Below are 40,621 nucleotides of genomic sequence, written 5' to 3'. Positions count from 1 at the left end.
TGCGCCGAAATATTGCAACCACATCTGGAGAGGGGCCCGGCGTGTTTGCGCCGAGCCCCTCGTTGTTCAGTATCAGCCGGCCTGTAAGCCGGGTTCTGTAAGGCACCGCCGCTTGCGCGACGCTACGTGACGGCCATTCTTCTGGGACTGCATTTGCATGCAGCCTCTAGCAACCTACCCGGACAGCGGGTTTGACATCACCCTGCAGTGTTATCGTTCGCGAACGAACTGACTGCCATGCCGTCCCTATTCGGTTTTGCTCCCGGTGGGGTTTACCTTGCCGTCTCTGTTGCCAGATCCGCGGTGCGCTCTTACCGCACCTTTTCACCCTTGCTGCCCCGCCCGAAGGCGGAGAGCGGTTCGTTCTCTGTGGCACTTTCCCTGGGGTCGCCCCCGCCGGATGTTATCCGGCACCGTATGTCATTGGAGCCCGGACTTTCCTCCCCCGCGACCTTTCGATCATTGCGGGAGCGGCCGTCCGGCCGACTGACGGGGAAGCCATGCGGGCTTACGGGACGCGCGTCAAGTCAGCTGGTCTTGGCGGCTTCGCTGTGCGGCAAACTCACAAGGAGCGCCTCCAGCGTTTCCAGCGTGGAGAGGTCCGCAATGCCGTCCACGCGCTCGGGACGGAAATGGCGCTGGAAGGCCGTCACGACCTCGGCCGTGGTCGCATCATAGATGCCGGTGACCTCGATGCCGTAGCCATAGCGGGCGAGTGCCTGCTGCAGCGCCTTCACCTCATCGCCATCAGCGCCGGTGCGCAGGCCTTCGCTGGATGTGATGGGCGCCGGATGGACCCAGTGTCCGACGCCTGAACTGGCGAGCAGATGCCACGGGAATTTCTCGCCGGGATCCTTCTTGCGCGCCGGTGACACGTCGGAATGGCCAAGCACGCGATGGGTCGGCATATCGTGGCGCAGCAGGATGCCGCGGCACAGCGCGGTGACGGCCGCGATCTGTCGGGTGGGATAGTCCGGGTAGCCCCAGTCATGGCCGCGATTGATGATCTCGATGCCGATGGAGCAGGAATTGATATCGTCTTCGCCGGACCAGTAGGACGAGCCCGCGTGCCATGCGCGCTTGGCTTCGGGTACCGTCTGCACGATGCGGCCGTCCTCGAGCACGATGTAGTGGGCGGAGACGTCGGTGCCGTCGCTGCATAGCCGGGTGATCGCACCTTCGGCATCGGGCATGCCGGTGTAATGCAGCACGATCATATCGGGCACGAGTCCCTTGTTCCGGTCGCCAAAATTCGGCGACGGGATCACGTCCGAGACGACGGAGGAATCCGGCGTGAAGGTCGGCAGATTCGCGACACCTTTCGGGATCGGCAAGGGGCGCGGGCGCTTGGTCTCAGATCCGGGCAATCTCTTTCAAACTCCACGACTGTCCTCGCCGCATGGCTGCCGCAAGGGGAGGGACACTATTCCGATCACTGCCAGGTTGCGCAACGATGGCAGGGCGGTTTTACCCTTTTATTTCATCGTTCTATGCGCGATGCGCCAACACTACGATACAACCTCTGCCGTGTGAATTGAATCGAGACGGTCGGGCTTCTTCAACGCTTTCTTAACGCTAACCGACGTTACTGAAAGTTGAAGCGCCGCGCTCGTTTTCGCGCGGTCTGAGTTCCATTTGACGCTCATCCCATGGCCTTTCTTTCCATTCCATGCGGACGACAACGCGCCCCGTCGGATCACGCGGGCGATGCGTCGAGGCGGAACTGCGAATGCGCGATGCCGCGGATGAGCCGCGGCTTGCGCCAGAATTTGAGACGTCACGGGCGTATCGGAGTCCGGATCGGTGTGGTGTCTCGCAGTAAAGGAACGGAACCCGTTGCCCGTTCGCGTGCGCGTATGACTGCTGACAGCCGCCATATCTCCGTGCTCGGCCCCGAGGCCGTGGAGATGCTGTCGCCGCGCGCCGGTGGCGTCTATGTGGACGCGACTTTCGGGGCGGGTGGCTATTCGCGCATGATCCTGGCGACGGAAGGCACGCAGGTGATCGCGATCGATCGCGACAGCACGGCGATTGCCGGCGGCGCGGATCTGGTGGCGTCATCGGCCGGTCGTCTCAAGCTGATCGAGGACCGCTTCTCCAATCTTGCCGATGTCTGCGAGGCGCAAGGCTTGCCGCTGGTCGATGGCGTCGTGATGGATGTCGGCGTCTCGTCGATGCAACTCGATCAGGCCGAGCGCGGCTTTTCGTTTCGCTTCGACGGCCCGCTCGATATGCGCATGAGCCAGCATGGACCGAGTGCTGCGGATGTCGTCGCCAAGGCGTCCGAGGCTGATCTCGCCAATATCATCTATATCTTCGGCGAAGAGCGGCATTCGCGCGCTGTGGCCCGCGAGATTGTCGCTGCGCGAAAAGAAGCCGAGATCACGACGACGAAGCAGCTCGTCGATATCGTGCAGAAGGTCGTGTGGGCCAAGCCCGGCGAGATCCATCCAGCGACGCGGACCTTCCAGGCGCTGCGCATCTTCGTCAATGAAGAGCTCGATGAACTGCATATGGCGCTTGAGGCGGCCGAGCGTGTGCTGAAACCGGGCGGCCGTCTCTCGGTGGTCTCGTTCCATTCGCTGGAAGATCGCATCGTCAAGAATTTCATTGCCGAGCGCAGCAAGACCGGCGGCGGCTCGCGCCATCTGCCGGAAATCGCGCAGTCCGTGCCGCGCTTCAGGATCGTGAACAAGCGCCCGATCATCGCTGACGAGGCGGAGACCAAATCCAATCCACGCGCGCGTTCCGCCAAGCTGCGCGGTGCCGAGCGCACCGATACACCGGCGCAGGATGCTGGCCCATTGCCGGGATGGCCGACGCTCGCATCCGTGATGCGGGGAGGCTGAGCATGCGCATCATCCATCTCCTCGTCATCGGCGTCCTCGTTTTCGCGGCCGCCTATGTCTATCGCATCAAGATGGAATCCACGGTGCGCACCGAGAAGGTGCTGCGCCTGCATGCCGATATCCGCGAACAGCGCGATGCGATTGCTTCGCTACGCGCCGAATGGGCCAAGCTGGATGCCCCGATGCGCTTGCAGGGATTGGCCGAGCGTCACCTCAAGCTGCAGCCGATGACGGCGCAGCAGTTCGACAATCTGAAAAACCTGCCCGATCGCCCGCCAAGCTTTGCCCGGCCGGGCACGCCCGATCCCATCGGTGCCATGCTCAACTCCATCGATCCCAACGACATCGTGACCGGATCGGTGAAAGACAAGGTGGATCAGCCGGAGGATCAGCAATGACCGCGCAGGCGCCCGCCAGCAAATCCAATGAGCGTCCGCCGGAGCCGTGGCGCCAGCGCCTGATCCGCACGCTGCTTTACGGCAAGAACACCGACCGTGCTGCCAAGGCGCGTGCGCGCGTCGGTCTTGCCATGCTCGCTTTCGGCGCCGTCTATGGCATCATCGCCGTGCGTCTCGTTGTGTTCGCCGTTAATGGCGATACCCATGCGGAACGCCGTGCGTCGCGTGACGCCATTGCCACGGCACGCCCGGATATTGTCGATCGCAACGGGACCATCCTCGCGACCGACGTAAAGTCGCCATCGCTGTTCTCCGAGCCGCGCCGCATCATCGACAAGGATGAAGCGGCCGAATTGCTTACCGGCGCACTGCCCGATCTCGACAGCAATGAGGTGCGCGAGCGCATCAACAGCCGCAAGGGCTTTGCCTGGCTGAAACGCGACATCACCCAGCAGCAGCAGCGTGACATTCATCGTCTGGGCATTCCAGGTATCGGATTCCTGCGCGAGAACAAGCGCGTCTACCCGAACGGATCGACGGTGTCGCATGTGATCGGCCTGACCAATATCGACAATCAGGGCATCGCCGGCATCGAGAAGTGGCTCGACAATAACGGTCTCGCCGATCTGCACCGCGCGGGTTTCGCCTCGGACCGCATGCAGAGTCCGGTCGAGCTCGCGCTCGATACGCGTGTCGAACACGCATTGCGCGACGAATTGCTCAAGGCGAAAGCGAAATTCAGTGCCAAGGCGGCGTCAGGTCTGGTGTCCAACATCCGCACCGGCGAGATCATCGCCATGGTGTCGCTGCCGGATTTCGATCCGAACAATCCGAAGGAAGTGCACGATCCCGACCGCATCAATCGCCTGACCACCGGCGTGTATGAAATGGGCTCGACCTTCAAGACGCTGACGCTAGCGATGGCGCTGGACTCGGGCAAGGTCAATCTCAACACCATGTTCGATGCGCGCTATCCGCTCAGCTATGGCAAGTTCAAGATTCACGATACCCATCCGGTGCCGCGTCCGATCTCGCTGGCCGAGGTGTTCACATTCTCGTCGAATGTCGGCGCCGCGAAGATCGCGCTTGGCCAGGGCGTCGAGGCGCACAAGGCGTTCCTGAAGAAGGTCGGCCAGCTTGATCGGCTGCGCACGGAACTGCCGGAAAGCGCGATGCCGATCGTGCCGAAGCGCTGGGGTGATCTCAACACAATCACCATCTCTTTTGGTCACGGCATCGCGGTGGCGCCGCTGCAGGCCGTGATGGCCGTGAATGCCATGGTCAATGGCGGCAATCTCATTCCGCCGACCTTCATGAAGCGCACCGAAGAGGAAGCGCTGGCGGTGGCAAAGCGCGTCATCAAGAAAGAGACGAGTGACAAGGTCCGCTACATGATGCGCCTGAATGCCGAGGTCGGCTCGGCGCGCCAGGCGGAGGCCAAGGCGAAGGGCTATTATCTCGGCGGCAAGACCGGTACGTCGGAAAAGGTGGTCAATGGCCGCTATTCGAAGAAGCAGGTGCTGAACTCCTTCACCGCCGTGCTGCCGATGGACAACCCGAAATATCAGGTGCTGATCATGCTGGATGAGCCGAAGGCACTGCCGGAGACCCATGGCTTCATCACCTCGGGCTGGAATACCGTGCCGACCGGCGGCGCCGTGATCGCCCGGATCGCGCCGCTCTTGGGCCTGGAGCCGCGCTTCGATCTGGCGCCAGCGGATCGCCTTATTCTTGCGACATCTCGGGTGACTCAGTAACGCTGCATCCGCGCTTTACAGCGGGGGCAAAATGCGGTTTGCGTGGCTTGCGGAACCCGTCCGTCCTGATTTGCCCTGTCCGGAGCAGCATGAAACTACGCGATCTTTTCAGCAGTGATGTTGCACTGGCGCCGCAGGCTGCGGATATGGCCGTGACCGGCCTTGCTGTGGACAGCCGCGCGGTGAAACCCGGCGATGTGTTTTTCGCGCTGGCTGGCGCCAAGACGGATGGTGCGCGTTTTATCGCGCAGGCGGTTGCGTCTGGCGCTGTAGCGGTGGCTGGCGAGCATGAGCCGGCGAATAGCGCGCTGCCCTTTGTCAAACTCGCCAATCCCCGCCGCGCGCTGGCGCTGGCTGCGGCGCGGCTCTATCCGCGCCAGCCGCGGGTCATTGCTGCTGTGACGGGAACGTCGGGCAAGACCTCGGTGGCATCGTTTACGCGCGAGATCTGGGGTCGGCTTGGTCTGGTCTCCGCGAGCATCGGCACCATCGGACTCGTCTCGCCGAAGCGCACCGTCTATGGCTCGCTGACCACGCCCGATCCGATCTCGCTGCATCAGCAGATCGACGAGATCGCAGGCGAGGGCGTCACGCATCTGGCACTCGAAGCCTCGTCGCACGGGCTCGATCAGTTCAGGCTCGATGGCGTGCGCGTGTCTGCCGCTGGGTTCACCAATCTGTCACGCGACCACATGGATTATCATCCGGACGTGGCGCATTACCTCAATGCCAAGCTGCGCCTGTTTCGTGATCTGGTCGCGGATGGTGGGCCGGCTGTGATCGCGGCCGATCATGATTGCTCGGCCGAGGTGATCGAAGCTGCACGCGCGCGACAACTGCGCGTGATGACGGTGGGACGTGGCGGCGACGGCGCAAGTGAGGGCATTCGCCTGATCGATGCCGTGGTCAATGGTTTCGAGCAGCAACTCAAGCTCGAACATCGCAACAAGGTTTACGCTGTCCGTCTTCCTTTGGTCGGCGAATTCCAGATCGAGAACGCATTGGTTGCGGCTGGTCTCGTCATCGGCACCGGCGGTGACGTAGACGCAACCTTCGCCGCGCTCGAACATCTCGAAGGCGCCAAGGGCCGCCTCGAACGCGTCGGCGATCGCAATGGTGCGCCGGTGTTCGTGGACTACGCGCATAAGCCGGACGCACTCGCCAAAGCACTACAGGCCTTGCGGCCTTATGCGAAGCGCAAGCTTGTCGTCGTGATCGGCGCCGGCGGCGATCGCGATGCCGGCAAGCGTCCGTTGATGGGCGAGATCGCCGCTGCGAATGCGGACACGGTCATCATCACCGACGACAATCCGCGCAGCGAAGATCCGGCAACGATCCGCGCTGCCATTCTCGCTGCTGCCAAAGGCGCAACCGAGATCGGTGATCGTGCCGAAGCCATCCGCGTCGCAATAGAGGGACTGGAAGCCGGCGATGCACTGCTGATCGCGGGCAAGGGGCACGAGACCGGCCAGATTGTCGGCACCCGGACGCTACCGTTCAGCGATCACGAGGCCGCTGCCGCGGCCCTTGCTGCGAGGACTTCATGAGCGATTTTCTCTGGACATCAGCTGCGATGGCAGAGGCGATGGGCGCCGAGATGCATGGCGATCTTCCGGCCGGCGTCACGGGCATCTCCATCGACAGCCGCACCATCAAGCCCGGCGAGGCCTATTTCGCCATTACTGGCGACGTGCATGACGGCCACAAGTTTGTCGATGCCGCGCTGAAGAACGGTGCCGCATTGGCGGTGGTGGAAGCCGCGCAATGCGAGGATTTCGGCGCCGATGCGCGGCTGCTGGTCGTGGATGATGTGCTTGAGGGCCTGGTCGCACTCGGCATTGCCGCCCGCACACGGCTCCGCGCGCGCGTCGTCGCCGTCACCGGCTCGGTCGGCAAGACCTCGACCAAGGAAGCGCTGCTGCGCGTGTTGTCCGCGCAAGGTCCGACGCATGCGTCGGTGGCGTCGTTCAACAATCACTGGGGCGTGCCGCTGACGCTGGCGCGCTGCCCGGCGGATGTGCGCTTCGCGATCTTCGAGATCGGTATGAACCATGCCGGCGAGATCGAGCCGCTGGTGAAGATGGTGCGTCCGCATTACGCCGTCATCACCACCGTCGAGCCGGTGCATCTCGAATTCTTTTCCGGCATCGAGGCGATTGCCGATGCCAAGGCGGAAATCTTCCTCGGCGTCGAGCCCGATGGAGTCGCGATCCTCAATCGCGACAACCATCAATTCGCACGTCTGGAAAAGAGCGCAAAGAAGGCCGGCGTGTCGCGCATCGTCTCATTCGGGTCAGATGCCAAGGCCGATGCGTGCCTGATCGATATCGCGCTGCATCCGACTTGCTCGGCCGTGCATGCCAATGTGCTCGGTCAGGACATCACCTACAAATTTGGCATGCCCGGCCGTCACATGGCGATGAACTCGCTGGCAGTCCTCGCGGCTGCGTCACTCATGGGCGCCGATCTCGCCCATGCGGCGTTGACGCTGTCGCAGGTCGTGCCGGCGGAAGGCCGCGGGGTGCGCCAGATATTGGAGGTCGCCGGCGGCGAAGCGCTGCTGATCGACGAGACGTTCAACGCCAACCCGGCCTCGACCTCGGCCGCACTCAATGTGCTCGGCGCGGCCGCCATCGGCGGGCAGGGCCGCCGGATCGCCGTGCTCGGCGACATGCTCGAACTCGGCCCGCGCGGCGGCGAATTGCATGCCGGCCTGCAGGAGGCTGTGACCTCCAACGCAATCGACCTTGTATTTTGCTGTGGCCCCCTGATGCGCAACCTCTGGGATGCCCTTCCCAGCGGCAAGCGGGGCGGTTATGCCGGGGATGCAAAGGCGCTCGAATCACAGGTGGTGAGTGCAATCCGGGCCGGGGACGCGGTTCTGGTCAAGGGCTCGAAGGGCTCCAAGATGGGGCCGATCGTTGCCGCGCTGACAAAACGCTTTCCCGGTAACGCCGCGCGCGATGACGCTGCGGAATAAGGCAGGCTGAATGTTCTACTGGCTGATCGATTTCGCGGGCACCTTCCCGGTGTTCAACGTGTTCCGCTACATCACCTTCCGCACCGGCGGCGCGGTGGTGACGGGCGCTTTGTTCGTGTTTCTGTTCGGACCGTGGATCATCGACAATCTGCGCCTGCGCCAGGGCAAGGGTCAGCCGATCCGCACCGATGGTCCGCAGTCGCATCTGGTCAAGGTCGGCACGCCCACCATGGGCGGACTGATGATCCTGTCAGGCCTCGTGGTCTCGACGCTGCTCTGGGCCAATCCGCGCAATCCCTATGTCTGGATCGTGCTGGCGGTGACGCTCGGCTTCGGCTTTGTCGGCTTCTATGACGACTATCTCAAAGTCACCAAGCAAAGTCACAAAGGCTTTGCCGGTCGCACGCGCCTGCTGATCGAATTCATTATCGCCGGTGCGGCCTGCTACGCCTTCATGCGCCTTGGCCGTGATCCCTTGTCGAGTTCGCTGGTCATTCCTTTTTTCAAGGACATCATCCTCAAGCTCGGCTGGTTCTTTGTCATCTTCGGCGCCTTCATTGTGGTCGGCGCCGGCAATGCGGTAAATCTCACCGATGGTCTCGACGGCCTCGCCATCGTGCCCGTGATGATCGCCTCCGCAAGCTTCGGCCTGATCGCCTATCTCGCCGGCAATGCCGTGTTCTCCGATTACCTGCAGATCAACTATGTGGCGGGCACCGGCGAGTTGGCCGTCTTATGCGGCGCTGTGCTCGGCGCCGGTCTCGGCTTTCTCTGGTTCAATGCGCCGCCGGCCTCGATCTTCATGGGCGATACGGGCTCGCTCGCCCTTGGCGGCATGCTCGGCTCGATCGCGGTCGCTGTGAAGCACGAGATCGTGCTTGCCGTGATCGGCGGGTTGTTCGTGCTTGAAGCTGTCTCGGTCATCGTGCAGGTGACATCGTTCAAGCTCACCGGCAAGCGCGTGTTCCGCATGGCGCCGATTCATCACCATTTCGAGCAGAAGGGCTGGACCGAGCCGCAGATCGTGATCCGCTTCTGGATCATCTCGGTGATGCTGGCGCTGGTCGGCCTCTCCACGCTGAAGCTGCGGTGATCGCGTGATCCCCGTCACCTCATTCGCTGGCAAGACAGTCGCGGTCTTCGGGCTCGGCGGTTCGGGCCTCGCATCGTGTCACGCACTCAAAGCCGGCGGCGCAGAAGTCATTGCGTGCGATGACAGCCCGGACAAGATGGCCGAGGCTGTGCGTGCCGGCTTCATCACGGCCGATCTGCGTACGGTGTCCTGGGCAAGCTTTGCGGCGTTGATTCTCACGCCTGGCGTGCCGCTGACGCATCCGCAGCCGCACTGGACCGTGCTCGCCGCGCGGGAGGCAGGCATCGACGTCATCGGCGATGTCGAACTGTTCTGCCGTGAACGAAAGGCGCATGCGCCGGATGCGCCGTTCATTGCCATCACCGGTACCAATGGCAAATCCACCACCACGGCCTTGATCGCGCATCTGGTGCGCGAAGCCGGTTTCGACACGCAGATGGGCGGCAATATCGGCACCGCGATCCTGTCGCTCGAGCCGCCGCGCGCTGGCCGTGTCCATGTGATCGAGATGTCGTCCTATCAGATCGATCTCACGCCCTCGCTCGATCCCACCGTCGGTATCCTGCTCAATGTCACGCCTGATCATATCGATCGCCATGGCACCATCGAACACTACGCCGCCGTGAAGGAGCGCCTTGTCGCCGGCGTGCAGCCGAGTGGCACGGCGATTGTCGGCGTCGATGATGACTGGTGCAGCAAGGTCGCCGATCGTCTCGATCAGGCCGGCAAACGCGTGGTGCGCATCTCCGTCGAACATCCGCTCGCAGACGGACTCACGGTCGATGGCAGCAGGATCGTTGAGAATGCCGGCGGTGCGCAGAGTGTGGTCGCCGATCTCGCCGATATCGGCTCGCTGCGCGGCCTGCACAATGCGCAGAACGCCGCCGCGGCGTCCGCCGCCGTGCGCGCGCTCGGCGTCAGCCTCGATGTGCTGCAAAAGGGACTGCGCTCGTTTCCCGGTCTCGCCCATCGCATGGAGCAGGTGGGCCAGCTCGGTACCACGCTGTTCGTCAATGACAGCAAGGGCACCAATGCCGATGCTGCCGCGAAGGCGCTGTCGTCCTTCACCGACATCTTCTGGATTGCCGGTGGCAAGGCGAAAGAGGGCGGCATCGCCCCGCTCGCCGAATTCTTCCCGCGCGTGAAGAAAGCCTATCTGATCGGTGAAGCCGCCAATGACTTTTCGCGCACGCTGGATGGAAAGATGCCTTACGACATCAGCGTGACGCTCGATGCAGCTGTCGCTAATGCCGCGCGCGATGCGGCTGAAGCCGGGCTCGCAGCGCCCGTCGTGCTGCTGTCACCGGCCTGCGCGTCTTTCGACCAGTTCCGCAATTTCGAAATCCGCGGAGATAGGTTCCGGGAGCTGGTGCTTGCGCTGGACGGGGTGCGTAGGATGGGTTGAGCGACGGCGCGAAGCGCCGGAGCGATAACCCATCGGCCGAGCCCGCCGCATCGACTGAATGATGGGTTTTCGCTTCGCTCAACCCATCCTACGGAACCGCGTTTGATCGCATTTTTTCACGATCCCTTAACCCTCTGGCAACCGTAATGCCGCATCGATAGGGGCTTATCGATCCGCAGGACGGGCCCATGATCACTCGCGAACAACGCACCCCGCTCAGCGAATGGTGGTGGACCGTGGACCGCCTCCTGCTGGCGGCGATCGTCGCGCTGATGCTGGCCGGCGTGATCCTGTCGCTCGCGGCGTCGCCCCCGGTCGCGACCCGCATCGGCCTTGATCCGTTTCACTTCTTCAATCGCCACATCCTGTTCCTGGTCCCGTCGATCATCGTGCTGATCGGCGTCTCCTTCATGTCGCCGCGGCAGATCCGGCGCTCGGCGCTGATCGTGTTTGCGTTGTCGGTCGTATTGATCCTCGCAACGCTGGCGATCGGGCCGGAGGTGAAAGGCGCAAAACGTTGGATCACCATTCTCGGCATCAACATTCAGGCGTCGGAAGCGGCAAAGCCGTCGTTCATCGTCGTCGCTGCATGGCTGTTCTCTGAGTCGATCCGCAAGCCCGGCATGCCCGCGACATCCATGGCGGTGGTGATGCTCATGATGCTGGTGTCGCTGCTCGTTCTACAGCCGGACTTCGGCCAGACGATGCTGGTCCTGATGGCCTGGGGCTCGCTGTTCTTCATCGCCGGCATGCGCATGGTGTGGGTGGCGGGTCTCGCCGGCGCGGCCGCGGGCGGCTTGTTCCTCGCTTACTTTATGGTCCCGCACGTCGCCGGCCGTATCAAGCGCTTCATGGATCCGGCGTCCGGCGACACGTTCCAGGTCGATACCGCGATGGAGGCTTTTTCCAATGGCGGCTGGTATGGTCTTGGGCCGGGCGAGGGCATCGCCAAGCGCAGCCTGCCGGACAGCCACACCGACTTCGTCTTCGCCGTAGGCGCCGAGGAGTTTGGCATTCTGTTGTGCCTCGCACTGCTCGCTCTGTTTGCGTTCATCGTGATCCGTGCGCTGTCGCGGGCCTATGCGACGGAAGACCTGTTCTCACGCTTCGCAGCCTCCGGTCTCGCAATCCTGTTCGGCGTGCAGGCAGCCATCAACATGGCCGTGAACCTGCATCTCATCCCGGCTAAGGGCATGACGCTGCCGTTCATTTCCTATGGCGGCTCCTCCATGATTTCGCTCGCTTACAGTGTCGGCATGCTGCTCGCGCTCACGCGCATGCGGCCGCGCACCGAGGTCGAAGCCATCGATGCGCATGTCGCGCGCACTTACGCGTGATGAGCACCGCACCTCTCATCCTGCTCGCTGCAGGTGGCACCGGTGGTCATCTGTTTCCGGCTGAAGCGCTCGGTGTCGCGTTGATGAAACGCGGGCTGCGCGTCCGCCTCGTCACCGACGCGCGGGCGCTGAAATATAGCGGGTTATTTTCGCGCGACATGATCGATGTGGTGCCGAGCGAGACAGTGCGCTCGCGCAATCCGCTTTCGCTGGCGCGCACCGGCGTGATGCTGGCGGCCGGTACGGCCATGGCCGTGAATCTGATGCTGCGCCAGAAACCGGCAGCGGTGATCGGCTTCGGTGGCTATCCGACACTGCCGCCGCTCTTTGCTGCGCGCCTGTTCGGCATCCCCAGCATCATTCACGATTCCAACGCGGTGATGGGGCGGGCCAATCGTCTGCTGTCGAAAAAGGTCGATGCCATCGCGACCTCGCTGCCGGGTGTGCTCGATCGCGTGCCCGAACTCGCGAAGAAGACGACGACCACGGGCACGCCGATGCGCCCGGCGATCCTCGCCGCGGCGGCTGTGCCCTACAGCGCGCCAGATCTCACCGCACCATTCCGCATGCTCGTCGTCGGCGGCAGCCAGGGCGCGCGCATCATGGCGGATATCGTGCCGCCGGCCGTCGAGAAGCTCGAACCGTCGCTATGGAGCCGCCTGATCCTCACGCAGCAGGTGCGTGAAGAAGACATGCCGCGCGTGCGCGCGATCTATGATCAGCTCAAGATCAAGACCGAGCTTGCGCCGTTCTTCTCCGATCTGCCGGCCAGGCTTGCGTCGAGCCATCTCGTCATCTCGCGGTCCGGCGCCGGCACTGTCGCCGAGCTCGGTGCGATCGGCCGTCCGTCGATCCTGGTGCCTTTGCCCGGCGCGATCGATCAGGACCAGCATGCCAATGCCGGCGTGTTGGCCGATGCTGGCGGCGCCATCCGCATTCCACAAAGCGAGTTAACGCCGCTGCGTCTGGCGTCCGAAATTTCCGCACTCGCAGGCGAGCCCGCGCGTCTGAATGAGATGGCACGTGATGCGCAGAAGGTCGGCAGGCTCGATGCTGCGGATCGGCTGGCGGATCTGGTGATGCAGGTCGCGAAGATTTAGCGACAAAGCTAAATCCTCACATTCTCCGCCATGTAATCCAGAAAAGCCCGTACGCGTGCCGGCAACTGTCCACCATGTCCGACGAACACCGCATGGATCGGCTCGATATCGCCGGGATTGAAGTCGTCAAGCACAGGCACGAGGCGACCTGCGACGATGTCCGCTTCCACATGAAAGCGCGCCAGCCGTCCGAGGCCCATGCCGGCCAGGGCGATCTGGTGCATGGCTTCGCCATCGCTGACCAGCGCATTGCCTGATGGCAGTACGGTGATCGTCTCGCCGCTCGCCAGTTTGAACGGCCAGCCGCTCTTCCATTTGCCGAAGCTGAAATCCAGCAGATTGTGTCCGGCCAGATCGTCCGGCGTGTTCGGCGTGCCGCGCTCGGCTAGATAGCTGGGGGAGGCGACGATCACCATCCGGCTCTCACCCAGCTTGCGCGCCAGCAAGCGCGACTCGCGCATCAGCCCGACGCGGATCGCCACATCGGCGCGTTGCTCCAGCAGGTCGACCACCAGGTCCGTCAGCGTCACATCGACCTTGATGTCGGGATAACGCTTCGCGAAATCCGGCAGCAGCGGCAGCAAGTGATGCAGCCCAAACGGCACGCTAGTGTTGACGCGCAGCAGGCCCGTCGGCGTCGCACCCACCGCGGCTTCGCGCTCGGCGGCGGTGATCTCGTCGAGGATCTGCACCGCGCGCTCATAGAAGGCTGTGCCTTCCGGCGTCAGTTGCAGTTTTCGCGTCGAGCGGTTGATCAGCCGCACGCCAAGCCTGGCCTCCAGCCGCGCCACCAGCTTGCTCACGGCCGATGGCGTCATCTGGAAGGCGCGGGCGGCCATGGAGAAACCGCCGAGTTCGACCACCCGCGTGAACACGTCCATTTCGCCGGAGCGGTTGATGTCGAGGCGCGACATGATCCTCAAAGCCTTTGTGATTTCAATTCACAAATCTTGTTCCGAATGGATGTCTATCTCATCTATACCGGGCGGTCCATATCCGAGGGCATCAACCTCACGCACGGACTTTGTCATGCCCCTCGCACTTTACGCGCTTACCGCCGGCGCTTTCGGAATCGGCGTCACCGAATTCGTCATCATGGGCCTCCTGATCGAGGTCGGACGCGACCTCGGCGTGTCCATCCCGGCAGCCGGCCTTCTGATCTCCGGCTATGCGCTCGGCGTCGTGGTCGGCGCGCCGATCATGACCGTGGCCACCGGCCGTTGGCCGCGCAAGACGGTGCTCCTGGTGCTGATGGGCATCTTCACCATCGGCAATCTCGCTTGCGCCGTGGCGCCGGATTACTGGAGCCTGATGGCAGCACGTGTGCTGACGGCTTTTGCTCATGGCACCTTCTTCGGCGTCGGCTCTGTTGTCGCCACCACGCTGGTGCCGGCCAACAAGAAGGCGTCGGCGATCGCCGTGATGTTCACCGGCCTCACCGTCGCGAACATTCTCGGCGTGCCGTTCGGCACATGGCTCGGCCAGCATTTCGGCTGGCGCGCGACCTTCTATGCCGTGACGCTGGTGGGCTTGCTCGCCCTTGCAATCATCGCTGTGTTCGTGCCGAAGGATCGCGAGAAGCCCGCTCCGTCGAACCTGAAGCAGGATCTGGCCGTATTGGCGCGGCCGCAGGTGCTGATGGGCCTGTTGACCACGGTCCTGAGCTGGGTCGGCGTGTTTGCCGTGTTCACCTATATCGCGCCGATCCTGACGCGATTGGCCGGCTTTTCGGACGCCGCTGTGTCGCCGATCCTGCTCGTCTTTGGTGGCGGTCTGGTGATCGGCAATCTGGTCGGTGGCCGCCTGGCGGATCGCTGGTTGCTGCCGACGGTGCTCGGCAGCCTGCTGGCATTGACCGTGGTGCTCGCGCTGATGAGCTTCGCCACCCACAATCAGATCGCCATCGTGGCCTTCGTCGCACTGCTCGGAGCCGTCGGCTTTGCCACCGTGCCACCGCTGCAGATGTGGGTGCTGGACAAAGCCCATGGTGCCGGCCAAAGCCTGGCATCGAGCTTCAACATCGCCGCCTTCAACCTCGGCAACGCGATCGGTGCCTGGCTCGGCGGCGCGGTGATCGATTACGGTGGGCTTGCCTCGGTGCCTTGGGTCGCGGCGCTGGTGCCGCTTGCGGCGTTCGGTGTGGCGCTCTGCGCAATCCGCTTCGACCGGATGCGGGCGCCGGTTCCGGCTGCGGCGGAGTAGGGCGATTCGGCAGAACCTGCCGCATTTGCAAGCCAAATATCGTTCACTTTCGTCATGGCCGGGCTTGTCCCGGCCATCCACGTCTGTTTGAAGGAGTCATGTGCCCGGTGCTGCGTCGGGCGTGACGAACGACAGAGATTGCCCCATGAGACTGCCGCGCGAGATCGGACCCATTCATTTTGTCGGCATCGGCGGCATCGGCATGAGCGGCATCGCCGAGGTGCTGTGCAATCTCGGCTACACCGTGCAGGGCTCGGACGCATCGGAAAACGCCAATGTGAATCGTTTGCGCGAGAAGGGCATCACGATCCATGTCGGCCACACCGCGGAGAACGTCGCCGGCGCCGATGTGCTGGTCGTCTCGACCGCGATCAAGCGCGACAATCCCGAATTGATGGCCGCGCGCGCGCAGCGTATTCCGGTCGTCCGTCGCGCTGAAATGCTTGCCGAACTGATGCGCCTGAAAAGCTGCGTTGCCATCGGCGGCACCCATGGCAAGACCACCACGACATCGATGGTCGCGGCATTGCTCGATGCCGGTGAATTCGATCCCACCGTCATAAATGGCGGCATCATCAATGCCTATGGCACCAATGCACGCCTCGGTGCCGGTGAGTGGATGGTGGTCGAAGCCGACGAGAGCGACGGCACCTTCCTGAAGCTCCCCACCGATGTCGCCATCGTCACCAATGTCGATCCCGAACATCTTGATCACTTCAAGACGTTTGACGCTGTGCAGGACGCGTTCCGCAATTTCGTCGAGAACGTCCCGTTCTACGGTTTTGCGGTGATGTGCATCGATCATCCCGTCGTGCAGACCATCGTCGGCAAGATCGAGGATCGCCGCATCATCACTTACGGCCAGAACCCGCAGGCCGATGCGCGCTTGGTTGATCTCAAGCCCGCGAATGGTGGCTCGTCCTTCAAGGTCGCGTTCCGCGATCGCAAGGCCGGAACTACCCATGAGATCGACAATCTCCTGCTGCCGATGCCCGGCCGTCACAACGCGCTCAATGCAACGGCGGCCATCGCCGTCGCACATGAGCTCGGCATTTCCGATGCGCAGATCCGCAAGGCGATCTCGTCCTTCGGCGGCGTCAAGCGCCGCTTCACCAAGACCGGCGAATGGAATGGCGTCACCATCATCGACGATTATGGTCACCATCCCGTCGAGATCGCAGCCGTGCTGCGCGCTGCGCGCGAAAGCACCGCAGGCAAGGTCATCGCCGTGGTGCAGCCGCATCGCTATACGCGCCTGCAGTCGCTGTTCGAGGAATTCTGCACCTGCTTCAACGATGCCGATACGGTCATCGTCGCTGAAGTCTATGCCGCCGGCGAAGCGCCGATCGCCGGCATCGACCGGGATAATTTTGTCCTCGGCTTGCGCGCGCACGGCCATCGCGAAGTGATCCCGCTGGCGGAATCGGCCGCGCTTGCTGGCCTCGTTGCGGGTGTGGCGAAGAGCGGCGATACTGTCGTGTGCCTCGGCGCCGGCAACATCACGCAATGGGCCTATGCGCTGCCCGCTGAATTGAAGGCGCTCGGATAACATCGTGAGCGGTTTTCCCGACATCACCCCCGATCTCAAAGCCGCGATGCCCGAGCTGCGCGGGCGTCTGCTCGCGAATGAGTCGCTCGCGCCGCTGACATGGTTTCGCGTCGGCGGTCCTGCGCAGGTGCTGTTCACGCCGGCGGAGGAAGACGATCTCGGTTACTTCCTGTCGAAGCTGCCGTCCGACATTCCCGTTACCGTCGTTGGCGTTGGCTCTAACTTGATCGTGCGGGACGGCGGCATCGAAGGCGTTGTTATTCGGCTCAGCCCGCGTGGTTTCGGTCAGGTCGCGGTGGACGGCGATATTGTCACCGCAGGGACCGCAGCTCTCGACAAGCGCGTCGCGGAAACGGCCGCCGCTGCGAATATTGGCGGTCTCGAATTCTATTTCGGCATTCCCGGTTCGATCGGCGGCGCACTGCGCATGAATGCGGGCGCCAATGGCGGCGAGACCAAGGATGTGCTGATCGAAGCTGTTGGCATCGGCCGGGATGGCCAGAAGCACGTGTTCGACAATGCCGGCATGCAATTCGTCTATCGCAATTCCGGTGTCGATCCGTCGATCATCTTCACCTCAGCAAAGTTTCGCGGGCCGATCACCGATCCCGCCGCGATCCGTATCCGCATGAACGAAGTGCAGGCGCATCGCGAGATGGCGCAGCCGATCCGTGAGAAGACCGGCGGCTCGACGTTCAAGAATCCGCCCGGTCATTCCGCCTGGAAGCTGGTCGATGCTGCAGGTTGCCGCGGACTGCGCGTCGGTGGCGCGCAGGTGTCGGAGATGCACTGCAATTTCCTGATCAACACCGGCGAAGCCACGGCGCATGACATCGAGACGCTGGGTGATACCGTGCGCGCCCGCGTGCTGGCGCAGTCCGGCATCGATCTGCATTGGGAGATCAAGCGGATCGGTGTGCCGCTTTAATCTGTCGGCTTCGGCGGTTGCGGCAGGGCCGCGCCCGGTCCGAGTTCCGGCAGAGTGAGCAGATGCTGCAGCGGCGCCTTCGAGACGCGGAATGCGCCTTCATACGGATGTTCCTGCAATGCGATCAGGCCGAGCGCCACGATGGCGGCGCTGCCGAACACCGTGAGCGCCGTCAGCATCGCGCGTGGCCGGTCCATATGCACCAAAGCGAGACCGACCTGGGTGAGCAGGCCGAGGATCAATACCGAAACCCATTTCAGGTCATTGGTCTGGTCCGCAGCGATGCTGAGCCGCTCGCTGCGCGCGGTGCCGGCGCGGATCACGGCGCTGAGCAGTGCCACCTGCACGGGCGTTCCGGACTCGCGTCCGACGCTGAGATCGCTGACCTCGCGCAGCACGTCATCATAGGCCACCTCGGTGCGCGGTGACGGCTCGTCACGGATCATCGCCGGCCACTCATCCGTCAATACCGAATTGACATAGACCTTCAGCGCCTTTCGAATGTCGGTCATGTCCGATACCGCGGCTATGCTCAGTGCGTAGACATTGCGGATTTCGCTCGCCTCGGCCTGCATGGCGCGCACCGCGTGACGGCCGCGCTCGCCGACATCATTCGCCAGAAAGCCGGTGAGCAGGCCGAACAGGATGGCGACCGACGAGAAGAACGGCGCCACGATGCCGTTGAGCTTCTGGATCTGTTTGCGCAGCGGGGAGCCGAAGCACAGAAAGACCAGGAAAAGCGCCGCGCCGTAATACAATACGCACAGCGTGGCGAAGATGCCGAAAGTGTTCAGGTCGAGCCAGGCTCTGGTCATCGCATCTCGTCCATTGATTCCGGGCGCGCAGTTGCGCCATATCCGCTGCGCTCTCGCGCATCGACGTCGTACAAGGCATTATATGACTCGCGCCCAGCCGTGCCATTGCCTTGCCGCTATGGTTACGATGCGGTGATTCGCATGGAGATCCGACAATGACTGCCTCGATCGCCCCAAACCTGATCACCATCGTGTTCGGGGGGCTGAACAAGGAGCGGCTGGTATCTGTCGCTTCAGCGCAGGCACTTCATTCGGCGCTGCCGGAAGCGGCTTTGTGGTTCTGGGACGCCGACGATCAGGTCTACGAGACCTCGGGCGCAACGCTGTTGGGCCATGAGCGTCCGTTCGAAAATCCGTTCAGAGCCGACGGCAAGTCGCTCGGTTCGCTGCCGCAGGCGCTCGATATCGCAAAGGGCGAGGGACGCGTGCTGGTGCTCGGCATGCATGGTGGCGCCGCAGAGAATGGCGAAGTGCAGGCCATGTGCGAAGTCCGCGGCGTTGCCTTCACTGGCTCCGGTTCTGCATCGTCCAATCTGGCCTTCGACAAGGTGGCAGCCAAGCGTTTTGCCGCGATTTCCGGCGTGCCGATCGCCGCCGGCATCGCGCTCGGCGACATGGAAGCGGCGCTTGATACGTACGGCAAGCTGATCGCCAAGCCGGCGCGCGATGGCTCCAGCTATGGCTTGATGTTCGTGAATGCCAAGCAGGATCTGGTCGCCGTCCGCAATGCCGCGAAGACGGAAGACTACGTGATCGAGCCATTCGTCGCCGGCATCGAGGCGACCTGCGCGGTGCTGGAGCAGGGCGATGGTTCGGTGATCGCACTGCCGCCCATCGAGATCGTCCCGGCCGGCGGTGGCTTCGACTACGAAGCGAAGTACCTCGCCAAGTCCACGCAGGAAATCTGCCCTGGCCGCTTCACGTCGGAGGTCACAGCGCAGTTGCAGGATTTCGCTGTCCGCGCCCACAAGGCGATGTCCTGCACCGGCTATTCGCGCTCGGATTTCATCGTGTCGGCCAATGGCCTGGTTTATCTCGAAACCAACACGCTCCCGGGCCTGACCAAGGCGTCGCTCTACCCCAAGGCGCTGAATGCGCAGGGGATCGGGTTCGTGGAGTTTTTGAACGGACAGATTGAGTTGGGGCTCAAACGCTCGGTGCGGTGAAGAAACTGCGACCCAACGCCGCCCGTCTGCGCCCGCCACGGTTCCTTAACGCCCGGCTGCAACACTCCCGCTAAAGTCTTCAGAATCCGGGGTAAAATGCCCCCTGAATCCATCCCCTTTACGTTTTGTTTACCAGGACAGCCGAAGGTTAACGCTGGCGGCGCATGTTGCGCTTGGCTGCCGAGGCGTGAGCTGTGCGGGTGTTCCGTATCGTCGCGTAACGATGGAAATGCTGTCTTTTCAGACACTTGGTCCGTTCCGGTCTGCCGAGAGGTCATCAGCGCTTTTGACCCGCGAAAATGCGGGCACAACTTGTGACGAGCTCGTGGAATGGATGGTGGAGGACGCCTCTCTCGGTCGGTCGGATCGCTGAGGCCCCAAGCTGACCTCAAGATGGCGGCCCGGGGGGCAGGCATCCTGCTGCGTGAGCGGCTGGCGCCGCTCGAGCGTTCCGTCTCGGCCCTGAAGAACCGCAAGGCGCCCGAGCGCGAGCCGAGCACCAGCAAACTCGTCATCTTCATCGAGCGCTATGTCCCGCGCCGCGTCGGTATCGCAGCGACGCTGCTGATGCTCGCCGGCAGCGTCGGTTTCGGCGTCGTTAAAGGCGAACATGTCGACGAAGTGGTCGAGGCCTTCATGGACACCCGCAATGCTGCGGCCAATGCGGCCGGGTTCCGCATTTCCTCGGTCATCCTCAACGGCCGCAAGCAGCTGACCCAGGACGAGATCCTAGCCATCGGCGGCATCAATGGCCGATCGTCGCTGCTGTTCGTCGATGCCGCTGCCGTGCGCGACAAGCTCAAGGCCAATCCGTGGATTGCCGACGCCAATGTGCTGAAGCTGTATCCGGATCGCCTGCAGATCGATGTCACCGAGCGCACCGCTTTCGCGCTTTGGCAGGAAGAGGGCAAGCTGGCCGTTATCGCCGATGATGGCGCCGTGCTCGAAAACTACGTGCCGAGCCGCTTCGTCAAACTGCCGCTGGTGGTGGGCAAGGGCGCGGACGCCGCGGCCAAGGATTTCATCGCGCTGCTCGATCGTTATCCGCAAGTCCGCGCCGTCACCAAGGCTGCGATCTATGTGGGCGAGCGCCGCTGGAATCTGCGCCTCAACGATAATCTCGATATTCGCCTGCCCGAAAACGATGTCGGCAATGCGCTGGCGATGCTGAGCAAGCTCGACCGCGATGATCGCCTGTTTTCGCGCGACATCGTCGCCATCGACATGCGCTTGCCGGATCGCCTGACCGTGCGTCTGTCGGAAGAGGCCGCGAAGGCTCGCGAAGAGCAGTTCAAGGCGCAAGATAAAGCCAAGAAGAAAGCAGGCGCAGCATGAGCGGGCTGGATCGCAACCAGGCGCCGAAGACGCGCCAGATGGCGGCCAACCGCACCGCGTTGGTGGCGTCGCTCGACGTCGGCACCAGCAAGATCGCGTGCATGATCGCGCGTCTGCGTCCGTGTGCGCCGAACGAGGCGCTGCGTGGGCGTACCCATGCGGTCGAGCTGATCGGCTACAGCCAGATCCAGTCGCGTGGCGTGAAATCCGGTGCGGTGGTCGATATGGGCGAAGCCGAGCAATCGGTGCGCCAGGCTGTCGGACTCGCCGAGCGCATGGCCAAGGTCCGCGTCGAATCCGTTTTGCTGTCGGTCTCCGCCGGTCGCCTGCAGGGCCAGCTCATCGAAGCCTCTGCCGATATCAAGGGTGGTGCCGTCACCGCTGCCGATATGGCGCGCGTCACCTCCACAGGCATGCGGCATGCGACACCGCCGGGCCGCACCGTGCTGCATGCCCTGCCGGTGAGCTATTCGCTCGATGGCGTGAAGGGCATTCGCGACCCCAAGGGCATGGTCGCGTCGCAATTCGGCGTGGACATGAATGTTATCACCGCGGACGCGACCGTCGCGCGCAATCTGATGCTCGTGGTTGAGCGCTGCCATCTCAATGTCGAAGCGATGGCAGCAGCGCCTTATGTCGCCGGACTCTCCGTGCTCACCGATGACGAGACCGATCTCGGTGCCGCCGTCGTCGAGATGGGGGCGGGGACCACCACGATTGCTACTTATTCAGGTGGCCGCATCGTTCACGCCTCCGGATTTGCGGTAGGCGGGCAACACATCACCATGGATCTCGCGCGCGGACTCGGCTGCTGCATTGCGGATGCCGAGCGAATCAAGACGTTATATGGCACCGTGCTGACAGGTGGCTCCGACGCGCGTGAAATGATGAACGTGCCGACGGCAGGCGATAACGACCGCGATTATCCGCAGGCCGTGTCACGCGCCACGATTGCAAACATTGTGCGCCAGCGTGCCGAGGAGATTTTCGAAATGATCCGGGATCGGCTTGCGGATTCGCCTTTCGCTGCAGAACCGCGCGCACGCGTGGTGCTGTCGGGCGGCGCCTCGCAGCTCACGGGTCTGGTCGAACTCGGCTCGCAGATTCTCGGTCGCTCGGTGCGCGTCGCGCGCCCGCTCGGCTTCGGCCGTCTGCCCAACGAGGCGAAGAGCGCATCCTTCGCCGTGCCGTCGGGCCTGCTGGTCTACCCGCAATTCGCCCACCTCGAACATGTCGAGCCGCGCCATACGCGGCAGCTCAAGACCGGCACCGACGGCGGCGGATACTTCGGAAAGGTCGGCCGATGGCTACGCGAGGGCTTCTGATGAGATTTTTCCAGACAACGCACATTCCGTCATCGACGCCACCGGCTTCAAGCCACCGGCAAGACCACACAATTCGCGCTTAATACGAGAGGCAAACTCATGACCATCAATCTCAACGTTCCTGATATCAGCGAGCTGAAGCCCCGTATTACCGTCTTCGGTGTCGGTGGCGCCGGCGGCAACGCCGTCAACAACATGATCACCGCCGGTCTGCAGGGCGTCGACTTCGTCGTCGCCAATACGGACGCGCAGGCGCTGACCATGTCGAAGGCGCAGCGCATCGTGCAGATGGGCACCCAGGTGACCCAGGGCCTCGGCGCCGGTTCGCAGCCGGATGTCGGCGCTGCCGCCGCCCAGGAAGTGATCGACGAACTGCGTGATCACCTCACGGGCGCCAACATGGTGTTCGTCACCGCCGGCATGGGCGGCGGCACCGGCACCGGTGCCGCTCCGGTCATCGCCAAGGCCGCCCGCGACATGGGTATCCTGACCGTCGGCGTCATCACCAAGCCGTTCCACTTCGAAGGTCAGCGCCGCATGCGCACCGCCGAAGCTGGTATCAACGAGCTGCACAAGGTGGTCGATACCCTTCTGATCATCCCCAACCAGAACCTGTTCCGCGTTGCTAACGAGAAGACCACGTTTGCCGACGCCTTCGCGATGGCCGACCAGGTGCTCTATTCGGGCGTCGCCTGCATCACCGACCTGATGGTCAAGGAAGGCCTCATCAATCTCGACTTCGCCGACGTGCGCGCAGTCATGAAGGAGATGGGCAAGGCGATGATGGGCACCGGCGAAGCCACCGGTGAGAAGCGCGCATTGACCGCTGCCGAAGCCGCCATCGCCAACCCGCTGATTGACGATTCGTCGATGAAGGGCGCGAAGGGCCTCCTGATCTCGATCACCGGCGGCAAGGACCTGACCCTGTTCGAAGTCGACGAAGCCGCAACCCGCATCCGCGAGGAAGTGGATTCGGACGCCAACATCATCGTCGGCGCCACCTTCGACGAGAGCCTCGACGGCGTGATTCGCGTCTCGGTTGTCGCGACCGGCATCGAGCAGGCCCAGCTGGCCCGCGCGCCGGCCCCGGTGTCGGCCCCGGTCGCAGCCGTTGCTGCGCAGCCGGACACCCGTCTCGCTGACCTGACTGCCCGCCTGCGCGCCGACAACCAGCGCATCGCCGCTGCCGCTGCCGCCAAGGGTGCTCCGGCGCCTGCCGCCGCGCCCGCTCCGCGCGCGCCGTCCAACAATCACGAACGCGCCGCTCTCGCCGCCATCGCTGCTGCCGTTGCGCCAGAAGCGCAGAGCAACACCTATGGTGACGTGACCGTTCGCCCGATTGCGCAGAAGCCGTCGCTGTTCCCGGAAGCTCCGCGCCAGGAAGCCCCGATGGAAGCGCCGCTTCCGGAGCAGTTCATTCCGCCAGCAGCTCATCTGGCTCCGGTTCGCGCCCCGCGCATGCCGAAGTTTGAGGAACTGCCGATGCCGGCCCAGGCCGAGATCCGCCAGGCGCGCGGTGAAGCCGATGAGGAACCGCAGAAGCAGCGCCTGTCGCTGCTGCAGCGCCTCGCCAATGTCGGCCTCGGCCGTCGCGACGAGGAATCGGAAGCTCCGGTGTCCGGCCGTTCGCAGGCCCCCGCCATGGCCCCGATGCCGCCGCTGCCGGAACGCAAGCCGCAGCGTTCGGTTGCCCAGCAGATGGGCAATGAGCCGCCGGTGTCCGAATATGCTCGCCGTCCGGCCCCGCAAGGTCTCGACCTCCATGGTCGTCCGGCACCTGTGGCTCCCGCGCCACAAGGCGATGATCATCTCGATATCCCGGCTTTCCTGCGCCGCCAGTCGAATTGATCGTCTGTAACAATTGCCATCAAGATTAAGCCCCGGTCATGTGACCGGGGCTTTTTCGTGGGCGTGCTGCTAAAGGCGTCACGATTCATTAATATATTGATTTTATTTACTTAATTTCGGTGTGCGTCGCCGCTCTCGCATCTTGTCGGTGCGGAAACCGCCAGAAACCTTGGTTAACAACCGGCCGGATTACGGCAGAGGTTGGGTAACAATCGGTTAGAAAGCGTGAGTTGGCGCACTTTGTGGCAAGGGTTAATGTGACTGCGACTCGGGGGCTCGGATAGCCGCAAGGTTGGTTCGAGTGAGTCCCTCTCATGACGAGAGGTCTATTTGGGTGGGTAACATATGACTTTCAGCCGACAGACCACGCTTGGAGCGCAGGCCACCGTCACTGGTGTCGGCGTCCATTCCGGAAAACCTGTCAGCCTGACCCTTGGACCCGCTCCCGTCGACGCCGGTTATATCTTCGTCCGCACCGGGCTTGAAGGTCCGGATCGCGAAGTTCAGGCCACCGCCAAATCCGTCATCGCCACCGAATTTGCCACCGTGCTCGGCGATCGTGAAGGCCCCATCGTTTCCACCGCCGAACATGTCCTTGCAGCCCTCCGCGGCATGGGCATCGATAATGCGACCATCGAGGTCGACGGCCCGGAAGTGCCGATCATGGATGGTTCGGCCGCCGCTTTCGTTGCCGCCATCGATCAGGCCGGGGTGGTGGAGCAAGGCGCCCGCCGCCGCTTCATCCAGGTGCTGAAACCGGTGCAGGTTGCCATCGGCGATAGTTTCGGTGAATTCCGCCCTCATGCGTCCGGCTTTCGCGCCGAAATCGAAATCAACTTCAACAATCCTGCCATCGGCCGTCAGAGCTATGTACTCGACCTCAATCCCGAATCCTTCCGCCGTGACGTCGCCCGCGCCCGTACCTTTGGCTGCATGAACGACGTGGCCCGCCTCTGGAGCGCCGGTTTCGCGCTCGGCGCCTCCTTCGAAAACTCTGTCGTGTTCGACGACACCAAGCTCCTCAATACTGAAGGCCTCCGCTACGCCGACGAATGCGCCCGTCACAAGGTCCTGGACGCGATCGGCGATCTCGCACTGGCCGGCCTGCCGATTCTCGGTGCCTATCGCTCGGTGCGCGGCGGCCACAAGCTCAACAACGAAGTCCTCAAGGCGCTGATGGCCGATCGTTCGGCCTGGAAGATCGTCGAGGCCGATGCGGTGTCCGTTCAGGCACCCGCCCGCCGCGGCCGTGCCACGGCTGACGTCACCTCGGGCGTGCTCGGCGGCCTGAGCCCGGCTTTCGGGCCGGACGTGTCCTGATCCGGTACGCCGTTTTGGACGCGTTCCAGCGTCCGACACCCTCAGTAACCATAACTACCTGTCTCCACACCTCTTTCGCCACAATCCCGGCGAAATGCGTCCGTATCCGGTTGGTTAACGAACGGCCTTCGGATAAACAGGCGCGCGGTCGGGGATCATGACCACGGGCTTGTTTCGGCTGGTTCGTATCGGGGCGCGGTTGGCGCGCAGAGCACCGCATTCAGGGCGTCGTTGAGGCGCCCGCACACAGACGTCAGGCAAGAATAGATGTCGGCACAGCGTTTCGCGCTTTCCTTTCGTGATGAACTCCAGCGCCTGAAGCGTCCGCTTCGGCTTGCTGTCGGCCTGATCGTGCTGGCCGTGCCGCTGGCCGGCTGTGGCACCGGCGCGCTGTGGGAGAAGTTCAGCAAGAAGGATGACCAGTTCGTCGATGAGCCCGCCGACAAGCTCTATAATGAGGGTCTGTACCTCATGAACCAGAGCAAGGATCCCAAGGCGGCCTCGAAGAAGTTCGAGGAAGTCGATCGTCAGCATCCGTATTCGGAATGGGCGCGCAAATCGCTGCTGATGTCTGCGTACGCCGCCTATCAGACCGGCGACTACGACACCTGCATCGGCTCGGCCACGCGCTATGTGACGCTGCATCCCGGCAGCCCTGATGCTGCCTATGCGCAATATCTGATCGCCGCCTCGCATTACGACCAGATCCCGGACATCTCGCGCGATCAGGGCCGTACTGAAAAGGCCATGGCTGCGCTCGAGGAAGTCGTCCGCAAATATCCGACCTCTGAATACGCCACCTCCGCCAAGCAGAAGCTGGAAGGCGCGCGCGACCAGATCGCCGGCAAGGAAATGGATATCGGCCGCTACTACATGAAGAAGCGCGACTACACCGCCGCCATCAACCGCTTCAAGACCGTGGTCACCCAGTACCAGACCACCCGCCATGTTGAAGAGGCGCTGATGCGTCTCACCGAGGCGTATATGACTGTCGGCGTGGTCGGCGAGGCGCAGACGGCCGCCGCCGTGCTTGGCCACAATTTTCCTGACAGCCGCTGGTACAAAGACGCCTACAATATTGTAAAGTCGGGCGGTCTCGAACCGAGCGAGAACAAGGGCTCCTATATTTCAAGGGCCTTCAAGCGAATCGGCCTCGGCTAGGAATCGTCCTCCCATGCTCGCTCGTCTGTCGATCCGTGACATCGTCCTGATCGAGCGGCTCGATATCGAATTCGCACGAGGTCTCGCGGTGCTCACCGGCGAGACCGGCGCCGGCAAATCGATCCTCCTCGACGCCTTCGCCCTGGCCCTTGGCGGCCGCGGTGATGCCGGCCTGGTCCGCCATGGCGCGGAGCAGGGGCAGGTGACTGCCGCTTTCGATCTTGCCCCAGGCCATCCCGCCCTCAGCCTGCTCAAGGACAACGGTTTCGACGACGACACCGGCGAGATGATTCTCCGCCGCGTGCAGTTCGGCGATGGCCGCACCCGCGCTTACATCAACGACCAGACCGTCAGCGTGCAGACGCTGAAGACGATCGGTGCCGCCCTCGTCGAAATTCACGGCCAGCACGACGACCGCGCCCTTGTGGACGCCGCCAGCCACCGCCGCTTGCTCGACGCCTTCGCCGGGCTGGACAAGGACGTCGTCGCGCTGGAAACGCTCTGGGACGCCCGCAAGGCGGCCTACGCGGCCCTCGAAACCCACCGCGCCAATATGGAGCGCGCTGCACGCGACGCCGATTATCTCCGCCATTCCGCCGATGAGCTGAAGAAGCTCAATCCCAAGGACGGCGAGGAGACCTCGCTTGCCGAACGCCGCACCGGCATGATGCAGGGCGAGAAGATCGCCTCCGATCTGCGCGAGGCGCAGGAGGCCGTTTCCGGCCCGCATTCGCCGATCTCCGCATTGGCCGCCGCCGTGCGCCGACTGGAGCGCCGGGCCGGCTCGTCACCGACGCTGGTCGAGCCTGCGGTGAAAGCCATCGACGTCGCCATCAATGCGCTGGAGGAGGCTGACCAGCATCTCAGCGCGGCCCTGATCGCCGCCGATTTCGATCCTGCCGAACTCGAACGCATCGAGGAGCGCCTGTTCGCGCTGCGCGCTGCCGCCCGCAAATTCTCGACGCCGGTGGATGGCCTGGCCGCGCTGGCTGCAAAATTCTACGCCGATGTCGCCACCATCGATGCCGGCGCCGGCCAGTTGCAGAAGCTGGAAAAGGCGGCGATCGAAACCGACGCCAAATATGCTGCCGCTGCTGCCAAGCTTTCGGCTGCACGGATCAAGTCGGCCGAGAAGCTGAACAAGGCCGTCATCGCCGAGCTCGCGCCACTCAAGCTGGAGCGCGCCAAGTTCATCACCCAGGTCGATACCGACGCGGCCACGCCGGGCCCGCAGGGCATCGACCGTGTCGAATTCTGGGTGCAGACCAATCCCGGCACGCGACCGGGCCCGATGATGAAAGTCGCCTCCGGCGGCGAACTCTCGCGCTTCCTGCTGGCGCTGAAAGTGGTGCTGTCCGACAAGGGGTCGGCGCCCACGCTGGTGTTCGATGAAATCGATACGGGTGTCGGTGGCGCGGTGGCTGATGCCATCGGTGCGCGGTTGGGCCGTCTGGCTGGCAAGGTGCAGGTGATGGCCGTGACCCATGCGCCGCAAGTGGCCGCACGCGCCGACCAGCACCTGCTGATCTCCAAGGCCGCCCTTGATAAGGGCAAGCGCGTGGCGACCAATGTGAACACGCTCGCCGACGATCACCGCCGCGAGGAAATCGCGCGCATGCTGGCGGGCGCGGAGATTACCGCGGAAGCAAGGGCCGCCGCGGACCGGCTGCTCAAGGGCGCGGCGTAACCCCACGGTGTCATTCCGGGGCGCGCCGAAGGCGCGAACCCGGAACCTCGGAATGTTGCACTCTGTTGCCGCGGGCTACGATGCTGAGATTCCGGGTTTGCGCTACGCGCCCGGAATGGCCTTATGTATCGGAATCCCATTGTGTTTCGCACCATCCTGCCAAACACTTCAGCCCATGTCGTATTACGTCTACATGCTCGCCTCGAAGAAGAATGGTGTGCTGTATATCGGCATCACCAATGATCTCATTCGGCGTGTCTACGAACATAAGGCGAATGCGGTCAAAAGCTTCACCTCGCGCTACAACGTGCATCTGCTGGTCTGGTTCGAGATCTACGATGATCCGCTGATCGCCATCACACGTGAGAAGGAATTGAAGAAATGGCGACGCGACTGGAAGGTCGCGCTGATCGAGGCGAACAATCCCGAATGGCATGATTTGTATGCCTCGATCCTGTAAGAGCAAAACATCATGAGATTCCGGGTTCGCGCTGCGCGCGCCCCGGAATGACGAAAGCGATGCGCATGGCAAAATCCCCCAAAACCCCCACTGACATCTCCACGCTCACCAGGCCGAAAGCCAAGATCGAGCTGATGCGGCTATCGCTGGAGATGGAGGCGCATAACAAGCGCTACTATCAGGACGATGCGCCAACAATCTCCGACGCCGACTATGATGCGTTGCGTCGCCGCGTCGAAGACATCGAAGCGAAGTTTCCCGAGCTCGTGGCGACGGATTCGCCAACCCAGACCGTGGGGGCCGCTCCTGCGCGCGGTTTCGCCAAAATCCAGCATGCGGTGCCGATGCTGTCGCTTGGCAATGCTTTCAGCGATGACGACGTCACCGAATTCGTGGAGCGCATTCAACGCTTCCTCAAGCTGGACGAAATCCCCGCGCTCGTCGCCGAGCCAAAGATCGACGGCCTCTCGCTGTCGTTGCGCTACGAGAATGGCGAGCTGATTCATGCCGCCACCCGCGGCGATGGCTTTACCGGCGAGGACGTCACCGCCAATGTCCGCACGATCAAGGACATTCCGAACACGCTGAAAGGCAAGCACATCCCCGCCGCCTGCGAGTTGCGTGGCGAGGTCTATATGCTCAAGAGCGATTTCCTCGCGCTCAACAGGAAGCAGGAAGAAGCCGGCGACACCGTCTTCGCCAATCCGCGCAATTCCGCCGCCGGCTCGTTGCGCCAAAAGGACGTGGCGATCACCGCGTCGCGGCCGCTGAAATTCTTCGCCTATGCCTGGGGCGAGATGTCGGACTATCCGATGCCCGAACCGACCCAGCACGCGATGATCGCCTGGCTGGACAAGGCCGGCTTTACCGTCAATCCCGAGATCACACTGTGCAAGAGCGTCGATGACGCGCTCGCTTTCTATCGCCGTATCGGCGAGATCCGGGCGAAACTTGGCTATGACATCGATGGTGTTGTGTACAAGGTCGATCGCATCGATTGGCAGGCGCGCCTCGGCTTTGCCGGCCGCGCGCCGCGCTGGGCCATTGCGCATAAATTCGCGGCCGAACAGGCGACCACCGTGCTCGAAAAGATCGACATCCAGGTCGGCCGCACCGGCGCACTGACCCCGGTGGCACGGCTGACGCCGATCACGGTCGGTGGCGTCGTGGTGTCGAACGCAACGCTGCACAATGCGGATTATATCGCGGGCATCGGCAATGACGGCCAGCAGCTGCGCGATGGCGTCGATATTCGCGAGGGCGACACGGTGATCGTGCAGCGTGCTGGTGACGTCATCCCGCAGGTCGTGAATGTCATCCTTGAGAAGCGCCCGACAACCGTGAAGCCCTACGCATTTCCCGACAAATGCCCGGTCTGCGGCAGTCATGCCATCCGCGAAAATGACGAAGTCGTCACGCGTTGCACGGGCGCGCTGGTGTGTCCGGCGCAGGCGGTGGAAAAGCTCAAGCATTTCGTGTCGCGATTCGCTTTCGACATCGACGGCCTCGGCGACAAGCAGATCCAGGAATTTTACGACGAGGGCATCATCATGCATCCCGTCGATATCTTCACGCTGGCAAAACGCGACGAGCGCAACAGCAAGAAGCTGCGCGACCGCGAAGGCTATGGCGAGGTCTCGGTGCGCAATCTGTTCGCCGCCATCGACGAGCGACGAAAGATCGAGCTCAATCGCCTGATCTTTGCGCTCGGCATTCGCCATATCGGCGAGGGCAACGCCAAGCTGCTCGCGCGGCATTACGGCTCGTTCGCCGCGTTCCGCGAGGCGATGCTCGCCGCGGCGGCCGGACAAAGCGAGGAGGGCAATACGTCGGAGGCCTATCAGGATCTCAACAATATCGGCGGGGTCGGCGAGATCGTGGCCGATGCCGTGGTCGAGTTCTTCGCCGAGAAACGCAACGTCAAGGCGCTCGACGAATTGCTCGATGAGATCGAGGTACTCGATGTCGCGCAGGCCAAGACCGACACGCCGGTGGCTGGAAAGACAGTGGTGTTCACGGGATCGCTGACGAAATTTACGCGCGACGAAGCGAAGGCTTCGGCTGAGCGTTTGGGCGCGAAGGTCGCCGGCTCGGTGTCGAAGAAAACCGACTACGTCGTCGCAGGTGAAGATGCCGGCTCGAAACTTGCCAAGGCGCGCGATCTGGGTGTGGCGGTGCTGACCGAGGACGAGTGGCTGGCGTTGATTGGCGGATGATGCCAGTGACCTCCCTCCCCGAGCGAAGCGAATGGGGAGGGTCCGCCGATAGGCGGGGGCGGGGTCTATCCCCACGTGACATCGGAGCTTGCTGGAGACACCCCACCCGTCCGCGCTACGCGCGACCACCCTCCCAGCGGCGCCGCTTCGCGGCTTGGGGGAGGGAGAAGGCGCTTACATCAATCCGCTCTCTTCGCTCTCCGCCTTCTCCATCATCTTCTCGGTCACCACCACGTTCCGTCGCGGCACCAGAAAGATCATCGCTGCCGCGCAGCCGCAGGACAGCACGACCAGCGAGAGATTGAGCGCCACGGGCGTCGCAAAATGCCCGCCAAGCCAAGCGCCACCCTGCGAGCACAGCGAGCCAAAACCCATCTGCATGAAGCCCATCATGCCCGACGCGGCCCCCGCGGCCTGCGGCCGGATGCTGAGCGCGCCGGCAGCGCCGTTCGACATCACGAAGGCATTGCCGAACATCACGATCATATGGGTGAGGAACAGCCAGGACGGGTTCTGGTTCAGCCCGGTCAGTCCCCACACCACATTGAGCAGGGCGCCGGCGAATTGCAGCGCAAGGCCGAACCAGATCAACTGCTCGATGGTCCGCCGTGGCGCGAAACGCACGCAGGCGAGATTGCCGAGCAGATAAGCGAGGCCCGAGGTCGCAAACCAGGCGCCATACTCAGCCGACGTGCGGCCCATCTGGTTGACGACCACATAGGGGCCGCCGCCGGCGAAGGTGAAGATGATCCACGATGCCATTACATAGCAGAACAGATAGCCGATAAAGGCGCGGCTGCCGAACAGGACTTTCGAGTCGGCGATGAACCCGCCGCCGCCTGCATCGCTGGTTGCGCGCTTGCGCGTCTCTGGCAGCAGCGACGCGATCGCCAGCGTCACGACGAGCGAAGCGGCGGTGACCGTGTAGAAGATCGCGCGCCAGCCGAAGCCGGTCTCGATCAGGCCGCCGGCCAGAGGTGAGAGCATCTGCGCGATCATCATCACGGCGATGACGAGGCTGATCATCGGTCCGACCCGCTCGCGCGGATAGAGATCGCGGATGATGGCGCGGCTCATCACCATCCCCGTGGCGCCGCCGAGCGCCTGGAAGAAACGCGCGGCGATCAATTGCGGCAGCGTGGTCGCAAAGCTCGATCCGATGCCGGCGATCACCATCAGGCTGAGCCCGGCGAGCAGCACCGGCTTGCGGCCGAAGCGGTCGGACAGCGGTCCCATGATCAGCTGCGAGAAGGCGAGCCCGACCATGTAGAGCGATACCGTCATCTGCGCGATGGAGATGTCGGCCTCGAAGGTGCGGGCGAGCTCGGGCAGTGCCGGCACCAGCATATAGAGCGAGATCGGCGCGATGCCGGTCATCACGACCAGCAGGAGCAGCATCACGCGGGAGCGGGTGAGGTCGATGGATTTGAGTTCAGTCATCATTGACCGTCATTGCGAGGAGCGTAGCGACGAAGCAATCCAATTGTTCCCTTGCCTGGCCTTCTGGATTGCTTCGTCGCCTTCGGGTCTTCGCAATGACGTGGGATGGGCCGACGGATCATTCGGAGACGACCAGCGGCTCGGTCGCCGCATGCAACCAGTCCCGCGTCTCGGCGTCGTCGATCAATGGTGTGATCTCGCGGCGGACGCGGGCGTGGTAGTCATTGATCCAGGTGAGTTCGCGCTTGCTGATGCGATGGGCGTTGATCAGCCGGCGATCGATCGGCGCCAATGTCAGCGTCTGGAATTCGTTCATCGGCTGCTCGGCGCCGTCGATCTTTGCTTCCACCACCAGTTCGAGGTTCTCGATGCGGATGCCGAAGGCGTCGGTCTTGTAGTAGCCGGGCTCGTTGGAGAGGATCATGCCGCGCTTCAGCGGCGTGGTGCCGAGCTTGGAGATGCGCGCCGGGCCTTCATGCACCGACAGATAGGAGCCGACGCCATGGCCCGTGCCATGGGCGAAATCGAGCCCGGCATGCCAAAGGAACTGGCGCGCGAAAGAGTCGATCTGCGCGCCGGTCGTGCCGTCCGGAAACACGGCGCGCGCGATGGCGATGTGTCCGCGCAGCACACGGGTGAAACGGTCGCGCATTTCGTCGGTGGGCTGGCCGATGGCGATAGTGCGGGTCACGTCGGTGGTGCCGTCTTCATATTGTGCGCCGGAATCGATCAGCAAGAGATCGCCCAGCGCGATGCGGCGGTTGCTCTTGCGGGTGACGCGGTAATGCACGATGGCACCATTCGGCCCGGTGCCGGCGATGGTCGGGAACGATACATCCTTCAGCGCCCCCGTATTGCGGCGAAAGGTCTCCAGTGCTTCCACGGTGTCGATCTCAGTGAGCCCGCCCTTCGGCGCCTCGCGATCGATCCAGGCAAGAAACTTTGCCAGCGCCACGGCATCGCGGCGATGCGCGGTCATGGTGCCCTTGATCTCGACCGGGTTCTTCATCGCCTTGAGCATGGCAATGGGGTCGCTGCCACGCACCGGCCTGCCGCCGGCCGTCGTGATCAACTGGCTCAGCGCATCGGCGGCCGTCGCGCTGTCGAGTGCGATCGATGCGCCGGTTGCGGCGAGATCGCGCAGCGCGGTCATCAGGGCATCCGGCTCCTGCACATCGGCCGAGGCTTCGAGATGATTGCGTGAACTGTTGGACAGCTTGCGATGGTCGATGAAGACCAGTGGCCGCCCATCCTTCGGCACCAGCGCATAGGACAGCGGCAACGGCGTGTGCGACACGTCGGCGCCACGGATATTGAAGGTCCAGGCCACCGCATGGGAGTCGGACAGCACGATGGCGTCGACGCCGAGCCGCGTGATCTCGGCGCGAATGCGCGCGAGCTTGTCGACCTCGCTTTCGCCGGCATATTCCATCGGGTGGATTGTCACCGCCCCGAGCGGCGCAGTGGGCCGCTCATGCCAGACCGCATCGATCGGGTTGGTCTCGACGGCCACGAGCTCCGCGCCGGCCTTGGCGCAGGCGGCCTTCAGGCGCTCGGCTGCCGCTGTCGTGTGCAGCCACGGATCAAATCCGAGGCGGTCGTCCGCTTTCAGATGATCCGTGAGCCAGCTTTCCGGCGGTGGCTCGACCTGCGACTGGACGCTCCAGGCGCTGGTATCGACCTGTTTGGGTGCCTGCACCGTGTAGCGGCCATCAACAAATATCGCGGCGTCCTGCAACAGCACCACGGCCATGCCGGCCGAGCCGGTGAAACCGGTGAGCCAGGCCAGCCGCTCATCCGCTGGCGGCACATATTCGTTCTGCTGCTGGTCTGCGCGGGGAATCACGAAGCCGGTCAGCTTCCTGCGCAACAATTCCTCACGAAACGCAGCCAACCGCGCCGCCAGCGCGACGCCGCCCTCGGGCTCTTCAAAGGTCTGGAATTGGGCTTCAAACATGGTGCCGATATCCTATGGGTGCGTTCTGGCGCCGGCAATCGAGGAGCAGGGTTGCGAAAAGCTGGCACAGGTTATGCTTGAATTTCGGCAACGGTTACAAATGCGGAACCATCCGGTGGCGCGATTTGTTGCCCTTGCGGAGACCGTCAGGTCTTTGTGTTCAACTCAACGAAGAGGGAGACACCATGCCCGCTTTTACGTTCGAGAAGATTTCCCCGCCGCGCCAATCCGCACAGCCGCAGCCTCAGTCGCGAGGTGTCGCCGCGCCGCAGCCCAGAGAAAACGTCATCCAGGTTCTTGGTCGTTTCGTCATCGCGCGCGTGCGCGAGGAACAACCGTCGTCGGATCAACAGTCTTCGAACTGATCATCCCGCCCGCTGCATCAGCAGGCTGCTCCAGCCTTCGATGATCTGCTGCTTCAGCAGCACCAGCCCGCGTGCACGATAGGCCACGATCACGCTCGTCGCCTGATGCGGCAGAAGACCCGACAGAATGATCATGCCATTGCTCGCCATGTGCCGCTCCATATCGGTGGCCATGGCGCGCAATGGATTGGCGAGAATGTTGGCCAGGATCAGATCGAACGGTGCATGCTTGGCAATTGCCGGCGATGAGAAGCCGGTCGCGCAAACGGTCTCGACGAGATTGCCGACGCCGTTCAGTTGCATATTTTCATGCGCCACCTTCACGGACATCGCATCGATATCTGTCGCCAGCACATGCTTCTTGGTGGCCTTGGCCGCCGCGATGGCCAGCACGCCGGTGCCGGTGCCGAGATCGAGAATGCGCTTCGGCGCCTTCGAGCGCAGCACGTAGTCGAGATAGATCAGGCAGCCGCGCGTGGTGCCGTGATGGCCGGTGCCGAAAGCCAGCGCGGCTTCGATCTCGATGCCGAGCTGGTTGTCGCGCACCTTGTCGCGATCATGGCTGCCATGGACGATGAAACGTCCGGCGCGCACCGGCACGAGGCCTTCGAGGCTTTCCTTCACCCAGTCCTTGGCCTCGATCGTATCGAACACGATGCTGCCGGCCACCGTGTCGTCGGACGCGAGGGAGACCAGATTGCGGATGGAGGCTTCGTCCGGCGGATCGGCGAAATGTACGGTGACATCCCAGCGGCCCTGCGGATTCTCGAAGGCCGCGATCGCTGCTTCGCCTTCCTCAAAACTCTCGGTGAGCAGATCGACGATGCGCTTGGCGCTGAATTCATCGCCGACGGCGAAGGTGGCGCGGCTGGTGCCTTGTGGGGTCATCGCGGATCCGTCGTGAACAGGACATGCAAGGGTTTATCCGCGTTTCGTACAGGGTTTATCCCGTCGATGATACCCGGCTGATGCACCGGACTTGCGCCGCTTTATACCGGAGCCGTGCACGGTTTATCCCGGACTTGCCGACAGGCTTTTCCCGTCAAAAATCACAGGCTGTGCACGGACTTATCCACAGTCTGCCCACAGGCTTATCCAAACAGCGCCCGGTGATCCCGCAGCACCGTCTTCGCCGCATTATGGCCGGGCGCGCCGGTCACGCCGCCGCCGGGATGGGCCCCGGAACCGCAGTGATAGAGCCCCTTCAGCGGCCCGCGATAATCGGCATGGCCCAGCATCGGGCGCGCCGAGAACAGCTGGTTCAGGCTGAGCGCCCCGTGAAAAATATCCCCGCCGATCAGGCCGAAATCACGCTCGAGATCGAGCGGTGACAGCGCCTGCCGGCCGATCACGCTGGCTTTGAAGCCGGGCGCGTAATCATCCACCGTCTTGATCATCAGATCGGCCACCGTGTCGCGGTGATCGTCCCATGACATGCCGTTTGGCAGTTCGGGCGCCACATGCTGGCAGAACAGGCTGGCGACGTGCTGGCCCGCAGGCGCAAGGCTGTCATCGAGGGTGGAAGGGATCAGCACCTCGACGATCGGCTGCTTGCTCCAGCCATCCTGTTTGGCATCCAGCCAGGCGCGCTCCATATAGCCGAGGCTCGGCGCGATGATGATGCCGGCAGTGAGATGATCGCCAGTGCCGGGTAGCGCGGTGAATGAGGGCAGGGCACTCAGCGCTACATTCATGCGAAAAGTGCCAGAGCCACCGCGCCAACTGGCCATGCGTTCGCGAAACGGCTTTGGCAGCGCATCCGCCGGCGTCAGTCGCGTGTACAGAAGCTTCGGATTGACGTTGGAGATCACATATTTCGCGCGAATGGTGTCGCCATTCTCCAGCACCACACCGACAGCGCGGTCGCGTTCCACAAGCACTTCGCGCACGCCATTGCCGAGTGTGATGTCGACGCCATGGCTGCGCGCCGCGGCGGCCATCGCCTGGGTGATCGCACCCATGCCGCCGATTGCGTGGCCCCAGACGCCCTTCTTGCCATTCACCTCGCCAAAGGCGTGATGCAGCATCACATAGGCGGAGCCGGCCGCATAAGGGCTCGCATAATTGCCGACCACTGCATCGAAGCCGAACAGCGCCTTGACCAGGTCATGTTCGAACACGTCGTCGAGCATCTCGCCGGCAGAGCAGGTAAAGAGGTCGAGCAGGATACGCTGCTGCTCGATGCTGAGTTCGTTCAGGATCTTCGCGGTGCCGAGCGCATTGATCGCTTCGGAAATGGTGCCGAGCCCGAAGCCCTGCACCACATTCGGCGGTGCACGCAGCACGAAGGCGCGCAGCACGTCGGCGATCACCTCGAGCTGTTGCGAGAAGGCGCCGATCCGTTCGGCGTCATGGGCGCTGAGCCTTGCTACGGACGCTTGGGTGCGGCCTTCGCCTGTCAGCAGATAGGAGCCATCGGGCGCGGGCAGAAAATTCTGTGCCTTGCGCTCCACGATCTTCAGCCCGTGCTGATGCAATTTGAGGTCGGCAATAATCTGCGGATTGAGCAGGCTGACGGTGTAAGATGCCACGGAGTTGCGGAAGCCGGGGTGAAACTCCTCGGTCACTGCGGCACCACCGACCACGCTGCGGCGATCGACCATTTTCACGCGCAGTCCCGCCATCGCGAGATAGGCCGCGCAAGTCAGGCCGTTATGGCCGGCGCCAATGATCACAACGTCGTGGTCTGACATGTCCGGTTCAACACCATCTGATAGAGCGCCCTTTATCGAAGAGGCGGCCCTGCGGCACAAGGCCATGGAGACGCCAATCCGGTTCCATGGTTAGCCCGGATTGCCCGAATGGGTACTCTATGCTCCATTCGCCCACCCCGTCATTGCGAGGCGCCTTTGGCGCCGGAGCAATCCAGAAGTCACAGGGATGATCTGGATTGCTTGGTCGCAAGGGCTCCTCGCAATGACGGGATTTGCCGTCACGATTCGTCTCCGGAGAGTTCATGAGTTCGTCGCAGCCGTCCGCCGCCCCAAACTCGGCCTCCCGCAATCGCCTGCTACTGACGGTCTATACGGCCGCGATCTTCGTCAGTGCACTGCTGCTGTTCTCGGTGCAGCCGCTCTTCACCAAGATGGTGCTGCCGCGGCTCGGTGGCTCGCCCGCCGTCTGGTCGGTGGCGATGGTGTTCTTCCAGTCGCTGCTGCTCGGCGGCTATGCCTATGCGCATTACCTGATGCAACTGCGCAGCCGCGTGCTGCCGGTCATCATTCATGTGCTGCTGCTGGTGGTCGCGCTGCTGACGCTGCCGCTGGCCATCGCAACAGGGTGGGGCGAGCCGCCGGACAGCGGCTATGCGTTCTGGCTGCTCGGCCTGTTCGCGGTTTCCATCGGCCTGCCGTTCTTTGCGCTCGCGGCCAATAATCCGATGCTGCAGGCCTGGTTTGTGCGCACCGGGCATCCCGATGGCCGCGATCCGTATTTCCTCTATGCCTCGTCAAATATCGGCAGCTTTCTCGCGCTGCTGTCCTATCCGGTGCTGCTGGAGCCGATGTTCTCGCTGCGCACGCAGAATCTGATCTGGACCTCTGGCTACGGCCTGCTCATCGTGTTGATCGCCGGCTGCGGTTTCCTGCTGATGCGCTCGCCCGCCATTGCTGTCGCCTCGCCTGAGGCTGAAGAAGCCGCTGCACCGGCGCCGAGCTGGATGCAGAGGCTGCGCTGGATCTTCCTCGCCGCCGTGCCGTCGGGCCTGCTGATTGCCGTCACCGCGCATATCTCCACCGACGTCGCTGCGGCGCCGCTGCTCTGGGTGCTGCCGCTGTCGCTCTATCTGCTGACCTGGGTGCTGGTGTTCCAGTCGCGCCCGTTGCTGCCGCACTGGCTGATGCTGATGGCGATGCCGCTGGCCATTGCCGGCGTGATCGTGTTGCTGGCCGTTGGCGGCGAGCAGAACCTGCTGCTGACCTTGGGCGGTCATCAGCTGGCTTTCTTCATCATCGCCATGGGATGCCATGGCGAACTGGCGCAGAGCCGTCCGGCCGCGCGCTATCTCACCGGCTTCTATGTCTCGCTGTCCTTCGGCGGCATGGTCGGCGGCCTGTTTGCCGGACTGATCGCACCCTATACCTTCTCGTGGATCGCCGAATATCCGATCCTGGTCGCATTGGCGGTGCTGTGCCTCCCGGCGCGGGTCGGGCGCTATGCCGGCTGGCGTGGTCTGTACTGGCTGTTGTTGCTGATCGCGGCTGTTGCCCTGATAGCGCCGAGCTACACGACCGGCAAGCTGTTCAACTGGCTCGATACCCAGCGCGTCTATGTGATTGCCGCGGTTGCGATGATCGCGATGATCGTGTCGCGCCTGCGCGCCAGCCGCCTCGAATATCTTGGCATTACCGTGCTCGCGCTGGCGCTGCTGCGCATCTATCCCGCCGATGATGGCCGCGTCGAGACGGTGCGGAGCTTCTTCGGCGTGCACAAGATCCAGGTCACCGCCAATGGCCAATATCATGTGCTGCTACATGGCACGACTATTCATGGCGCCGAGAAATATCTCAACGATGACGGCACGCCGGTGACGGGGCGCCCGGAGCCGATCTCCTATTATTACAAGGATGGCGGCATGGGGCAGGCGATCGCCGCCATGCGGGCGCGCAAGGGCGCGCCGCTTCGCGTGGCGGTCATCGGTCTCGGTTCGGGCTCGCTGGTCTGTGCGCAGGCGCCGGGAGAGAACTGGAAGTTCTTCGAAATCGACCAGACCATGGTCGATACCGCACGCGATCCGAAATATTTCAGCTACATCTCGAAATGCCAGCCCGACATCAAGCCTGTAATCGGCGATGCGCGCCTGACATTCACGAAGGAAGCGGATGGTGCCTACGATCTCATCATCGTCGACGCCTATTCATCGGACGCGATCCCGATCCATCTGGCGACCCAGGAGGCGATGGCGATCTACAAGGCCAAGCTGGCGCCCGATGGCGCCGTGGTGATGCATGTCTCCAACCGCCACCTTGAGCTGGCGAGCGTGGTGACAGGCATTGCCGATGCAAACGGACTGAAGAGCTGGGTGTTCAACGAGGATACCGGCCGCGATGCCGAATATATCTTTTCAACCAATGTCGTGATTTCCGCGCGCAACGATGCGGATGTCGGCACGATAGCCCAGCCGTCCTCGTCATGGACGCTGACACCGGCCAAGCCGGACCAGCGCGTGTGGACCGATGACTATTCCAACATCCTCGGCGCTGTCTGGCGCCGGTTGCGGGATGGCGATACGTAAGTGGTGTTTATAGGGCGGATTAGCGTAGCGTCATCCGCCGGCCGACTTCATGATTGAAACTCCGCGGCGGATTACGGCTTCGCCTTATCCGCCCTGCGGACCGCATTTCAATAATCGCCGAAGAAGCCGCGCTGGCGCGGGGCGTAATAGACCTGGGGCTGGCGGTTGTAGTTGGAGTAGCCGCGGTTCGCATAATATTGCTGCGTCTCGGCTTCGGTCATGCGGCGATAGCCGGGAGGTGCCGGATATTGGCGGCCATCATTGCCGTCGGCCGGATAGATGTAGCGGTCGTCATCGGTGGGCTGCGGCGCCTGGCGAACGATGCGGCGATTGTTCGGCACCACCTGCGGCGCGATCTCCATGGGATTGCCATAGGCGTCATAGGATGGCTCGGCGGTGGCGACCTCGCGGCGCGCCGGAGCGGCGGCCGTCTTGGTGCCGCGCGGATTGCGGGCGAGGGCGACCTGCGATGAACCGGTGAGACTGACGGTGGTGTTCAGTACGCCGTCGGCCTTCACCATCGCAAACAGCGTCGCCGCGTTGGCGCGCGAGAGGCGCACGCAGCCATGGGAAGCTGGCGAGCCGAGGCGATTGACCGAGTCGGTACCGTGGATGGCGTGGCCGCGTTTGGTGAAGAAGATCGCATTCGGCATCGGCGCTTCGTCGAATTCCTTGGAGTAGTGATCTTCCTCCAT

At 63.2% G+C, this 40,621-nt stretch carries 31 protein-coding genes and 1 other RNA gene; 23 read left to right on the top strand and 9 right to left on the bottom strand.

Annotated elements, in window-relative coordinates:
• Positions 1-68: 68 nt before the first annotated feature.
• An RNA gene (gene rnpB, locus ACIQ2A_RS14770) (RNase P RNA component class A) lies at positions 69-490 on the bottom strand.
• 37 nt (positions 491-527) lie between these two features.
• Positions 528-1,367: an N-acetylmuramoyl-L-alanine amidase gene (locus ACIQ2A_RS14765; RefSeq protein WP_398480388.1), complete on the bottom strand. Its 840-nt coding sequence runs from the start codon at positions 1,365-1,367 to the stop codon at positions 528-530.
• A 489-nt stretch (positions 1,368-1,856) separates the two neighbouring features.
• On the opposite strand from ACIQ2A_RS14765, the gene rsmH reads away from it, so the two are divergent.
• The 9 genes from rsmH (at position 1,857) to murG (ending at position 12,919) form a co-directional block, all read left to right on the top strand.
• The gene (rsmH, locus tag ACIQ2A_RS14760; protein WP_398480385.1) at positions 1,857-2,849 is read left to right on the top strand and encodes a 16S rRNA (cytosine(1402)-N(4))-methyltransferase RsmH; all 993 of its coding nucleotides are present in this window, start codon (positions 1,857-1,859) and stop codon (positions 2,847-2,849) included.
• Between the two features lie 2 nt (positions 2,850-2,851).
• Positions 2,852-3,247 carry a hypothetical protein gene (locus ACIQ2A_RS14755; protein WP_398480383.1) on the top strand — a complete coding sequence of 132 codons (396 nt, stop codon included), beginning with the start codon at positions 2,852-2,854 and terminating at the stop codon, positions 3,245-3,247.
• Positions 3,244-5,004 carry a peptidoglycan D,D-transpeptidase FtsI family protein gene (locus tag ACIQ2A_RS14750; protein ID WP_398480381.1) on the top strand — a complete coding sequence of 587 codons (1,761 nt, stop codon included), beginning with the start codon at positions 3,244-3,246 and terminating at the stop codon, positions 5,002-5,004. The genes ACIQ2A_RS14755 and ACIQ2A_RS14750 overlap by 4 nt, the downstream gene beginning before the upstream one ends.
• 89 nt (positions 5,005-5,093) lie before the next feature.
• The gene (locus ACIQ2A_RS14745) at positions 5,094-6,551 is read left to right on the top strand and encodes a UDP-N-acetylmuramoyl-L-alanyl-D-glutamate--2,6-diaminopimelate ligase (protein WP_398480379.1); all 1,458 of its coding nucleotides are present in this window, start codon (positions 5,094-5,096) and stop codon (positions 6,549-6,551) included.
• The gene (locus tag ACIQ2A_RS14740; protein ID WP_398480377.1) at positions 6,548-7,984 is read left to right on the top strand and encodes a UDP-N-acetylmuramoylalanyl-D-glutamyl-2,6-diaminopimelate--D-alanyl-D-alanine ligase; all 1,437 of its coding nucleotides are present in this window, start codon (positions 6,548-6,550) and stop codon (positions 7,982-7,984) included. Before ACIQ2A_RS14745 ends, ACIQ2A_RS14740 begins: the two co-directional genes overlap by 4 nt.
• 10 nt (positions 7,985-7,994) lie before the next feature.
• Positions 7,995-9,077 carry a phospho-N-acetylmuramoyl-pentapeptide-transferase gene (gene mraY / locus ACIQ2A_RS14735; protein ID WP_398480375.1) on the top strand — a complete coding sequence of 361 codons (1,083 nt, stop codon included), beginning with the start codon at positions 7,995-7,997 and terminating at the stop codon, positions 9,075-9,077.
• A 4-nt stretch (positions 9,078-9,081) separates the two neighbouring features.
• On the top strand, positions 9,082-10,482 hold the full coding sequence (murD, locus tag ACIQ2A_RS14730) for a UDP-N-acetylmuramoyl-L-alanine--D-glutamate ligase (RefSeq protein WP_398480372.1): 1,401 nt from the start codon (positions 9,082-9,084) through the stop codon (positions 10,480-10,482).
• A gap of 188 nt (positions 10,483-10,670) precedes the next feature.
• Positions 10,671-11,819: a putative lipid II flippase FtsW gene (gene ftsW, locus ACIQ2A_RS14725; protein WP_398480370.1), complete on the top strand. Its 1,149-nt coding sequence runs from the start codon at positions 10,671-10,673 to the stop codon at positions 11,817-11,819.
• Entirely contained in the window at positions 11,819-12,919 is a 1,101-nt protein-coding gene (murG, locus tag ACIQ2A_RS14720; RefSeq protein ID WP_398480368.1) for an undecaprenyldiphospho-muramoylpentapeptide beta-N-acetylglucosaminyltransferase, read from the top strand. The genes ftsW and murG overlap by 1 nt, the downstream gene beginning before the upstream one ends.
• A gap of 8 nt (positions 12,920-12,927) precedes the next feature.
• Here the strand turns inward: murG and ACIQ2A_RS14715 are convergent, their stop codons facing one another.
• On the bottom strand, positions 12,928-13,833 hold the full coding sequence (locus tag ACIQ2A_RS14715) for a LysR family transcriptional regulator (RefSeq protein ID WP_398480366.1): 906 nt from the start codon (positions 13,831-13,833) through the stop codon (positions 12,928-12,930).
• 115 nt (positions 13,834-13,948) lie between these two features.
• Between ACIQ2A_RS14715 and ACIQ2A_RS14710 the strand changes: the two genes are divergently transcribed.
• The 3 genes from ACIQ2A_RS14710 to murB all read left to right on the top strand — a co-directional run bounded on the left by ACIQ2A_RS14710 (position 13,949) and on the right by murB (position 17,598).
• The gene (locus tag ACIQ2A_RS14710) at positions 13,949-15,121 is read left to right on the top strand and encodes an MFS transporter (protein WP_398480364.1); all 1,173 of its coding nucleotides are present in this window, start codon (positions 13,949-13,951) and stop codon (positions 15,119-15,121) included.
• A 145-nt stretch (positions 15,122-15,266) separates the two neighbouring features.
• Positions 15,267-16,670, top strand: coding sequence for a UDP-N-acetylmuramate--L-alanine ligase (gene murC, locus ACIQ2A_RS14705; protein WP_398480362.1), 1,404 nt, complete (start codon positions 15,267-15,269; stop codon positions 16,668-16,670).
• A gap of 46 nt (positions 16,671-16,716) precedes the next feature.
• Positions 16,717-17,598: a UDP-N-acetylmuramate dehydrogenase gene (gene murB, locus ACIQ2A_RS14700; RefSeq protein WP_398480390.1), complete on the top strand. Its 882-nt coding sequence runs from the start codon at positions 16,717-16,719 to the stop codon at positions 17,596-17,598.
• Here murB and ACIQ2A_RS14695 read toward each other — a convergent pair.
• Positions 17,595-18,413 (bottom strand): hypothetical protein, encoded by an 819-nt coding sequence (locus ACIQ2A_RS14695; RefSeq protein ID WP_398480360.1) that lies wholly within the window; start codon positions 18,411-18,413, stop codon positions 17,595-17,597. The two genes, murB and ACIQ2A_RS14695, sit on opposite strands and share 4 nt — an antisense overlap.
• A gap of 155 nt (positions 18,414-18,568) precedes the next feature.
• Between ACIQ2A_RS14695 and ACIQ2A_RS14690 the strand changes: the two genes are divergently transcribed.
• From ACIQ2A_RS14690 to ligA, 9 genes are all read left to right on the top strand, one after another.
• On the top strand, positions 18,569-19,579 hold the full coding sequence (locus tag ACIQ2A_RS14690; protein ID WP_398480358.1) for a D-alanine--D-alanine ligase: 1,011 nt from the start codon (positions 18,569-18,571) through the stop codon (positions 19,577-19,579).
• A gap of 330 nt (positions 19,580-19,909) precedes the next feature.
• On the top strand, positions 19,910-20,914 hold the full coding sequence (locus ACIQ2A_RS14685) for a cell division protein FtsQ/DivIB (RefSeq protein WP_398480355.1): 1,005 nt from the start codon (positions 19,910-19,912) through the stop codon (positions 20,912-20,914).
• Entirely contained in the window at positions 20,911-22,239 is a 1,329-nt protein-coding gene (ftsA, locus tag ACIQ2A_RS14680) for a cell division protein FtsA (protein WP_398480353.1), read from the top strand. Before ACIQ2A_RS14685 ends, ftsA begins: the two co-directional genes overlap by 4 nt.
• Before the next feature lie 99 nt (positions 22,240-22,338).
• Positions 22,339-24,087 (top strand): cell division protein FtsZ, encoded by a 1,749-nt coding sequence (ftsZ, locus tag ACIQ2A_RS14675; protein ID WP_398480351.1) that lies wholly within the window; start codon positions 22,339-22,341, stop codon positions 24,085-24,087.
• 345 nt (positions 24,088-24,432) lie between these two features.
• A complete protein-coding gene (gene lpxC, locus ACIQ2A_RS14670) occupies positions 24,433-25,407 on the top strand; it encodes a UDP-3-O-acyl-N-acetylglucosamine deacetylase (RefSeq protein ID WP_398480349.1) in 975 nt (324 codons plus the stop codon).
• 267 nt (positions 25,408-25,674) lie between these two features.
• Positions 25,675-26,568 carry an outer membrane protein assembly factor BamD gene (locus ACIQ2A_RS14665; protein ID WP_398480347.1) on the top strand — a complete coding sequence of 298 codons (894 nt, stop codon included), beginning with the start codon at positions 25,675-25,677 and terminating at the stop codon, positions 26,566-26,568.
• A 13-nt stretch (positions 26,569-26,581) separates the two neighbouring features.
• Complete coding sequence (recN, locus tag ACIQ2A_RS14660; RefSeq protein ID WP_398480345.1) at positions 26,582-28,255, top strand: DNA repair protein RecN; 1,674 nt, start codon at positions 26,582-26,584, stop codon at positions 28,253-28,255.
• 175 nt (positions 28,256-28,430) lie between these two features.
• On the top strand, positions 28,431-28,715 hold the full coding sequence (locus tag ACIQ2A_RS14655; RefSeq protein WP_398480343.1) for a GIY-YIG nuclease family protein: 285 nt from the start codon (positions 28,431-28,433) through the stop codon (positions 28,713-28,715).
• A 65-nt stretch (positions 28,716-28,780) separates the two neighbouring features.
• The gene (ligA, locus tag ACIQ2A_RS14650; protein WP_398480341.1) at positions 28,781-30,931 is read left to right on the top strand and encodes an NAD-dependent DNA ligase LigA; all 2,151 of its coding nucleotides are present in this window, start codon (positions 28,781-28,783) and stop codon (positions 30,929-30,931) included.
• A 174-nt stretch (positions 30,932-31,105) separates the two neighbouring features.
• Here ligA and ACIQ2A_RS14645 read toward each other — a convergent pair whose 3' ends face one another.
• Entirely contained in the window at positions 31,106-32,371 is a 1,266-nt protein-coding gene (locus ACIQ2A_RS14645) for a multidrug effflux MFS transporter (protein WP_398480339.1), read from the bottom strand.
• 118 nt (positions 32,372-32,489) lie between these two features.
• Positions 32,490-34,328 carry an aminopeptidase P family protein gene (locus tag ACIQ2A_RS14640; RefSeq protein WP_398480336.1) on the bottom strand — a complete coding sequence of 613 codons (1,839 nt, stop codon included), beginning with the start codon at positions 34,326-34,328 and terminating at the stop codon, positions 32,490-32,492.
• Positions 34,329-34,513: 185 nt separating this feature from the next.
• Between ACIQ2A_RS14640 and ACIQ2A_RS14635 the strand changes: the two genes are divergently transcribed.
• Positions 34,514-34,693, top strand: a complete 180-nt coding sequence (locus ACIQ2A_RS14635) for a hypothetical protein (RefSeq protein ID WP_398480334.1) — start codon at positions 34,514-34,516, stop codon at positions 34,691-34,693.
• Here the strand turns inward: ACIQ2A_RS14635 and ACIQ2A_RS14630 are convergent, their stop codons facing one another.
• Together ACIQ2A_RS14630 and ACIQ2A_RS14625 are read right to left on the bottom strand one after the other, a co-directional pair.
• A complete protein-coding gene (locus ACIQ2A_RS14630; protein ID WP_398480332.1) occupies positions 34,694-35,581 on the bottom strand; it encodes a 50S ribosomal protein L11 methyltransferase in 888 nt (295 codons plus the stop codon).
• Between the two features lie 203 nt (positions 35,582-35,784).
• Entirely contained in the window at positions 35,785-37,386 is a 1,602-nt protein-coding gene (locus tag ACIQ2A_RS14625; protein ID WP_398480330.1) for a phytoene desaturase family protein, read from the bottom strand.
• A gap of 263 nt (positions 37,387-37,649) precedes the next feature.
• On the opposite strand from ACIQ2A_RS14625, the gene ACIQ2A_RS14620 reads away from it, so the two are divergent.
• Entirely contained in the window at positions 37,650-39,926 is a 2,277-nt protein-coding gene (locus tag ACIQ2A_RS14620) for a spermidine synthase (RefSeq protein ID WP_398480328.1), read from the top strand.
• Between the two features lie 107 nt (positions 39,927-40,033).
• Here the strand turns inward: ACIQ2A_RS14620 and ACIQ2A_RS14615 are convergent.
• The coding region (locus ACIQ2A_RS14615) for a L,D-transpeptidase (RefSeq protein WP_398480326.1) at positions 40,034-40,621 on the bottom strand (588 nt) is incomplete at its 5' end.

The organism is Tardiphaga sp., from assembly GCF_044336785.1.
Lineage (GTDB): Bacteria > Pseudomonadota > Alphaproteobacteria > Rhizobiales > Xanthobacteraceae > Tardiphaga.
Note: the sequence above shows the minus strand (reverse complement) of the source record. Positions and strands in the feature narration are given on the sequence as shown.

What these genes read in the sequence shown, in the direction of transcription:
- ACIQ2A_RS14625 (WP_398480330.1), bottom strand. Translation starts at nt 37,386, where the DNA reads ATGTCAGACCACGACGTTGTGATCATTGGCGCCGGCCATAACGGCCTG.
- ACIQ2A_RS14710 (WP_398480364.1), top strand. Translation starts at nt 13,949, where the DNA reads ATGCCCCTCGCACTTTACGCGCTTACCGCCGGCGCTTTCGGAATCGGC.
- murC (WP_398480362.1), top strand. Translation starts at nt 15,267, where the DNA reads ATGAGACTGCCGCGCGAGATCGGACCCATTCATTTTGTCGGCATCGGC.
- ftsZ (WP_398480351.1), top strand. Translation starts at nt 22,339, where the DNA reads ATGACCATCAATCTCAACGTTCCTGATATCAGCGAGCTGAAGCCCCGT.
- murG (WP_398480368.1), top strand. Translation starts at nt 11,819, where the DNA reads ATGAGCACCGCACCTCTCATCCTGCTCGCTGCAGGTGGCACCGGTGGT.
- ligA (WP_398480341.1), top strand. Translation starts at nt 28,781, where the DNA reads ATGGCAAAATCCCCCAAAACCCCCACTGACATCTCCACGCTCACCAGG.
- ftsA (WP_398480353.1), top strand. Translation starts at nt 20,911, where the DNA reads ATGAGCGGGCTGGATCGCAACCAGGCGCCGAAGACGCGCCAGATGGCG.
- ACIQ2A_RS14715 (WP_398480366.1), bottom strand. Translation starts at nt 13,833, where the DNA reads ATGTCGCGCCTCGACATCAACCGCTCCGGCGAAATGGACGTGTTCACG.
- ACIQ2A_RS14695 (WP_398480360.1), bottom strand. Translation starts at nt 18,413, where the DNA reads ATGACCAGAGCCTGGCTCGACCTGAACACTTTCGGCATCTTCGCCACG.
- recN (WP_398480345.1), top strand. Translation starts at nt 26,582, where the DNA reads ATGCTCGCTCGTCTGTCGATCCGTGACATCGTCCTGATCGAGCGGCTC.
- ACIQ2A_RS14750 (WP_398480381.1), top strand. Translation starts at nt 3,244, where the DNA reads ATGACCGCGCAGGCGCCCGCCAGCAAATCCAATGAGCGTCCGCCGGAG.
- ACIQ2A_RS14655 (WP_398480343.1), top strand. Translation starts at nt 28,431, where the DNA reads ATGTCGTATTACGTCTACATGCTCGCCTCGAAGAAGAATGGTGTGCTG.
- murB (WP_398480390.1), top strand. Translation starts at nt 16,717, where the DNA reads ATGCCCGAGCTGCGCGGGCGTCTGCTCGCGAATGAGTCGCTCGCGCCG.
- ACIQ2A_RS14745 (WP_398480379.1), top strand. Translation starts at nt 5,094, where the DNA reads ATGAAACTACGCGATCTTTTCAGCAGTGATGTTGCACTGGCGCCGCAG.
- ACIQ2A_RS14685 (WP_398480355.1), top strand. Translation starts at nt 19,910, where the DNA reads ATGGATGGTGGAGGACGCCTCTCTCGGTCGGTCGGATCGCTGAGGCCC.
- rsmH (WP_398480385.1), top strand. Translation starts at nt 1,857, where the DNA reads ATGACTGCTGACAGCCGCCATATCTCCGTGCTCGGCCCCGAGGCCGTG.
- ACIQ2A_RS14740 (WP_398480377.1), top strand. Translation starts at nt 6,548, where the DNA reads ATGAGCGATTTTCTCTGGACATCAGCTGCGATGGCAGAGGCGATGGGC.
- ACIQ2A_RS14690 (WP_398480358.1), top strand. Translation starts at nt 18,569, where the DNA reads ATGACTGCCTCGATCGCCCCAAACCTGATCACCATCGTGTTCGGGGGG.
- ACIQ2A_RS14665 (WP_398480347.1), top strand. Translation starts at nt 25,675, where the DNA reads ATGTCGGCACAGCGTTTCGCGCTTTCCTTTCGTGATGAACTCCAGCGC.
- ftsW (WP_398480370.1), top strand. Translation starts at nt 10,671, where the DNA reads ATGATCACTCGCGAACAACGCACCCCGCTCAGCGAATGGTGGTGGACC.
- ACIQ2A_RS14630 (WP_398480332.1), bottom strand. Translation starts at nt 35,581, where the DNA reads ATGACCCCACAAGGCACCAGCCGCGCCACCTTCGCCGTCGGCGATGAA.
- ACIQ2A_RS14645 (WP_398480339.1), bottom strand. Translation starts at nt 32,371, where the DNA reads ATGACTGAACTCAAATCCATCGACCTCACCCGCTCCCGCGTGATGCTG.
- lpxC (WP_398480349.1), top strand. Translation starts at nt 24,433, where the DNA reads ATGACTTTCAGCCGACAGACCACGCTTGGAGCGCAGGCCACCGTCACT.
- ACIQ2A_RS14755 (WP_398480383.1), top strand. Translation starts at nt 2,852, where the DNA reads ATGCGCATCATCCATCTCCTCGTCATCGGCGTCCTCGTTTTCGCGGCC.
- ACIQ2A_RS14620 (WP_398480328.1), top strand. Translation starts at nt 37,650, where the DNA reads ATGAGTTCGTCGCAGCCGTCCGCCGCCCCAAACTCGGCCTCCCGCAAT.
- mraY (WP_398480375.1), top strand. Translation starts at nt 7,995, where the DNA reads ATGTTCTACTGGCTGATCGATTTCGCGGGCACCTTCCCGGTGTTCAAC.
- ACIQ2A_RS14640 (WP_398480336.1), bottom strand. Translation starts at nt 34,328, where the DNA reads ATGTTTGAAGCCCAATTCCAGACCTTTGAAGAGCCCGAGGGCGGCGTC.
- ACIQ2A_RS14635 (WP_398480334.1), top strand. Translation starts at nt 34,514, where the DNA reads ATGCCCGCTTTTACGTTCGAGAAGATTTCCCCGCCGCGCCAATCCGCA.